We start from the raw sequence: 45,017 nt of genomic DNA on the forward strand, positions 1-45,017 counted from the left end.
GTAGCGGCAATAATAGCGTCAATATTATCAATGGCTTCCGGCTTTTCAATTTTAGCGATAACCCTTGCGGCTTTGCCGCTTTGGCTGATAATGCGTTTTAGATCAGTGATGTCATCGGCGTTACGAACAAATGAAAGCCCTATCCAATCTACATCCCAATCTAAAGCATATTTAAGATTCTCCAGGTCCTCTTCAGTTAAGCTGGGGATAGAAACCTTGGTATTTGGCAGGTTAACGCCTTTACGTGATGTTAAAATACCACCATGTACTATTTCGCAAAGCACGGTATCCTTTTTATTGGTCTCAATCACCCGCATCTGTATCTTTCCGTCATCCAATAAAATAATTTCATTGGCCTGCACATCCTGCGGAAAGGTATCGTAAGTAATATATATACGGTGATCGTCACCAATACATTCATGCGTTGTTATGTTAATGCGCGTGCCGTTTACCAGATGAATACCACCATCTTTTACTAAACCTATCCTTATTTTTGGCCCTTGTAAATCGGCCAGTATAGCTACATTTGTTTTATGCTGATCATTGATCTCCCGAATAAGGTCGATAAATTTTTTATGATCCTGTGGCTTTCCATGCGAAAAATTAAGACGGCAAACATTGACACCAGCCTTGATCATCGCCAATAAAACGTCTTTATTTGCAGACGCGGGACCCATGGTGGCAACAATTTTAGTTCGGTTATAAGATAATTTCATAGTTATCAGTTTATACTGATTGTTAGTGTCTAAATAACACTTACAAATTTTCCGCTAAAATAGAAGATTTTCACGTGATTTTATTTTTTTTGGATCAATCTTTACAGCAGCAACAATTTCGGGTATATGATTTAGCCCTGAAATTAATTTTTCAAGGTCGGTATCATCAATATAATTTTTGATCATAAAAAAATAATCGGCCTTTTTCATTTCAGGAATAAGATAGCCGTCAGAACCCTTGTTGGCTATAAAAAAGAAATCTGTTTCATTGGCTTCCCAATTATAAATGTATAAAGAGAAATATACAGGCTCGGCTCCCGGGTAAATATCCACGCCAAGATCGTCGGTTTTAATAAAATTAAAATTCAGATACTTGTTAATAAGGTAACAAACCCGATAATCTTTTAACGACGTTGTGACCGCAATTAGCACAAAATCAAGATCGATCTCAAACTTTAAAAATTTCCTGTTCAAAATCATTACATTTGCGCCGGTAAAAATACAAATAGATAAACCGTTATGAATAAAATTTATTACGCTAACAACTAAAAAGTTTTAGATTTGTTATTTGATAGAATTTATTTTTCTTTGCACTGAAATTATTAATCATTAAATTATAATACTATGTCTGATATCGCTTCAAGAGTAAAAGCTATAATCGTAGAAAAATTGGGAGTTGACGAAAGTGAAGTTACACCAGAAGCAAGCTTCACCAACGACCTTGGTGCCGACTCGTTAGACACCGTGGAACTTATCATGGAGTTTGAAAAAGAATTTAACGTGGCTATTCCTGACGATCAGGCTGAAACTATCGGTACTGTAGGACAAGCGATTGCTTACCTTGAAAAAAACGTTAAATAAAAACTCCCTTAATTTGATTAAATGGAGTTTAAAAGAGTTGTAGTAACCGGGCTTGGAGCACTTACTCCTATTGGTAATAACGTTGCAGAGTACTGGAACGGGTTGATCAATGGAGTAAGTGGTGCTGCCTTAATTAAAAGTTTTGATACATCACTGTTCAAAACAAAATTTGCATGCGAGGTTAAAAACTTTGATGCTGATGCTTTTTTTGGAAGGAAAGACGCGCGTAAACTGGACCAGTTTGTTCAATACGCGTTATTTGCTACAGAAGAAGCCGTAAAAGACGCGGGGTTAAATTTTGAAAAACTGGATACCAGCCGTATAGGCTGTATCTGGGGATCAGGCATTGGCGGTTTAAAAACCTTTTTGGACGAAGTTATAAACTTTGCCAAGGGCGACGGAACACCACGGTTTAACCCATTCTTTATTCCTAAAATGATAGCAGATATAGCTCCCGGCCATATCTCTATTAAATATGGTTTGCGAGGTCCCAATTATACTACGGTGTCTGCCTGTGCTTCATCCAACAATTCGTTAATTGATTCATTTAACTATATCCGCCTGGGTAAAGCTAATATGTTTATCAGTGGCGGATCTGAAGCTATTATTAACGAAGCAGGTATTGGTGGTTTTAATGCCATGCATGCCATATCAACCCGTAATGATGACCCGGCAACAGCTTCAAGACCCTTTGACCTTAATCGAGATGGCTTTGTTGCCGGCGAAGGTGCCGGTACCATTATTTTAGAAGAACTGGAACACGCAAAAGCACGAGGCGCTAAAATTTATGCCGAAATGATTGGCGGCGGCATGAGTGCCGACGCTTACCACATGACGGCCCCGCACCCGGAAGGATTGGGCGCGGCGCTGGTAATGAAAGCTGCATTGCAGGATGCCGGCATAAATCCATCAGATATTGATTATGTAAATGTGCACGGTACATCAACCCCTATTGGCGACCCGCAGGAAATTAAAGCTATACAGCAGGTATATGGCGATGATATTTTTAAAATAAATATCAGTTCAACAAAATCAATGACGGGGCACTTACTGGGTGCCGCCGGCGCTATTGAGGCTATTGCAGCTATATTGGCTTTAAATAACAATATCGTTCCGCCAACTATTAACCACTTTACTGACGATCCGATGTTTGATCCGCGTATAAATTTTACATTTAACAAGGCTCAAAAACGCGAGGTTAATGTAGTGCAGAGCAACGGATTTGGGTTTGGAGGCCATAATGCTTCTGTAATTTTTAAAAAATACGAAGATTAAAGTGTATGCCTGTTAGCCGGTTATACAAATTATATTTATCTCCGCACAGAAAGTACGTTAAGGTTTTAAAAAATTTGCTTGGCTTTGTGCCAGGCAATTTATCATTGTACCGTTTGGCGTTCAGGCATAAATCTGTAGCGCAAAACGTAAAAAAAGGTGTAAAAAACAGTAACGAACGCCTGGAGTTTTTAGGCGATGCCGTATTGGGCAGCGTAGTTGCCGAAGTGCTTTTTAAGCTGTATCCGTATGAGGATGAGGGGTTTTTAACTGAGCTCCGCTCAAAAATTGTGAGCCGTATAAACCTTAACCAACTAGCACGGAAACTTGGTTTTGAAGGCCTGATTGAATATGATAGCCGCGTATTAGGCTCATCGCGCCAGGGCTCATTATTAGGCGATGCCTTTGAAGCCTTAATTGGGGCCGTTTATTTAGATAAGGGCTACAATTTTACACGTAACTTTCTGGTAAACCACATCATTAAATCGCATATTGATATACACACTCTTGAGCAAACCGAAACCAACTTTAAAAGCAAATTAATTGAATGGTGCCAGCGCCACGGCAAGGATGTATCTTTTGACCTGATTGGTAATGACGACGGCGAAAATGTCAAATTATTTACCGTACAAGCCAGTGTTGATGGCGAAGTAATGGGCCAGGGAAAAGAATTCAACAAAAAAAACGCAGAAAAACTGGCCGCTGAAAAAGCTTGCGAAGCATTAGGTATTTAAAGCTTAATACAGCTTTTCCACTTTCAATTGAGCTTTATTGGCTTGAAAATATTCGTATGATTTTTTGATGTAATTGATCACATCATAGTCATTCCATCCCTTAACCTCTTCATACGACGGAGTAAACGTATGCATAAAGCTTTCTATATCCTCATCAGGCATATTGGTAATTTGCTTTACAATTGCACTGTTATACTTTTTATTGATCTCTAACTGCTCCAGCTCGTCTTTTGAATATTGTTTAAAATGGCGCGCCTGCTTAGGTCCTTTTCCAAATAATTCATACATCCCGGTTAACGGGGATGACAAAAAGGATAAAGCCGTGGGTTTTCCGTTATAAAATGAACCTTGTTTACGGTACTGGCCAAGCGCATCATTTAATTCCTGTTTCCGGCTCTGCTCCCTAATGGTAACTTCTTTAAGTGCAATAACCGGCAGCATATATATATTAATATCATACTCACCAAATATTACAAAAAACTGGGTGGTAAACTCGTCCTTTTTAAATAACAGGGTATCGCCTTTGGCAGCCTGTATATGAAATACACCCTGATCATTACTGGTGGTTGCTGTTTTACGGCCCGTATTGGTTATACTTACCTGGGCAACGCGCTCGTTATAGCTTTTTTTATATATGGTGCCGCTTACCGTAAATAGCTGTTGCGCGCCCGCGCAAAAGGTAATACAGCTACAAAAAAAGAACAAAAAAATACCGCGGAAATACATTTAAAAACTAAATAGAATATCAAATTTACACATTGTTTTTTATTGCAAACGTAATTTTTTGTGATTAGTAATTAGTAATAAGAAATTAGTATAAATAGTTAAACATATATCAAGCTCAACAATTATCAGTTAACTAATGACTGATTAACTAATCACTAACCTCTAATCTCTAAAAATATTATCTTTGCACATGATAAAATCCATGACAGGGTATGGAATTGCCAGTTTTGACTCAGGCAACTTAAAGTACACCGTTGAGATAAAATCTCTTAACAGCAAATTTCTTGAACTTTCATTAAGGCTGCCCAAAATTTTTTCGGAGAAAGAGTTTCAGTTGCGTAATGACTGTAGTAAACAAATTGAGCGCGGCAAAGTAAACCTGTCAATTAACGTTGAGCAAGCCGGCAGTACCCTAAAAGCGGCTGCAGGCATTGATACCGAGTTGTTAAAACATTACTATACCCAGCTAAAAGCCGTAAGTAATGATTTGAATGAACCCGCAAATAACCTGCTACAACTGGCACTGGGCCTACCCGAAGTAGTAAAATACGGTGAGGAGACCATATCAGAAGATGAATGGAAGGTGGTTGAAAATACTTTTAAACAGGCTATGGCCGCGTTTCAACAGTTCAGGGCCGATGAGGGGAGAGTTTTGGAGCAGGATGTTAAAATGCGCATAGGTATTATTTTAGATAACTTAAAATTGGTTGAGGTGCATGAACCTAAACGTGTACCTGTAATACGCGAACGCTTGAATCAGTTTTTAAGCGATGCCATTGGCCGCGAAGCTATTGACCAAAATCGCTTTGAGCAGGAGCTGATATATTATATTGATAAGCTGGATATTACCGAAGAAAAAACCCGCCTAAGGGCTCATTGTGATTATTTTGTAGAAACCCTTAAAAATGATGACGCCAATGGTAAAAAACTGGGTTTCATATCGCAGGAGATAGGGCGCGAAATAAATACCCTTGGCTCAAAAGCCAATGATGCTGATATACAGAAGCTGGTGGTAGGGATGAAGGAGGAGCTTGAAAAAATAAAAGAACAATTACTGAATGTTTTATAAAGTTCATAGTTGATGGTTCATAGTTCATAGCAACTATCAATCATTACCATGAACCATGAACTATTAACTATGAGCCAGGAAGGCAAACTCATCATATTCTCTGCACCATCAGGAGCCGGAAAAACCACCATAGTACAGCACCTGCTTACTAAATTCCCTCAGTTGGAGTTTTCTGTTTCGGCTACCACGCGCGATCCTCGTGGAAATGAGCAAAATGATAAAGCCTATCATTTTATAAGCAAAGAAGAGTTTTTGCACCTGATAGCTAACAAACAATTTGTTGAGTTTGAAGAAGTATACAGCGGCACCTTTTATGGCACCCTGCGTACAGAGATTGAACGGATATGGAAAAAAGGTAAAACGGTAATATTTGATATTGATGTAGAAGGGGGCCTGCACCTTAAACGCAAATACGACGGTAACGCGCTTGCTATATTTGTGCAGCCACCATCGTTAGAGGTATTGAAGGAAAGATTGATTGGCCGCGGCACAGATAGCCCCGAAAAGCTGAAAGAGCGTTTTAAAAAAGCCGAAAAAGAGTTGAATTACGCCCCTAAATTTGATATTATACTAAAAAATTACGATCTTCAAACGGCGTGCAACGAAGCAGAAATATTGGTTAAACATTTTATTGCTAAGTAGTTTGCAGTTACCGGTTTGCAGTATGCAGTAATATGGGTAATTATAAAGATTTGTTATTGTATCAAAAAAGCTTCCGCCTTGCAATGGAGATATTTGTAGTTACTAAGCAATTCCCAAAAGAAGAAACATATTCATTAACAGATCAAATAAGAAGATCGTCACGTTCTACAAATATTTGCACCGTTGAAGCATATAGAAAACGAAAATACCCAAATCATTTTATCAGTAAACTTACTGATGTAGATATGGAAAATAGCGAAACACAAGGTTGGTTAACTTTTGCTAAGGAGTGTGGATACATAACTAATGAAATTTATGATGGATTATTTGCATTATCTGATGAAGTAGGCAAATTAGTTCAATACATGATAAATAACCCCGGAAAATTTGGCGCGGGACAATGACTGCCAACTATTAACTGAAAACTGCAAACTGAATTAAACTGATGAAAATAGGATTACTTTTCGGTTCATTTAATCCTATACATATTGGCCATTTAATTATAGCTAACTATCTGGCCAACCATACCACGCTTGATAAAGTTTGGCTGGTGGTATCGCCCCAAAACCCACTTAAAAAATACGGAGATCTTATTAATACATACGACAGGCTGGAGATGGCCCGTCTGGCTACCGATAATGCCCAAAACATTGTGGTGAGCGATGTAGAGTTGAAATTGCCCCAACCATCGTACACCATTGATACGCTTACTTATTTAAAGGAACAATATCCCGAGCATGAATTTGCATTGATAATGGGATCTGATAACCTGGTGTCATTACCTAAATGGAAAAATTATAAGCTCATACTGCGCGATTACCGCATATACGTTTACCCGCGCCCGGGTTATGAAAATGCCGAGCTGGCCTCGCACCCATCCGTAACCATTACCATGACGCCACAGATGGAACTTTCGGCAACTTTTATTCGTAAATCCATCGCCGAAAAAAAGAATGTGCAATACTTTGTGCCCGACCCTGTTTTAAAATTTATTGAGAGCAAGAGTTTGTATAGCAGATAATTGCTAACTTTATAAAAAGGAGTATTTATGCTTACTAAAGAGAAAGTACATCAGTTAGTGGACCACATGCCCGATACGTTTACGGTAGATGATATTGTTGGCGAAATTATTTTACTTCAAAAGCTGGAGTTAGCTATGGAGCAAATTGCTAATGGCGAAGGAGAAGATTGGGAAAATGTTAAAAAGGAAATGGATTCGTGGTGAAAATTATATTCTCAAAAATTGCTAAAGCTGATCTGAGAGAAATTTATAATTATATAAAACGCGATTCGGTTAAGTATGCTTTACTTGAACGTAAAAAAATAGAACTTGTCATCAATAAATTATACCATCAACCTTTTTTAGGAAAAAAATCAATGGAGTTAAAAACTCACGAGGTATATGAGTTGATTTTCCAAAATTACAAAATTGTGTACAGGCTTGTAAGTGCCGAGGAAATCAACATCCTTACCATCCATCACCACGCCCGTTCCATTAGCAATAATCCGGCTTTTACCGACACCGATTAACCGCTATATTTGCGTCGTGAGCGAAAAAACAATTTTAAAACTGCAATTACCTACCGACCCTATTTGGGTAAAAAACGTGGTAGAAAGCAATATTGAAGAATTGCTTATCGATCACGCCTACTGCGAGCAAAAAGCTGCAACCAACGCCATTACCCTTATTGTACAAAACCCCAACCTGTCTGACCTGGTGCGGCAAATGGTGGCCCTGGCGCAGGAAGAAATGGACCACTTTAACCGTGTACATGAAATTATATTGGCGCGGGGGTATATATTAGGTCGCGAACGCAAAGACGATTATGTGAATGAGCTGCGTAAGTTTATTATTATTGGCGGCGGCCGGGAAGCGCAGCTGATAGACCGCCTGCTGTTTTCGGCCATGATAGAGGCCCGCAGCTGCGAGCGTTTTAAAGTATTATCTGAAAATATTAACGATGCCGGGCTATCCGCGTTTTATCATGAACTGATGATAAGCGAGGCTACACACTACACCACGTTTATTAACCTGGCCAAAAAGCATGCCGACAACATTGATGTAGATAAACGCTGGAAAGAATTTTTAGCTTACGAGGCGCAGGTGATACAAAACTATGGCAAGCAAGAAACCATTCATGGCTGATTCATCTATACACTTAGGTTGCCTACCGATACATTGATAGTTAGATAGTTGTAATGACGTTGCTTTGCAATATGTCAAGATTTAAGATTTTTAGAATAATAATACATGTTGCAGGCTGGCTGTTATTTATGGCGTTGCCGCTATTGTTTTTAAATGGTGGGCCTGATAGCAGTCCCGGCAATTCTTTATGGGTTTTAAAAGACTCTTCTTATTGGCTTTTTTGCTTTACCTATATTGCGCTTTTTTATATAAACGTTTATTTTTTAATACCCCGTTTACTTTTAAAAAGGAAGTACATTCAGTACAGCTTCATATTATTATTGCTATTTGCCTCCGTTTATTTTTTGAAGCCATTTGACAGATTAATGCGCGCTAATTTTAACCACTGGATAATAGAGCAACTTGCGGAACAACCAAAAAATGGCAGGATTTGGTGGCGACCTGAACAGTGGGGAACAGGAATTGAAAAGAAAGACTCCACAATCATAGGTCAACGCGGTGCAGATAGATTTGGGCCTGGTCAACGTAGGCCAGGTGGATTTGGTCAGGGTGAACGTCGACCTGAAGGGCGTGGTCCGGGTGGACGTGGTTCAGGCGAATGGGGCGGACGCGGCCAGGGACAGTTTTGGTATCATATAGATTTTACCAGCTTATTTATATTTATATTGATTATGGCATTAAGCACGGCTTCAAAAACCGTACAACAATGGAAGCTTACCGAGCGTAGGATAGCGCAAGCCGAAGCTGATAAGGCCAGTGCCGAATTATCGTTTTTAAAGGCCCAGATAAATCCGCACTTTTTGTTTAACACGTTAAATAATATTTATTCGCTTATATTAACAGGCAGCGCCAACGCCGCGGATAGCGTAATGAAACTATCAAACATTATGCGTTATGTTACGGATGATGTAACGCACGATTTTGTACCGCTGCAAAGTGAGATAGATTGTATAAATGATTATATTGAATTACAACGATTACGTATAGGCAAAAACTCGCCAATTGAATTTACTGTAACAGGCGACCCTGCAAATAAAATAATAGCCCCTTTGGTGATGATGACGTTTGTTGAAAATGTTTTTAAATACGGTATCAGTAAAAGGGAACATTCGCCTATATACATCAAAATTGAAGTGTCGGATTTAAACATTGCGTTTGTTTGCGAAAACATGGTATTTATAAACAAAGGCGAAACCGAAAACCCAAGTACCGGTATTGGTATAAAGAACACCGTGCAACGCCTTGAACATTTGTACCCCGGCAAATACGTTTTGAATATTGAAAACGATAATAAAGAGTATAAGGTTAACTTAACGCTTCAATCATAAATTATATGCAGTTAAAATGTATAGCTATTGATGACGAACCTTTGGCGTTAGAGTTAATAAAAAACTATGTTGCCCGCATACCCGCCCTGCAATTGCTGCACACTTTTGATGACGCGTTATCAGGCGCTGAGTTTTTAAAAACCGGCGCGGTTGATTTATTATTTGTTGATATCAACATGCCCGACATAACCGGTGTTGAACTGGTTAGGGCATTAGAAAAAAAGCCTATGGTTATATTTACTACGGCTTATAAAAATTACGCGTTTGAGGGTTTTGAACTGGAAGCACTTGATTATTTATTAAAGCCTATTGATTTTAATCGTTTTTCAAAAGCAGTTGAAAAAGCCATAGATTATTATAAATATAAAAACAGTACCGTTGCAGATGAAAATGCGGCTAGTCTGTATGTTTATTCGGAGTACCGAATGGTGAGGATAGACCTGAAAGATATTGAATATATAGAAAGCATGGAAGACTATATAAAGATACACCGCCATAATCTGCCTACCATACTTACCCTCATGCCTTTAAAAAAGATATTGGAAAAGCTACCGGCTGATGGTTTTCAGCGTGTACACCGCAGCTATATTGTGGCTATTAATAAGGTTAAAGCTGTACAAAACCGAAAAGCTTATATAGGCGATATGCAAATACCTATAAGCGATACTTATTTTGATGTTATAAAAAACTGGCTTAAAAAGTAACTGGAAAACTACATTAAAACCCGTCGACACAAAAAGCCTATTCACCGACACACATTAAGTCAAATAAAAAAATAAACTCACCTTTAATTTGAAATTTGCGAAATACCCCTATACCTCTGCATTATTTACAACGCAATGCAGTATATTTAATACCCCTCCAAATAAGTTGTGATTGGTTTAAGCGTTCCGTGCAAGACGGGGCGCTTTATTTATTTTAAGCCCACTATGGTTTTAAAGTAGTTATCCATCATATCAATATCTACCACATCATTAATAAATCCTATGTGCATATCGGGGCGAACAATAAGCGCTTTCTTTTTACCCTCGTTTATTTCAAAAGCATCAAAAATATCCTGGTTTTTAAGTGATGGCGGCAGGTAGAAAAAGTTGATTTGCCCGGCATAGTTTTGCGTTATCCATTTAACTAAAGTAAAAAGATCCAGCTCTTTTAAGTTACCCAACACTATGAGTGTAAAGCCTGGCTTGGCGCACCATTCATGCAGGTCGGTTTCTTGTTGCTTTTTCTCGTCAAACACCTTAAAATAAGGCATCCTGTCGCCGGCTTTTATTTGGGTAGCATTACTCAGGTGCAGGTTAATTTTGCTGTCGCGATAGTTGATATTGATCTGCGATAGCCGCTTAAAAAAAACCTCGCGCAGGTTATCGTTCTGCCAGGTAAGTTTTAACAGCGACGGCATAATCCATTTTTTAAACAGGCTCACCAACCAGTTTCTTGATGTGATGATATTAAATATTTTATCGGTACTATTTAAAAGGGCTTTAGCCACAGGCATGCGCTCGGCTGCATAGCTGTCTAAAACAGTTTCGTTAATATGCCCATTTATTACGCCTGCAAGTTTCCATCCTAAATTATAAGCATCCTGCAAGCCCGTATTCATGCCCTGGCCGCCAACCGGCGAATGTATATGCGCCGCGTCGCCTACCAGAAAGCAACGCCCTTGCCTAAATTTATCAGCCATGCGGTGATGCAGCTTATAAGTAGTGAACCAGTTATTATGCACCACGTTAGCTGTGTAATGGGTTATACTGTTAAGGTGCGGCAAAACATCTTCCAGTTTAAGGTCAGCCTCGCTTTCAACCAACCGGGGCAGGTTGCCAATAATGCGGAAACAATTTTCCTCCGGCATGGGGAAAAATCCGGCAAACCCATTTTTTGAAAGATATAGTTGCACCATGTCGTTTTTCAGGGCCGGGTTATCCAGCTCCACATCCGCCAGGAAAAAATGATGCTGATAAGTATCGCCGTTAAAAGATATATCCAATTGTTTACGTACTTCGCTATGTGCGCCATCGGCACCGGCCACCCAGTCGCAGGTAAGTGATACCGATTTTTCAGCTGATCGCAGTTGCACCTCTGCTATGTTTTCGGTTTGGATCAAGCTGGTTAGCGTAGTGTCCCAATAAACCGGGCAGCAGTGCTGCGTTAAAAAATCAAGAAGCAGTCGTTCGTTCTTACTTTGCTGGTAAAGGTTTACAAATGGAAAAGCCGTTTGCGTTTCTCCTACATTGGCTAATGATAATTCAGCAACGGTTTTGCCTTCTTGCTTTAGCGATACGCCGGCCGCGTGTTTGCCGCCTTGCATAATACGGTCAACCACACCTAACTGCCGGTAAATCTCCATAGACCGGGCCTGCACCGCCAAAGCTTTCGATTGGTTGGTAGGCCCCTGTTTGCTGTCAATAATAACAGGCTGCACACCATTACGTAATAATTGCGCGGCCAGCATCAATCCAGTAGGGCCCGCGCCCACTATTAAAACTTTGGTATGTTGCCCGGTTAATACCATTTATTAAATACGTGATAACAGGAAAATAGTTGGCTTTTTATGCAGATCGGGTACGTTGGCCTGCCACTCGGCTATGGTTTTGGTTTGCACAATTTCGTCAACCGCAGTTAAATTACAGGCAATACAGAGTTTGGTTTTGGGGTGCCCGCTTTTTAATATCTCCTCCAACATAGGATTATTGCGGAAAGGTGTCTCAATAAATATTTGCGTTTGGCTTAACCTGTCAGACAACCCCTCTAACTCTTTAATGCGCTTGCTACGCTGTGCCTTATCAATAGGCAAATAACCATGAAAGGTAAAACTTTGCCCGTTAAACCCGGATGCCATCAGCGCCAGCAAAATAGAGCTTGGGCCAACCAGCGGCACTACTTTTATATTGCGTTTATGTGCTTCGGCTACAATTTCGGCACCGGGGTCGGCAACGCCGGGGCAACCTGCTTCGCTCATTAGGCCTACGTCTTTCCCGGAATTTAATCCTACAAAAAACGATTTAATGCTATCGCGACTGTATTTACCATAATCATGTATTACCAAGTCGCTTTGCGGAGTTTTTAACCCGGCCAATTTTAAAAAGCGGCGTGCGGTTTTTTCATTCTCCACAATATATTCTTTAATGTGGTTAATGGTATCAACCCAAAAAGGGGTAAATGACTTTGCCGCTGCCTCTTCGGCAAGCGGTACGGGTATTAAATAAAGAGTTCCGGTGGGCATATTGCAAAATTGCTCATTTTTGTTTAATTTAATGGGCATGAAAGGATATTGAAAAATGAAATCATTAGGTATTAACTGGTTTATTGAAGGGAATATTGATTTTGAGTATAAAAAATATATTCTGCTGGACTATTTGCAGGAAATAAACCTGCATTTTAATAAAAGTAAACTGTACCCCAATTTAACCGATCTGATATACCATTATAATAACCTGCGCCATTTTAAACAAAACAAGGTAATGCTACAGCAAGCCTTTCCGCAGCGGCTTAACCAGGCAGATATTGATGCTGTTAAACTTACCTACAAAAAAATGGTTGAAGATGACAGCACTATGCTGGAGATTGAGCGTATTATAGCCTATGCCCTAAATAAAATGGATCCTGCCATACAAACCGGCAAAGAGATTTATGACTTTGTAGAAAGCCGGTTAAATATTGACCCGGTAGGTATAGTACCGCTGATACCTTATAGTGGCTATTTTTATTTACGTAACGGAAAGGATAAAACCAATTGGGTATATGAATACCATATAACCATTTTTGAGGATAAGGACGAGAAATACCGCGGCATTAATATTAACCTGGTTGATACGTATGAGCAAAGCCTGGTTAATACCCCCGAAGCTGTAAAGCTTAAGCTTATTAAGCAATACCGGCATTTACCAAATCCGGCGGTATACTATGTACATACCGATATAACGTTCCCGCTTGAACAAACTTTGCTACCGGTTACTAAACGCAGCTTGGTGAAGTATATATATGATGCTGCTTGAGGATATGATGCATAAGGATGCAACTATTGCTATAGCTGCATCCTTATTTTAATTATTTTTTAGCCGGGGTGTACGTAGCCCAAAAATCGGTAGGGCTTATCATGCTTTGCATATCGCCCATGCCACCACGGCGCATACCGCCGCCGCCGAAACCACCGCCAGGGCCACCCGGACCGCCGCCGCGAAAACCGCCGCCACCGCCACCAAAACCGCCGCCGCCACGGAAGCCGCCACCACCGCCGCCGAAACCACCGCCACCACCTGGGCCGCCCGGACCACCACCGCCGAAACCACCAGGAGGCATATCGTCCCTGTTTATACCCATGCTGGCCATCATGGCGGTTATATCCAGTCCGTTTAGTTTAAGGTTATATGAAAAAGGCGCGGTGCTTCCTGCTAAGTTCATGTATTTAAGCGGCATAGCCAATTCGCATATCAAAGCGCCTTTATCATCATAATCCGCAGCGGCTTTAATACCATATTCGTTATAAATAGATATCACGCTATCGGCAATATCCTTAAAGCCTACCAATTTTATCTCTTTAAAAGTGGTTACGGCCTGTTTACGCATCTGGGCAAGAGCTGCCGAATCGGGCATCTCACCGGGGGCACCACCCGGCTGCGACCTAAACTGTGACATTCGGTTACGCAAACTGGTAACTGTTACATAAGGAAAAGTAATTATATAGGCTTCCTTGTCTGTTTTTTTGCCCGCCGTATTTATGGTAAAGCTAATACCACCCGAAATAATTTTATTGGCGATGGTTGGGTCATCCGCTTTAATAACCACATACAGGTCTTTATCGTCGTTAGCTATGGTATAATTTACACTCACCGTTTTGTTAAATGCCTGTAGGTTAGCGCCCCACTCGTTTAAACGGGCATCAATTTTAACCTTTGGCGGGGCCCAAACACCGGCCTCCTGTATGTTATTTAATTTTTGGGCTCGAAGAGAAAACGATATCGAAGTGAGCAGCAAAGCCATGCCCACCCCGGCGAATACTTGTAGGGGTTTCATACCAATAAAACGGATTAAATAGTCAACTATTACGAGTTTGACTATTTTGAATTAAGAATGTTACACAATTAACTGAAAAAAATAACCCCATGGCGGCACGTATGCCTGCTATGGTTTTACCTCCTTATCACGCTCATCGTCGTGCTTTTCGGGCAATAAATCTGATTGGATTATCTCCTGTTCAAATTCCTTTTTATCCTGCTGGTCGCGCCTGGTTATCCAAATTAGCAAGGCGATTATTGCCACCGCCAGTAAGCCCACCCACCAGTAATTTATAACTAAGTCCATATTATGCTCTTATCAGGTATTAATATAAATATAGGACAAAATTACCACACCATGTTAGATCATTATTAAGTTTTAAAGGCAGGGCCGGTAATAGGCCCTGCCTTTAGTGTTAATTTCTGTCCCAGTTTATTTTGCGGGAGAAATACATCAATATGGATACTATTACAAACAAAGCAATGCTGCCTATCAACAGGGCCAGGTCCTCTAACTGTATAATAACATATATAAACGCATAAAATATGGCCAGTATAATGGCAAATAACAGGGCGGGCTTTTTATTTTTTAACAGTGATGCTATAAAAACGGCCACCAAAGCTATGGTTGCAACCGAAGCTATCAGGTAAGCCAAATTATAGCCCACTTGCTCAGAAAAAGAAAGCAGCAGGGTGTAATAAATAACCATAGCGGCCCCTATCAACACGTAGTTAAAGGAGTGTATTCGCTGTTTGCTAATCATCTCGGTAAGAAAAAGCGAAATAAACGTTAGCAGTATAATCAGGATACCGTATTTGCTGCTGCGCATGGTTTTCTGATAATCATCAACCGGCAGCTTTAGCTTTACGCCAAACAGGGCATCGTCATGGGTTTGCATACGGCTTACCAGAGTATCGTCCGCGGCCCATTGCTGCGCAAAAGGGCGGTTAAAATATAACATGCGCCACCGCGCGGTAAAACCCTTATCAGTAACGCTGCGGTAATCGGGTAAGTAGCGGCCGATAAAGCTTGGGGTGGGCCAGTTGCCGACAACCTCCACATCAGTAGTTTTGCCGGTATGCAAAAAACTAAGCTCCTGGCTGCCTTTCAGGTCGAGTGTAAAATTAAAGGGTATAGCTGTAGTATCGGCCCCGGTTAGGTTAATACGGGCCATGAGGCCGTTGGCAAACAGCCCCTTCTCGTTAAAAGAAGGCTCGGCCTGCAACTGTTGTGTTCCTGATATAATTACCGGGTTAGCCTTTAACCCTTTCAAATCACTTATGCTAAAAGCCAATGTTGCTTTGGCAGGCAGTAATTGCGATGGTGTAATTGATAGCTTGCTCAACTCCGTCCTAAAATCGCCCCAAACTTTAACCTGCGTATTATAAACGGCGGTATTAAATATGCCCCGGTGCAGCTTTTCGGCATTTATAACCGCCTTATAGTGCAGGGCATCGGGCAGGATGTAAATATTTTCCACTACTTCCTTTATGGTTTCACGGTTATCTACTTTTTCTTTAACCTGCCGTTTGTACGGAATTACTAATACCGGCCCCTGCACCAACTGACTGCCCGACCAGGTGGTCGATACATCTTTGTCCACCTCATCGCGCCGGGTTTCGCGCTCGTTTATAAGCCCCTGTATCATTAATGAGGGGATAAGCAGCACCAGTATAAGGCCGCCAATAAAAATTAGTTTAACCGTTACCGACTCCTTGAGCCAGGTCATAAATCCTTGTGATTTTTCCAGTTCGTCCATGATTGTTTTCATTTAAAAAGTACTTTGCATTTCAAAGTTATTGGGTAAAAAAAATTATTTTATTTTCTGTTGATTTATCAGCTGCTCCAAAGTATCCAAATGGTTTTTAAAAGCGGTTTTTCCTTTATCAGTAGCCTCATAATTGGTATTGGGTTTACGCCCCAAAAAAGATTTATTAACCAATATATATCCCTCCCTTTCTAACCCCTTTAAGTGCGATGCCAGGTTACCGTCGGTAACAGCCAACAACTCTTTTAACGAATTAAAATCATACCGCTGGTTAGCCACCAATACACTCATAATTTGCAAACGCAAGCGGTTCTCAAAGGCTTTATCTAATTTTTCAAAAGGTATCTTCACCGGTCATATTTTAAATACATCACACTGCCATAAACTATATGCAGCACCCCAAACCCCAACGCCCAAAATACCAGGCCGTAACCAGGCAACAGGGCGGTAATAAGGCCCATTACAATCTCGCAAAGGCCCAGGTACTTTACATCGCTAAAGGTAAAATTACTTGCGCCAATTAAAGCCAGCCCATAAAATATAAGTGATGTTGGCGCCACTATGCCAAAATACCCCCGGTATAAAAATATGATCATTAAAACACCGCCGGTAAGCAGCGGCACCGCCATGTAAAATAACAACTGCTTACTGGCACTACCCCAAACCGACTGCCCCCTGCGCGCTGCCTTTTTGTACGCCAGGTACACCGCCGTTACTACTGATGCCACCAATACCGCTAAGGCAATGCTAATTAACGCGGGCAGCACATTTAATAAATGCAAAAAAGTAACGCTGCTATAATCAATTGGCGACTGCATTAAATAAAAAGCAACCACCGCCCCAATAAGCGCATATATGCCGGCCAGTATGCCCGCCAACCCGCTAAGGGAAATAAACTTTGCCGAACGCTCCATCAAACTGCGGATGGAGGTAAGCTCGTCCTGAATTTCTTTTTCTTTCACGTAAAAGTACTTTGTATTTCAAAGTAATGGATAATTTTGGAGGTTTGCAAATTTATTTTACGAAAGGAGATTGCTTAGCTTATGCAGAGATCGCCACGCTACCGCTCGCGATGACGAGTAGTGAGCTGTTGGGCATGAGACGGATTTGTTTGTAGAAACCGTCAGCAAAGCAGCTTCGGGCGAGAGCAGGCAGAACGTGTTGGACTGTGCGGCAGGAAGGGCATAGCAACTTTTTGCTGAAGCGTAGGCAATTGCGCGAACGAAGTGGGGCAAAAATATTGCAGCCCGTGGTTCTGACTGAAATGCAGGGCAAAGGCCCCGTGCGGCAAAGAAGCCTTTTTGCTGACTTGATGTATTCACTTGTGTTTTGTTTTTAATTGGAGTTCATGAGATCGCTGCGCTAAGTTTTGGTTACTTTGCATCTAAGGTAAAGTAACAGCCTCCGCGGTCCCGATAGCTATCGGGAAGCGGCGGATGCTGTCATTTACCACATAACATTGTGCTTAGCTTATGTAGAGATTGACACGCTACCGCAGCAATGACGCACGGAGGCGTTCGGGTCTTACACTACTCAAGTAGTAAGATAAGTACGGGTTATAAATTTACGTGAACAGGGAATGTATTGCTATTTTAAAACTTATTACTACCTTGATATTACCCGGCATAAACTAACCAATTATGAAACCCATTAAAATATTATTTTTTTTGCTTTTAGCATTTTCTTCTATCCTTGTTTTTGCACAAAAGAAAACCAAAAACGCGTTAAAAGCAACGCCTTGTATAAATGTACTTAGCTTATTTACCGCGGCTAATGTACCCGCTATGGCCTCCGAAGAAGAGTTTGCACCCTTGATAAATTCGACAGAAGAAACGCCTGCAAATTTACCCGGAAATGGCCTGGCCCAACACCCCATGCTGTATATCGGCGAAAACTGCAACCGGATGTCGCTTATTAATGATGGAAAAGTGATATGGACATACGCTACCGGGAAGGGCCCGGAATATGACGATGTTTGGATGCTCTCAAATGGCAATATACTTTTTAGCCGGATGAAATACCTTGCCGAGATCACGCCCGATAAAAAAGTAATATGGCGCTATGATTTAAACACAAAGGACGGTATGGATCATACCGAAACACATGCCTGCCAGCCAATTGGATTAGACCGGATTATGTTTGTAGTTAACGGATTGCCCCCTAAATTGGTAATTATCAACATTAAAACGGGCAAAGTTGAGGTACAACATGAGCTACCTTATAAAAACCCGCAGGACCCATCCGGCATACATGGACAATTCAGGCGCGCCCGGGTTACCGCTCAGGGCACCTACCTGGTATCTTTTCTTAATATGGACCAGGTAGTAGAGTATGATAAAGATTTTAAGGAGATCTGGAAATATACCATTCCTTCGCCGTGGGCGGCAATCAGGCTAAAAAATGGCAACACGCTGATTAATGATGAAAAAGACTGGCTTACACGCGAAGTAAATGCTAAAGGCGAAACGGTATGGGAGTTTAATTGCAAAACAGATCTGCCTGCCCAGTACCAGCTTAAGGCTGCACCGCAAACCTGTACCAGACTGGCAAATGGCAATACTATTTTTACCTCGCGGGGGCAAAAGGGTAACGGCCCGCAATTGATAGAGGTAACGCCCGACAAAAAAGTAGTTTGGGTACTGCATGATTGGAAAGACATAGGCGACGCTACCGCGGTGCAGATATTGGATGACCCGGGTATGCCCGAAATTCCGGGGCAATCTGAGCATTGATGGTAATGCTATCTTGTAACCAGGCCCATTTTATTTCATCAAACACTGTATTTTAAAACGAAGTTGCAAGATTGAACTAATTAACGCTTTGCGCATTAATTCAACACTATATTTTTTAAAAAATCATAGTCTTCACAATATTACCCTAATAATTTAGTTACCTTAGAATAACCTAAACTTATCCTTACATGAAAAACATTTTATTTGCGGGCTATAGCTTAATTATACCTCTCATTTTATTAGCAACTTTTCAGGGAAATGCGCAAAAACTGCCCAACAAGCAGGAATTAAGTTTGCGCGCGCCGGCCGATATTAAAATTGACGGCAAATCCACCGAGATTAAAAACACCTTTGCTGCACATAACCCGGCTACCGGGCTGTTTTACAGTTTAACTAATGACGACAAACAGCTCTACTTAATATTACAGGCAACAGAGCCTGATGATATAAACCGGATCGTTCGCGGCGGTATAACGTTTACTGTAAAAAATAAGCTAAACAAAAGCACACGGGGTGTTAGTATTACTTATCCCGTAAATAAGGGTAGTTTATACTCATTCAGGCTAACAGCTGGAAAAGGCTATGTGCTGGATACCTCGCCTGCAGCTGCCGACTCGACCATGCGTGCTAATAATAAAAAACTCGACGATAATTTTAAACTTATCAAAGTAACTGGTGTGCCCGATTTGGATACCCTATCTATTTATAATGAAGAAGAATTTAAAGCGGCAGGAAAGTTTGATATCAATAAAGTTTATACGGTAGAAATGTCTATCCCGCTTAAATATTTAAGTACCGAGATAGGTCAAAGCAACCAGTTTACCTACCAGGTAAGGGTTAACGGCTCAACACCACCAACTATTAGAATTGGTGCTATTCAAGGCTCGTCAGACCCTGCAGCAGCCGAAAGAGCAATGGCCAGTATGCAGGCCGCAATTGAAACCGTAAACTCAAAAATTTCAGCCGTAACAGATTTTTCGGCAGATTATGAGTTGGCAAAATAGCTATATTTTGTCCGTTAAGGTGAAAGCTTATACTTGGCTTAACCACGAGTTATAAACTTGCGGGAGCGGGGGCATTTCATTAAATTTAGAACAGGAACGGCATCGTACTTGGCTTATGCAGAGATCGCCACGCTACCGCTCGCGATGACGCGCGGGGAGCTCCATGAACCGGATTTTTGTTAGAAACCGTCAGCAAAGCAGCTTAAGCCTCCCCTCTCGTGCCCCCGCAGGACATGCCGGTAGATTATTTATCTATAGCGCATTTCAATACACGATGAGTTACGTTTATCTTGAGCAAAAATCAGTTGTATTTTATGGTTAACACTTTTTGACCAATAAAAAATACAATAAACTGATTATTAATAACTTATGAAAAATAATCGTTGAAATGTGTTAAACGATGTTAAACGGATATTTGCTTAGATGATAACCTACCGAAAACCCGTTTAGTGTGTGATATTTTGTCCGAAACCAAACAAAAAATCCTGTAAGCTATTGACTTACAGGATTAATTTTGTTTTCAATGTGGTCCCGACGAGAATCGAACTCATATCTAGAGTTTAGGAAACTCCTATTCTATCCGTTGAACTACGGGACCTGTTTTTTGATTTCGGATTTCGAATGTTCAATTTCGGATGTGAACATTCAATTTAAAATCTGTGCAAATGTAAAAAATTATACTTGAGTTAGTAAACTCATTTACAGATTACCTCACTACCGAGCCATTGGCAAAACCCTCAACCGGTGCTACAAAGGTTAATTTACCCTCGGCGTTTTCGGCCATTAGTATCATCCCCTGCGATAGTATGCCTTTTATCTCGCGCGGCTCCAGGTTTACCAGTATGCTTACCAGTTGGCCCACAATAGCTTCGGGCTCAAAATACTCCGCAATACCCGATACTACGGTACGCTGGTCAATACCGGTATCAATGGTCAATTTTAGCAGCTTTTTGGTTTTGGCTACCTTTTCGGCAGTTAATATGGTGCCGGTGCGAATATCCATCGTAGCAAAGGTTTCATAATTAATGTTTTCCTTAGCCGGGGCTATTTCATGGTGATGTTCGGTTTCCACAGTTTCTTTTTTGTTCAATAGTTTTTGTAATTGAAAATCAATTGTTTCGTCCTCTACCTTTTCAAATAATAAAGCTGCCGCGTTTAGCTGGTGCCCGTTGGCAAAAGTAAGTCCGCCGCCAAAAGCCATCGTATCCGGCAGGTTTAGCATCCCGAATATTTTTTTGGCTGTTCCGGGTAAAAATGGCTGTATACAGGCAGCCAAATGCCCAATTATAAATAAACAATTATGCAGCGCTTGCTTAGCATCTTCAGGATTGGTTTTAATGGTTTTCCACGGTTCTTTTTCGGTAAGGTATTTATTACCCAGCCGCGCAATATCCATGGCGTTTTGCAACGCCTGCCTAAAACGATAAGCTTCTAAATTAACTTCAAGGCTATCGTATATGGCGCTTATTTCATTATTAATAGCTGTATCTCTTAACTCCAGGTTACTGCCGCTAGTTTCAACCTTGCCTTCGTAAAACTTGTGCATCAGTATCATTACCCGGTTAACAAAATTGCCTAATATGGCTACCAGCTCGTTATTTACACGGGCCTGGTAATCTTTCCAGGTAAATTCGCTGTCGCTGGTTTCGGGCAGTATGGAGGTAAGTACGTAGCGCAGTTCGTCCTGCTTGCCCGGTAACTCTTCCAGGTACTCGTGCAGCCAAACCGCATGGTTACGTGATGTAGAAAGCTTTTCCCCCTCTAAATTTAAAAACTCATTAGCGGGTACGTTTTGGGGCAATACATAATCGCCATGCGCATGTAAAATAGACGGGAAAATAATACAATGAAAAACAATATTATCCTTACCTATAAAATGTATCAGGCAGGTATCATCGGCTGCGTTATCCTGCTTCTTCCAATATTGTTGCCAATCCTTACCGTTATCAATGGCCCATTGTTTGGTGGCCGATATATAGCCTATGGGTGCATCCATCCAAACATATAATTTTTTGCCTTTAGCTTCGGCTAATGGCACATCAATACCCCAATCCAAATCGCGCGTCATGGAGCGTGGTTGCAAGCCCGATTTAAGCCATGATTTACATTGCCCAAATACGTTTACTTTCCACTCTCCTTCTTTTTCGTCTATCCATTGCTCCAGCCAGGGCTGGTATTTATCTAAAGGCAGATACCAGTGTTTAGTAGGCCTCAATACCGGTGGTTTGCCGCTTAAGGTAGATACCGGATTGATCAGATCGGTTGGATTTAAGGATGTACCGCACCGTTCGCATTGGTCTCCGTAGGCGTTTTCATTATGACAATTTGGGCAGGTGCCTATAATATACCTGTCGGCCAAAAACTGGTCATAATCCTCGTCATAATATTGCTCAGAAAGTTTCTCTATAAATTCACCTTTCTCATACAGGTTCAAAAAAAACTCCTGCGAAAGATCATGATGAATTGCCGACGAAGTACGGTGATAAATATCAAAGCCGATACCAAAATCCTCAAAACTCTTTTTTATCTGGTTATGGTATTTATCAATAATGGCCTGCGGTGTGGTGCCTTCCTTTTTTGCTTTTATGGTGATGGCCGCGCCATGCTCGTCAGATCCGCATATATAAACTACGTCCTTTTTTTTAAGGCGAAGGTAGCGCACAAAAATATCAGCGGGCAAATAGGCCCCGGCCAAATGGCCTATATGCAGCGGCCCGTTGGCATAAGGCAAAGCCGATGTAACGGTATATCTTTTAAAATTATTGAGTTGTGACATATTGAATTGGCAAAGATAAGTTATTTTTTTAGTCGGAAAGTCCGGAAGTGGGCATAAGTAGGAAAGAGAATAGCAGAAAGTGATAAAGTTTTTTTAATATTGGTTATGCATAAAGCACAGCCTGCTTCCGGACTTTCGGACTTCCGGACTTTAAAACCTCCTTATTTAAAAAAAGGCGACAAAGTTGCTATTACTTGCCCCGCAAAAAAATTACCGGGACCAATGACGGATGCTATAACCCTGTTGCAATCGTGGGGGTTAGAAGTTGTTTTGGGCGAAACGGTAAATGCATCATACCATCAATTTGCCGGTGATGACGAATTGCGCACCAAAGATTTGCAACGTTTTATAGACGATGATACCATTAAAGCCATTTTTGCCGCCCGTGGCGGTTATGGCACCGTCCGCATCATTGACCGGGTTGATTTTAGCCGATTATCCCAACACCCTAAATGGATAATAGGCTTTAGCGATATTACGGTATTACACGCCCATCTGTTTAATAATTTTAACCTGCAAACTATACACGGCCAAATGCCGGTTAATATTCCTGATGCCTCTGCAACATCATTGCAAACATTAAAAAAAGCCTTATTTGGCGAAGAGATTACCTATGAAATTAAACCCGATACCTTAAACCGGCCCGGACAAGGTAATGGTATTTTAATTGGCGGTAATTTAAGTTTGCTGGTAGCTATACTTGGTTCATCGTCGGATATGGATTATGCCGGTAAAGTTTTATTTATTGAGGATGTGGGCGAATACCTGTACGCTATTGACCGCATGGTACGTGCGTTGGACAGGGCGGGTAAACTAAAAAACCTGACCGGTTTAATAGTAGGTGGTTTTACCGATGTGAAAGATAATGATATACCATTTGGACAAACCGTACCGCAAATTATCATGGAGGTAGTTAAAAATTACCATTACCCCGTATGTTTTAATTTCCCCGCGGGGCATATACCTGATAACCGGAGTTTGATATTGGGGCGAATGGTTGGAATTGATATAGACGATCAATCAGCAACAATTATTTATACCTGATACGCCTGGAAATACCGGCAATAAAAAAAGCCGGAGAGTATAATACCCCCCGGCTTAACTATTACTAAATCAAATCAATGGTCGTCTTCAGGAAATCTGGTTCGGGCGTATCCGGCAACAGTATAGGTAGTTACAGGAGAGTCGTCACTGAACGAAATTTTAAAATAAATAGAATCGGTAACAGCTTTTGAACCCGGAGCATGAGCTGCATTAGGCATTACTTTACCCTCGGTGATGGTAAACGTGCTGGGGTAATCAAGATTGGCTATGTTGGTTCCGCTAAAAGTCATTCCGCTAACATTTACTTTCCCTTTTACATCCCAAAAGCTTTTGGCATTATTCATGTCATCAAAATACATTTCGGTAGGGATATTTGCTGCTGTATTATAAGTAGACAAATTAAAATAGCCCGGACCAAACGGACCAGTACCGTTATCAAACTTTATCCACCATTCGTTGGCAAGTGCCTGGGTTGCCGTACCACCGGGATCCAAATTGTTCTTTTTGCACGCTCCTAAAGATACGATCATCACAATCGTAAAAGCCGCGAATATTATGTTAATTTTTTTCATCTTGCTTTATTTTATTGTTTAACAAAGTTTCTAACTGCTGTACCGTATCCGGGGTTAACAATTTCCATAGAATATTTTGATATCGTACCTGGCGTTGTACCCGGTGTTGTGGATTCTGAAAGTGAACTTGTTGGCGAACCTCCGGCAATTTGCGACGGTATTTTAATACTATAACCTGTTTGGTTAAATACTATAACTGTAAGGTTTGTTCCTGGTGCTCCACCCGGGTTAAATACCGAGTACACACCTGGAGCAACTTTTGTCCAAACAGCTACCGAACCGTTGGTAGTGCGGGCATAGTTTCCACTAAAATCATTCCCTGTAGCGGTTGCATCGGTTGAATATACTACAACTGTTCTTGAGGCTGTTGCGGCAAACCCATCAGTATTTGTGGCGGTATAAGTTATTGTATACACGCCCGCAGTATTTGTATCCGGGGAGCCTGTTGTAACCACTTTCACAGTTGACGAACCCGCCTTTGCAGTAACACCCGGTTCAGTATACGTACCACCTTTAGCTATGTATATATAAGCGGCCCCTGTTACCGTAATAGTTGGGAATACCGTTATCTTCGATATTCCGACATACCCGTCAGGATAGTTAAAGTTCTCTTTATTGCACGAAAAGAATATCATGCTTAAGATCACCAGTCCAATATAATTTATATATTTTTTCATGACTTATCTCTTTTAATTGTTTAAATATTACAATCCCCACCAAACTTTTGTAGTAATAGGCACTTCGGTTGGCGTATTAGCATTACGCTTTCTTTCCACATCAGGAAATACTAACCGTTTAGGGAACAACCCGCCTGTTACACCATTTGCAGAGTAAACCCATTGCCCTGCTACATAAGCCGGATCAGGCTGTCCTGTTGATGCTTTCTTAGAGTAAATTGGGCTTATAGCAGGGTAACCTGTACGTTCCTGGTCAAAAAATGCTTCCAGTGTATGGCAACCATAAGCTAACGATGTCCATTTTTGCACTATTATAGCTTGCAATTTATTTGTTGATGCCGCCCAGTTAACATTAGCAATAGGTTGTGCCAGATATGTGGCAGCTTGCGCAGCGGTTAAACCCTGACCTGTAAATGATGCCGTTACACCAGCTTCGTAAGCCGCTTGCGCACCCACACCTCCCGCATATCTTTGCAAGGCCTCTGCCTGTAAAAAGTTAGATTCTGCCGCGGTCATGAACCAAACCGGGTCTGTTGGCTTTTCAACTGGAAGGGTTGCTGTATTATAAGTAGGTTGTTGTATCTGAGTTGCAGTAAAATCGCCCTGATGAATAAACACCGGACTGGCAACTCCAAAATAAGTAGTTACACGAGGGTCAGAAGTGGCAGCTAACCAACTTGTAAAAGTATAACTTGCCCGCAGGTTAGTAGTAGTATTTAACGTTTTTGTATTATATTCATATAACGGGTTTTCTTTACTAACTGCAGTACCAAAATATGTTCCTGCTACACCTGCGTCAACACTTAAAAAGTTAGGGCTTGCCAATAGTTTTTGTACACCGGCTTGGGCCTCGGTTGGATGTGCATTGATCATTCTTAAATACATTTTCAACTCTAATGTATTTGCAAATTGAACCCACTTGTCTATTTTACCCTGAAATATAATATCGCCGGTTGTTATTGGGGCCACCGTATAGTTTTGCGCTAAAGCATAATCAATTTGTGCAATTAATCCTTTATAAATGGTATATCCATCATCAAACTTAGGCTGAATATTATCATTGCCTAACAGCGCCTGGCTGTATGGAACCTGGTCATATAAATCAACCAATACACTATAGGTATAAGCTTGCATAACAGTGCTTATTAAATAGTATTGCCATTCTCCTGATGCTTTGGTTTGTGAATTGATCAGATTATAATCCTCTAACGCTCCGGCAAATAATTCGGTATAGTTATCGTTCAGGTCGGTTCTGATCAAATTGTATGAATCCATATTTTTATACTGGTTTGAGGTATTACTTTGCGTCCAGTATTGCGACCAAATCCCACCTAAAATAGCCAATTCGCCGCCAACGCGTCCGGCAGTTGATATAACAGCCGATGGAAATAAAATTTGTGGCGTCGCCTTATCTAACGGTGGATTGTTAGGGCTCACATTAATATCTGTAAGCTTACCGCACCCAACGGCGAAGTAGGAGATTACAAATAGAAATAAAGTTTTATGTATAATATTTAATTTTTTCATGTTCATAGTTTTTAAAATGTAACTTTTAATGAAGCTCCATAATATCTTAATGGCGGCGCTGTTCTGAACTCGCCAAAATCACTTGCTAAATCAATGCCTTGATTTGTGGTTTCCGGATCTGCATCATGATTTGATTTAGGTAACCAGGTATAAAGGTTGGTACCATACACAGATAAAGTTAAACGTTGGGCATTAATTTTGTTTGAAATTGACTTAGGCAGCGTATAACTTAATGCTACCTGACGAAGTTTTACAAATGTTGCATCCAAAATAGTACGTTGGTAATTTTGAGCCTCGTTGCTGGTGTGATAATAGTAATCATCGACATTTGCTTCACTAATTGGGGTTGTATTAGTTACATAAGTAACTGCACCGCCTGAACCTGTAACTGCTTGTACCGAATTAGGAACTATCCATGGACGACGATCATTGTACAACGTTGCCGGGTCGGCACCTACAAAGTTTAACAAATCAGCTGTTCCTGAATAAAATTTACCGCCCTGACGATAATCTAAATCAAATTCAAGGCCGAAGCTTTTGTAAGTGAACGTATTGGTAAGGCCCATTTGGAAATCATGCTGGCTGGTACCATATACACCGTTATCCGTAGCAGTAACAGGGAAACCTGTACTACCTACTATAATATGCCCTTGAGGATCATATGCCGGAACCGGTGCTTTAAACACACCAAGTGGCTGGCCAACTATTGCTACAAATTGAGCTCCGTATGATGAGTTTAAAACTACCTGGCTTAAACCGGCGGGTAATGATAATACTACGTTTCTGTTACGGGTAAAGCTATAATCAAGCGCCCATTTAAAATCTTTGGTTTTAACCGGCACTAAGTTTAACCCGATTTCGACACCACGGTTCCTAACTTTACCAAAGTTTAATATTTCGGTTGAATAGCCTGATGACGGTGCAATAGGAACAGGTAGTATCTGGTTATCTTTAACACGATCATAATAGGTAAAATCCAGTCCTACAGCGTTGTTAAAAAACCTGAACTCGCCGCCTAATTCATATTCTGTTTGAATTTCGGGTTTTAATTTATCGTTATTTAATGTATTTGTAACCGAGTAGCCTGCAACGCCACCGTTAAGCGGGAATAATATATGTCCATACGATAAGGGAACGTTTGTTGAGCTAAGTGTATTTAATATACGATAAGGATCGGTATCGCTACCTGTTTTACCAACACTTGCTCTTAACTTTGCATAGCTAAGTATATCGCTTTTTGCATTTAAAGCATCAGTTAAATCAAATGCTAAACTCGCTGCGGGATAAAAGTAGCTGTTTGCGCCCGCAGGTAAGGTTGAACTCCAGTCATTACGTCCTGATAGTGTTAAGTACAAATAATTTTTATACCCTACTGTTGCTGAAGCGTAAGCACCAAATAATCTTCGATGAGTTTCGGCTTCTGTACTCTGCGGATCATTTAATGAGTTTGATATTTGATAAAAGCCCGGTATTGCCAAACTTTTTATTTCAGTACTTAAATCCCTGCTTCCGCGATCATTATAGTTTACACCTATTAAACCGTTAACATCAAAATCGCGGTTAATTTTTTTATTAATTAAGGCATTGATTTTAGTATCGTATTGAAATACATAGTGTGATTCTTCAATTACTTTACCAATATCTTCAGCTCTTACGCCCCCCTCAACATTACCACCGGCGTTATTACTGCCTGGTGTTGGATTGTTATAGTTTGACCAAATTTTATCATTAAGGTTGGTAACATCAGCACCCTGTTGAACCTGTAAGGTTAACCAATCAGTAGCTTTGTATTGCAAATTGATATTACCAAATAACCTATCGTTTTTAGCTATGCTTCCATTTTCAAATAATGTATAATATGGGTTCTCTGCCCATGGGGTAAAGTAATTATCTACATTAAAAAATTTGTTTTTATAGTTTCGCAGATCTTTTATTGGGATATCACCAGGTATTTGTAATATATCTTCGTAAAAGCTTGCCTGGGTATTATCGCCCTGGCCGGTAGCCGGCACTTTTGAGTATTTGTTAATATACTCCATTGAACCTTCGGCAGTAAACTTACCAAATTTGACTGAACCGCCTAACGAGATGTTATTCCTCCTATAAGTATCAGCGTTTCCCGGCAATATACCATTATCATATACATTGCTATAAGCTATACGAAATACGGCATTTTCACTACCGCCACTAATTGCTAAGCTATTAGTTTCTTCAAAACCTTTATCAAATGCATTTTTAACATTGTCTTTAATATATGAATAAGGCTTTAATAGTTGTGAGTTATCAACTATACTACCCCATGGGCGAATCTTGCCATCAAACTTAGGTCCCCAGTTACCATTTTCAGAAACAATAAGACTTGCGTCCCATCCTTGTCCAAATGTAGTTTGTGGTGTGTATATGCTGGCTACATCGGTAATTTTGGTAGCGGTAGAGAAATCAACCGACAATTTACCGGCTTTCCCTTTCTTGGTAGTTATCAAAATAACACCGTTAGAACCGCGCGAACCGTATAAGGCTGTTGCTGCCGAACCTTTTAAAATACTAATAGCATCAATATTATTAGGGTCAATGTCATTGCCACCGTTACCAAAGTCATAGTTATCTAACGCTCCGACAGTATTACCAGAACCGGGACGTGAGTTATCAAAAGGCACACCATCAACTACGTACAAAGGCTGGTTACTACCTGAAATTGATGAATAGCCCCGGATGATCACTTTTGTTGACCCACCTACAGAACCGCCTGTGTTAGAAATGGTAACCCCGGGTATCTTGCCTTGCAACCCGCCAAACATGCTGACTGGTGATGCCTGGTTGATCTCTTCGGATCGTACAGTTGAAGATGCATAACCCAATGATTTCTTTTCCCGTGATACACCGAGTGCAGTTACCACAACTTCGTTTAGCTGCCTGTTGTCTTGCGACAATACCACGTTAATAACGCTGTTGTTGCCAACCACAATATCCTGCGGCAGGTAAGCGACGTAGGAAAATGTTAGAACGGTAGCATTCTGTGCGATAATGGAAAATTTACCATTCGCGTCAGTTGATACACCAGAATTAGTTCCTTTGATTTTTACGGTTACCCCCGGCAGTGGAAGGCCATCCTCTTTGGCCGTTACCGTACCAGTAACCGTACGACTTTGTGCAAACACATGCGTTACGCATAACGCCAGCAAACACAAACTTACTAGTAGAAGTTTTTTCATGTTTTGTAAATAATAAGATCAGTTAATAGTTAATTAGTTATAAAAGTAGTGTTACATTATCAAAAAGCAAAATTTTTAAATAAAAAATTGAAACTTTTTTTTTCAAAAAAAACAAAATATAGCTAAAATTACTTTTTTTTAGTACTGGGTATTGCATAATACAATTTAAAACATATATCTTTGTTTTATGATTGCAGAAAACACACAAACACAAATGCGAAAGGGCATACTTGAGTACTGCATACTTTCCATTATTGGCCGCGAAGAAACCTACGCCTCTGATATAATTGCCGAACTCAAAAGGGCACAACTACTTGTAGTTGAAGGCACTCTATATCCATTATTAACCCGTTTAAAGAACAATGGCCTGCTTACTTATAACTGGGTCGAGTCGACTTCGGGGCCGCCAAGAAAGTATTATTCGCTATCGCCAGAGGGGAAAGAGGTACTGGCGCAACTGGATAAAACCTGGAAAGAACTTTCATTTGCTGTACAAACGGCAGTAGCCAAAAAAACAAAAAACCTTTAACAATCACCATCATGAACAAAACAATTATTATCAATATAAACGGCTTTATATTTCATATTGAGGAAGACGCGTATGAAATATTGAAGAATTATATGACGGATGTGAAGCGTCATTTTTTAAATTCGGCCGATAGTTTAGAAATTACAACCGACATTGAGAACCGCATTGCCGAAATGTTTACCGAAATATTGGCAGCTCAAAACAAACAGGTTATTGTTGATCAGGATGTAAACATGGTTATACAACAAATGGGGTCGGTAGAAGATTTTGAGTCGTCGGAAGATGAACCCAAAAGCACAACTTATGATAGCTACGATCATAATAATATTAACAAACGTAAACTATTCCGCGACTCGGAAGACCATTTGTTAGGTGGCGTATGCTCTGGCCTTGCTAATTATTTCGATGCCCAGGCTATATGGATAAGGCTGGCATTTGCGCTGGCTTTTGCTTTCTTCGGCACCGGCCTTATACTATATATTATATTATGGATTGTAATACCTAAAGCCGTTACCCGTGCCGACCGTATGGCCATGAAAGGTGAAAAGTTAAATCTTCAAGGTTTTAAAAACAACCTGGAGGAAGAAATGAGCACCGTGCGCGGCCACCTGAATGATTTGCATAAAGAAGCTCAACCCATGGTTTATAAGGTGCGTGATTTTTTCGGAAACCTGTTTAGTCAGGCTGGTGGCCTATTAATTAAGCTAATTGGCGCGGCTATTATATTAGGGTGCATTGGCTTAATTGTATTTTTAGTTATTGCTCTCTTTGTACTGGTAGCCCTGGGCCGTCATTTTGCACCGTTCAATGATTTGCCTTATGATTTACTAAGTCATACCTATTACACTAATTTGCTTTACATATCAGCGTTTTTAGTAGGATTTATACCAGCCGTAAGCATTATATTGTTTACGCTTAAAGGCATTTTTAATGCCCGGTCAATCAATCGCACTGCGGGTTCTGCGTTGTTAATAATATGGCTATTTGCCATTGGGGTTTTCGCTTTCTATTGTACAAAAATTGCAGCCAACTTTGCATCCTCTGCCAATTTTAGCGAAACCTCAAGCCTCAGCCCTTCAAGTAATAACGTGTATTATTTGGAACTAAACCAACTTAAATATCTTTCGGCAGAAGATAGCGTAAGACTTGATGTTAAATCAATGAAGCCAAATATGCAGATAACCGATGACCCATATGAGTATAATGACTTTGACCATTTTCAATACCGCAACGTGCATGTTGATATCGAAAGAAGCGATAATGGGAAAGTAGAAATGATAAGATCATACCGGGCCAGGGGCCACAATTATGATGAAGCACTTGCAAATGCACGGAATATCAAATACGGATTTAGCCAGCAGGATAGTGTTTTAAAGTTTGATTATCGCGTATATGCCAAAAACGATGAGCTATGGCATGATGAAGAATTGTATATCACTTTAAAACTTCCGCTAAATGCCAAAGTTGTTATTAATAACAAGGTTGAAAACATGATAAATAACCTTAATCTTTGGGAATGCAGGAAAGCGAGCAAACAGGAGCATGCTCAATATTCAACCTTTGTTATAACCGAAAATGGCGCTGAATGTAAAATTGACCCTGCCATTATACAATCCCGGAAAAATGCTAAAAGAATGTTGGACAGCCTTGAGGATATGGATGGAAATCATGACATGAGCCACAGGCGACAAGAAATGATGGATAGTTTAAGACAGGAAATCGAATAATTCATCTCCTATATATAAGCCTGCCTATTTTAACGAGCGGGCTTATATATATTCTTAATAGGTTATTAATTTAAAAATCAACTCACAGCTAATCGTCTTTCTACGACTTGCGATTAACAGCTACACTTACCACTCGTTATATTAATGGGTGATCAGGTAAGATTTTTCCGCCTTAAAACAGCCTTGGTGTAACCTCGCCGGCATTTTCCGCATCTTATTGTAAAAACATATCCGGCTAATTTTTTACCGTTAAAAAGGGCATGCTTACCGATTTGTTTAGCGAGTTAGCCCAATTTGCGTTGCCGTATTATACCCGCAAAGGTAGTTTTGGCCATTATTTAATAACAGATACACAAAAAAATATAGATTAAAATCATGAAACTAAACCTTACTACATTATTATATGCCTTTATACTTACTATAAGTTTTAACGGGCTTGCATTAGCACAAACTAAAGCACCTGTCGTTATTGCTACGGCAAAAGTATCCGGTTCATTGGTCGACGCGCAAAATAAACCTGTTGGATACGCTACTATAAGTTTATTACGTGCAAAAGATTCGTCAATAGTTAAAGGCACATTAAGTGCCGATGCTGGCACTTATGTATTTGACCATGTGGCTGCAGGCACTTACGTAATTAGGGCCACAGCCGTGGGATATACCAAGGCAAACAGTAAAGGTTTTACAGTAGCTACTGCCGATGTTGCTGTACCACCACTTACAACCAAAGAAAACACACAAAGCCTTGCTACAGTAAATATCACAGCTGCCAAACCTTTAATTGAACGCAAAATTGACCGTATGGTAATGAATGTTGAAAATAGCATACTGGCTGCAGGCAACTCGGCAATGGAGATTTTAGAGCGCGCCCCCGGTGTTACTGTTGATAAAGATGATAACATCAGCCTGAACGGCAAACAGGGCGTTACCGTTATGATAAACGATAAATTAACCTATTTATCGGCAGCACAACTGGCCAACCTTTTACGCTCAACCGATGGTAATACTATTCAATCTATTGAGTTGATAACCAACCCATCGGCCAAATATGATGCTTCAGGCAATTCGGGTATCATCAACATCAAACTAAAAAAGAACAACCAATCAGGTACTAATGGTAGCCTAATTGTTGGAGGTGGATATGGTAACTATCCAAAAGATAACAGCAGCTTGTCATTAAATCATAAAGAAGGTAACCTGAATGTATTTGGAAATTTTAGCCGCGGTGATAACCAACGTTATCAGTCATTAGGAATTAAACGTACGGTTATTGGCAACGGAGCAACTACCTATTTTGACCAATATTCATTTTTGCCACGTACAAATCACTATAATAACTATCGTGTAGGTGCTGATTACGATATAAGCAAAAAAAACACTGTAGGATTTATTATTAACGGCTATTTCAACAGTGAAAACGATAAAACAGATAACAATAACCGCATAGGTTCAACACCTGCAGCAGTTGATTCATCACAACACACTGTATCGTCAATAAACCAAACCTATAAAAACTTCGCTATCAATATTAATGATAAGCAACAGATAGACACATTAGGTCAGGCTATCAGTTTTGACTTTGATTATTCAAAATTTAATAACAACAATGAGGCACAGTATTATACCGATTTCTTTTTACCTAACGGTAGTTTTCAGCACCCATCAATTGCTTTGCGTAACCAAACCCCATCAAAAATTACTATTTATACCGCAAAAACCGACTATACCTACCCTATTACCAAAAGTTTAAAAATGGAGGCCGGGTTAAAATATAGCGATGTGAGCACCGATAATGACCTACAGGCGCAAAAATTAGCCGGAGGCGCTTACATAAACGACGTTAGCCGTACAAACAGGTTTATATATGATGAAAAAATAAGCGCGGGCTATTTAAATTTTAGTAAAACCTTTAAAAAAACATCTGTACAATTAGGGTTACGTACTGAGCATACCAGCTCTACAGGCGATTTGATTACCAATAACCAGGTAGTGACCCGCGATTATACCGACCTTTTTCCAAGCTTATTTATCAATCAAACCCTTTCGCCCAAAAATGACCTTGGCTTTTCATATAGCCGCCGTATTGACAGGCCCGGATATGATAACCTGAATCCATTTGTGTTTTACCTGGACCAATATACGTACGTACAGGGCAATCCTTTTTTAAAACCCCAGTACACCAATAAGTTTGAATTAAATTATACTTATAATAAAACCATTAATGTGAGTTTAGGTTATAGCCAAACAAAAGATGCAATAACCCAAATATTATTAACCGATGTGGCAACCAAGGCTACTTTCCAAACCAACCTAAATTTGCAAACACAAAACAACTATAGCGTTAACATAAATACGCCGTATACTGTTGCTAAATGGTTTACGGGTAATGTTAACTTCACGGGGTTTTATATGCAGTTTAAGTCTGATGCCTTATTGGGAGCTAACTATAATCGGGGAAGCCTGAATTACCAGACCAAAATAACTCAAAACTTATTATTCGGTGGTTTTAAAGCCGAGATCATGGAAAATTACCAATCTAAATTGATATACGGGCTATTTGAAGTTAAGCCACAATATGCAGTTGATGCGGGTATAAGCAAAGCATTTGCCAATAAAAAATTAAATGTAAAGTTTGCAGTGAGCGATATATTCAACATACGCACCAACGATGTCGACAACAATTACCAAACTGATATTTTACAGATCAAACAGAAAAACGAAACCCGCATAGCCCGTTTAACACTTACCTATAATTTTGGCAACAGCAAAATTAAGGCCCGCAACCACCAAACCGGTAGCAGCGACGAAAGCAATAGGGTAAACTCAGGTAATTAGTTCTCAGTTTGCAGTAGACGGTTTGCAGTAATAAATTACAACTGCAAACTGCCTACTGCAAACTAATTATTGGGCAATAAACACCGCGTTGCTAAATAGCAACTTACCCCCTTCCCAAAAATTGCGGAACAATGGGTCGTCAACCATATAAATTACCGATCCTTTGCCTGCTTTTTGTATACCTATTAATAAACCGTCTTTAATTTTATCCTTGCCTTTCTGGCCCACAAAGCCGGCAACATAATTATTGGTTTTTATAGTGCCTACGTTCCAGTTATCGGTACCGGTTAAAAGTTCGTATATATTATCGGTTTGTTTAAGGGTGTAGTAGTATTTGGGCATACCAAAGCCAAGAGGATGGGTATTATCCAGGTTGATCTTATAAATAGCACCTGATACGTTCGATTTTATAACTTCGTTATCACGGTTCTCATAAAAACGGTCAGCTACAACTGCCGGTTTCGCTGCATTTTTATCATCCTTCTTTTCTTCTTTATTCTTCAGGTCAAATACCTTTTTATCTGCCAGTTGTTCAACAGCGTTCTCTAAGGCTATCATTTTGCCACCGTCGCGTACCCAGGCTTGCAATTTGTCTGACGGGAAATCGTCGTACTTTCCGTCGGGGAATATGGCAACATCAAAAGTGTTCAGCTTTATCTTATCCAGATCGTTATACCTTATTACGGTTACCGGGTAGTGCACTTCCTGCTCAAAAAAATGCCAAATCTGACCAACGGCTTCACTGTTAGTTCCGTCGCCGCTTACCAGCAATATTTTAGGAGGATGGATATATTTTATGTTATCCGAGCCAAAATCAGCGCCTTTATCAACAAAGCCCGACTGCAAGGGTGTTAGATCGCGATCAAATTGGGCGGCTAAACGTGTTATAAGACTGTTAAAGTCTGCTCGGCCATTCCCGGCACGGGTAATAATCAATGAGCCTGCTGCAAACTTTTTGCCGCTCACCTCAAAGGGCGTTTCGGTATACCGTACACGTATATTTTCTTTTAGCAGGGCCGCCAAAAATTTAGCATCATTAACAGATTGCCACGCGCATATATAAGCATACGCGTTTGCAGATGGCGGCGTTTTTATTATAGGCGCCAATGCCGTAGTAACCGGCTTTAATGATTCTTTTACACCAAACGCGTTCAATCCATACGCATAGGGTAATGCCCATGCGGTTATATCATAAGTATTTGAATCGGCCATAAAGGTTTTAGGCTCCAACAATACATTTAATAATACTGATTTAGGTTGATAGGCGTTGATCACCATATCTTCCTGCCCTATCGCGAACGATTCGGTTTTATCGGCAAAATAGTTATAACCAACCGCATTTCCTTTTAAGCCAAAGCCATATTGTATACCGTTCCTGTCAAGTAATTTGGCCAGAGTGTTAATTTTGTCGCGGTTATCATTTTTAATGATATATGTTTTATACACGCCGGGAGGATTGGCAATGCTTTTATCAAAATATTTTTTAAACTCCTCAACCGCTTTTTGAGCATAAGCCGATGCGGTCTCGATAGTGCTTAAACTATTGCTGTGATGGTGTGCTATACGTTGCGCCAGAGTGAGTGTATCGCCTAAGCGGGTAACAATGGCCAGCCCTGCACCTATCCCTCCCTGTTCATAGGTCATGCCGATGGAGCCGTTATAAATAGGGTAAGTGTCGCCATAGGATGGGTACAGCAGGTCGAACTCCTGCCGGGTAAAATACAACCAGCCGTTTTGGTCAAAATATTTTGCGTTATTTTTACCTATTATGGTTTGAAACTCGCGCTGCCAGGGTGTAATATCGCGGTGAAAAGGCTCGGCAGCGGGCGCGAAATAATAAGGCGAGTTGTAGGTTTGTTCATGAAAATCAACATGTATTTGGGGCAGCCATTGGTTAAATAAGGCTATGCGGGCCTGGGTTTCTTTTTGAGTTTGCCATACCCAATCGCGGTTAAGGTCAAAATAATAATGGTTTACCCTGCCACCGGGCCAGGGCTCTATATGCTCGCGCGATGATGGGTTGGCATCAGGGACAGATCCTTTTATGCCATTATAAAAATTAACGTACCTCTCGCGCCCGTCAGGGTTTAAACAAGGGTCAATAATTACCACCGTGTTTTTTAACCATGCCTGGGTTTTGGTATTGGTGGAATCTACCAAGTCATACAAAGTTTGCATAGCCGCCTCGCTCGAGCTTGGCTCATTGCCATGCACATTATAACTTAGCCATACAATAACGGGCGCATTTGTTGTAGCAATACCTGCTTTTTCTAATCCTGCCAGGCGCAGGTTGTTGGTCCTTATTTCATCAAGGCGATTAATATTTTCGGCTGATGCGATAAACATAGCTAATAATGGCCTGCCCTCGTTAGTAGTACCATATTGCTGGAGTTTAGTGTTTTTTACCGTTTGGGCAACGTAGTTAAAATAGGCGGCTATACGATAATGTGGTGTAAATTGGTCGCCCAGTTTATAGCCTAAAAATTCCGCCGGCGACTGCACTTTTTGTGCCATCGCAGCCCATGAAATACTTATGCCAACAAATAATAAACGAAGTACCTTTAACATCATAGCCGTTAATATAATTCTACTTACCGTAAAACTAATTTAAGGCTAAAAATTGACATTTAGCGCCTTAGGCTTCAAACACCAGCAAAGTATGCTGGCTGGCTGTATGCAGGTCGCGCCAAACACGGTTTATTTCGGTATCAGGAGAGGCGGCCTGCAAGCCACAATATGGGTATAAAGCATCAACATGGTTACGCGCCGCTTTGGCCAGTTGCCTGCTGGTAATACTTACGCTGCGCAAACTTTGGGTAGAAATTGCAGCCCACGAATCCTCAACCGCGCTGTAAAACTCATTTCTTACCGTTTCAATATCAGCCTTAATATTCTGGATCTTATCAAGCAGCAATAAGGTTTGCGGTTGTGTATATTTTTTTAAAACGATCCTTTGATTAATGATAACGTCAGCCAGGTCAATAAAATGAACTGCCATGCCCATCAGGTTAGCGGCAAGGGTGGCTTCGGCCAATTGTAAAAACGGATATTGGTATAGGTTACTGCTGATGGTAGCGGCACTAGGGTCAATTTTAAAACAGCGGTTTTGAGCAACCTCCACATTTTCTATTTTAAACGAATGGCTACCTGTGGCTATCATACCTATATATTTCCAGGTGGTTAAAAGCGTTACGTCCTTTTTATCAATAAAAAATGGTCGGATAACCGGCGAGCCGTCATCATTTAATACTACACCATCCTTGTTTTTAATAAGGCAATTAGCAGTAAAATGAGTGGCATGGTATGCACCGCTGGCATAGTTCCATGTGCCATTAATTAGGTAACCATCGGTTGTTTGTAAAGCTTCGCCTGTTTGCGCGCCGCTCCCCGCCAGGCAGGTATGGGCATTTAAAAACTCGGTTGCTGCAATATCCCTATCAATAAATCCCGAAAACCAGCCTGCACCACAGCATAAGGTAAATACCCAGCCAAAACTGCCATCGGCCCAGCTCAATGCTTCCTGTAGTTTTATCAGGTTGGGCAAAGTCATATTTAAACCACCATATTCAACCGGCATTAAAGCTTTAAACCATTTTTGCTGATAGATCAATGCCAGTTGTTTAGGGTGTAATCTGCCTAATAGTTCAGCCTCCGCCGCGGTATCGCGAATAATGTCTTTCCATTCGGAATCTATAAATGTTGATGGATGTGTTATTGGCTGCATGATTAGTTTAATTTCGGACCGGATTGGCGGTCAGTTTTTCCTTTTTATATATAGCGCGCCAATCAAAGTATCCCCATATAGCTATTATAAATAAAAACAAGGTTAGCAGCGCAAACAGCACCAGATTTTTATAAAATAATAATGGTATGGCAAACAAGTTGCTAATGTTTAGCAATACCCAGTTCTCAATTTTGCGCCGGGCCAGTAGCCACATTCCTGCCCATGCGGTTGATGATACAAACGAATCCCAAACCGGTACGTTGGAGTTTGTATAATGCTTCAACACCATATAAAGCACTGCCCACCCCACAAAAACAATGGCTAAAACAATGGCCCACTCCCTGTTGGTACACCAGCTTATTTTAACCGAAATCTTACCGCGTTTGGTTAACCAGAATATCCAGCCGTAAACACTCATTACTACGTAATAAACATTTAAAACCGACTCGGCATATAACCCTGACAACAACAGCACATAAATACCGATAAGCGTACCCACTATTCCCGCCGGATATAGCCATACATTATTAACCCGCGCCAATAAAACTTCGGCAACAGAAAAAATTACAGCAAGCCACTCCAATAAAGTGGTTTGCTGTAATTGTTGTATAAATAGCTGTATCCAGTGCTGCATTAAAACCTCAAATTAAGTGATGCCAAAAAGTTAATTGGTGCCTGCGGGAAGAGGTAGTTATAGTTAACTACCTTGCCTCCTTCAATATCAGGATAGGTTGCCCCGTCGGAGATATACTGCTTGCTGAAAATATTATTCACCAATAAACCTACACCCACATTTTTAATACCTTTAAATTTGAAGTTATAGTTTAAACGTACATCGTTAACCATATAACCGTTTAATGAGCGACTTAGGGTTGAGGTATTATCCAAATATTGGCGGCTTACATATTTACTGATAAAGGCTATCTCGGTGTTTTTTATGGGTTGATAGCTTATGGTGCTGGCACCTACAAGGCTTGGCGAGTATGCAATATCACTTTTTGCGTATTGTGTAAGATTAACCGTGTTGTTATCATAGTTTTGCAAATACTGGTTAAAGTTTTTAACCTTATTGGTACTCAACGATGCGTTTGCCATCCAGGTTAAGGGTTTAGCTATTTTAACCTTCGCGGTTGCTTCAATACCTGCGCGGTAGCTGTTGTCAATATTAGTACGTATAGCCTCACCAACATCATTTAATGAACCGGTTAACACCAGTTGGTTTTTATACAGCATATAAAACCCGTTAATACTTCCGCTAAAGTTGGTTTGATTAAACCGATAGCCCAATTCTATATCCTTCAAATTTTCCGGTTTTGGGCGGCTTGCTGGCGACGAGTTGGTAAAATCATTACGATTGGGCTCATGGTTGCCTACAGCAATAGAAGAATAAACCGAATTATGCTGATCTATCTCATAAGTCACACCCGCTTTCGGGTTAAAAAAGTTGAGTGATACCTGTTGCTGCACGTTATTTAAGTTACGGTCAAAGCCTAAAAACGAATATTTTATGTGGCGGTATTGCATATCGCCATATAAAATAAAGTTACCTGTATGGTACTCGGCCCTGCCAAAAATATTGAAATCGGTTTTCTTGGCGTTGTTGCGCGAGTATTCATAATCGGGCGAGATCCCTGCGCTTTGCTGCGTCCATTGGATATTATCGTAATGGTCGCCTTTATACTCATTATATGCTCCGCCTAATGTTAAATTCAGGTTGTTTTGCGGGTGATAGTTAAAATTATAGGTAGCGCCATAAAAGTAATTACTAAGCCAAAGCTGGCGTACCAAATCAGTATTGGTAATAGTTGTACCGCCTATGGTCACAGGCGTTATGCCATAATCAGACAGCGTTTGGTCGTTTTTATATTCCTCATAGTAACCATATCCACGGGTATAATGCAGCGCGCCGCTAAATGATAGCTTGTCGCTTAACTGATGATCATACAATAACTGGTAATAGTTTTGTACATAATTATCGGTTTGGTTTTTATAGTACTTCCCGGTTGAATTGATATAACCCAACTCGTTATACCTGGAGTTACCTGCATTATAAATGTCTTCGGGTATACCGTCCCAGGCCTGGTGCGTTTGCTCATAACCACTAAATACATTCAATCGCAAAACATTGTGCTTACCGTAATAAGCTCCGCTTAAAAAAAACGATTTTAGCTTAGAGCCCGAGCGGTCTATATAACCGTCAGATGTCATGTTTGATAACCGGCCATCAAAACTAAAATGATCGCCCAATAAACCGGTACCAACACTAACCGTATTTTTATAGGTATTGTATGAACCGGCAGTATTGTTTAGCTCGGCATAAGCGGTATCGCGGCGGGTGGTGGTTTGTATGTTGATGCTGGCACCAAAAGCACCTGCACCATTGGTTGATGTGCCTACGCCGCGTTGCACCTGTATATTATCAACAGATGATGCCAGGTCGGGCAGGTCAACAAAATAAGCGCCCTGATCCTCCGCGTCATTAAGCGGAATGCCGTTAAGCGTAACGTTAATACGGGTAGCGTCTGATCCGCGGATGCGGATGCCGGTGTAGCCCACACCCGCTCCCGCGTTTGAGCTTACCACAGTTGATGGTGTTTGGTCCAATAAATACTCAAACCCACGGCCCGAATTATTTTTTTCGATATCCTTTTTGTTCAAATTAGTAAACGCCGTTGGCGACGTGGCCGATGCGCGGGTGGCATTTACGGTAACTTCTTCGGTTAACCCTATACTTTTGTTTAAAGTCAGGTTAACAACAGCGTTTGCATTTACAGTAATCCTTTTTTGGGCCCCGACATAGCCAATGTAAGTTACCTGTAGTACATAGCTACCCGGTTTTACATTATTAATTTGGTAGCGACCTGAATTATCGGCCACTGCGTTTAATGCGGAATTTTGAAGGTTGATGGTTGCACCGGGCAGTGCTTCGCCGGTTTGCTGGTCCGTAATTTTTCCGGATACAGAGAATTGGGCCGATGCCAGGACAGGCAGCAGCAAGGCAAATAATGCCGTGAATAAATTTTTCAATGTGTGTTAAATAAAAAATGTTAAACCATCTGCACACCAGGGTTGAATATGCAGTACACTTAACTTGTTACCTCTCCCTACGCCGGCATTACCCGGATCAGGTGCATGTAGTGGGTTATAAGTGATGAGTAATGAGTGGTGAGTTAATAAACAATCTAACTGCAAACTCAAAACTGCAAACTGATAACTCAAAACAATGGGTTTGATCTCAGCCTGTCTTTCAGTTTGGTAAAATAGCTGCAGCGTATTTTATAACCAAAGCAAGGCACCCCTTGAGAATTATAGGGCAAAGGTATTTTTTTATTTCGATTGTTTCTTTGTAAATTTGATTAAAGTGAAAAAGGATGACAGCCATTGAATTAAAAGAAAAGCTAATTGAGAAAATTCGCAATACAGATAACATAGAATTATTGGATCACTTATCTGATGTTATTGAATTTGAATCAAATATTGGCGAGGTACATGTTATGAGTCCCGGTGAAATTGAAGCAGTAAATGACGGGTTGGAGCAAATTAAAAACGGCCAATGGATTTCTCATGAAGAAGTAAACAGGGAAATTGATGAATGGCTAAAAAAATAAAGTGGTCTGCAAGAGCACGAAAAGAAAGGTTTGAGATTTTAGAGTATTGGTCAAATAGAAATAAATCTAAACGCTATAGTTCAAAACTAAATCAACTGTTTTTGGACAATATTGAACTTTTAACTCAAACACCTCATATCGGTAAACCTACTCATATAACCGATCTAAGGGTAATAATTGTTCGTGATTATCTTTTTTACTACCAAGTTCAATCGTCTTTTATAGAAGTCATCACCATCTGGGATCCTCGTAGAGACCTATCCAAATTTAGATTATAAATCATAAACCTTTATCCGTTGGTCCCATTCGTGACAGGGGCAAATCATAACGACTTTAGCTTCATCCTAACTATACAAGAACCTTTAACCTTTTAGCTTTCTGCTTTCACCTCAAAAATGTACTTTTGCAAACTTTTATAAATACAATTATGCTAAGAACACATACTTGCGGCGAATTAAATATTAAACATTTAGGCCAAACGGTAACTTTATGTGGATGGGTGCAAAAATCGCGCGACCTGGGCGGAACAACCTTTATTGATGTGCGCGACAGGTACGGATTAACCCAATTGGTATTAAATACAGATTCTGATAACTCCCTGCGCGAAACAGGTAAAGAACTGGGCCGTGAGTTTGTAATAAAGGTTACCGGTAAGGTAATTGAGCGGTCAAACAAAAACCCAAAGATAGCAACCGGCGAAATTGAAATAGTTGTTAGTGCTATTGAAGTGCTTAACGCGGCTAAAATACCTCCTTTTTTAATTGAGGATGAAACCGATGGCGGCGAAGAGTTGCGGGCAAAATACCGCTACCTTGACCTGCGCCGCGCACCAATACGCAACAACCTGGTATTACGCCATAAAATGGCGCAGGAAATACGCAAGTATTTAGATGGGCTGGATTTTATAGAAGTAGAAACCCCGGTACTGATCAAATCAACCCCCGAGGGTGCGCGGGATTTTGTGGTGCCAAGCAGGATGAACCCTGGCGAGTTTTACGCCTTGCCGCAATCGCCGCAAACATTTAAGCAATTGCTGATGGTGAGCGGATTTGACCGTTATTTCCAGATAGTAAAATGTTTTAGGGACGAAGACCTGCGTGCCGACAGGCAGCCGGAGTTTACCCAGATAGATTGCGAACTTTCGTTTATTGAGCAGGAAGATATATTAAATATTTTTGAGGGCTTGACCCGTCACCTGTTTAACAAAGTTAAAGGTTTAGAACTTGGCGATTTCCCGCGTATGCAGTATGCAGATGCCATGCGCTTATATGGTTCTGATAAGCCTGATATCCGTTTCGGTATGGAGTTTGTTGAGTTAAATGACGTAGTAAAAGGCAAAGGCTTCGGCATTTTTGATAATGCCGAACTGGTTGTTGGCATTAACGCTAAAGGTTGTGCCGACTATACCCGTAAACAAATTGACGAGCTAACCGAATGGATAAAGCGCCCGCAAATTGGTGTTACCGGCATGATATATTGCCGTTATAATATGGATGGTACTTTAAAATCATCAGTCGATAAATTTTACAGCGAGGATGATCTGACCAACTGGGCCGCCGCTTTTGAAGCCGAACAAGGCGACTTAATGTTGGTTTTAGCCGGCCCTGCCGATAAAGTACGCAAGCAACTAAACGAACTGCGCTTAGAAATGGGCTCTCGTTTAGGATTGCGTGATAAAAACACCTTTGCACCGTTATGGGTACTTGATTTCCCGTTATTAGAGTGGGACGAAGAAACCGAACGTTACCATGCTATGCACCACCCGTTCACCTCACCAAAACCCGAAGATATTGCTTTGCTGGACACAAACCCGGGTGATGTTAGGGCAAACGCGTACGATTTAGTGATAAATGGAACAGAAATAGGCGGAGGTTCTATCCGTATTCACGACCGCACTTTGCAGGCATTAATGTTTAAGCATTTAGGCTTTACACCCGAAGAAGCACAAAAACAATTTGGTTTTTTAATGGACGCTTTTGAATTTGGAGCACCGCCACATGGTGGTTTGGCTTTTGGCTTTGACCGTTTGTGCGCAATATTCGCCGGACTCGATTCTATACGTGATGTAATAGCGTTCCCTAAAAACAACTCGGGCCGCGATGTGATGATAGATTCGCCATCAACCATTGCTGATGCGCAGCTAAACGAATTAAAAATTAAAACGGCACTTTAATTTACTATTTTGCATACCTATAAAAGACTTATAAGCACGTATACTTTTTGATTAAAAAATCAGTTATAAAGAGAAATTTACATGAAAAAATACCTTTTACTATTTAGCGTTATTGTTTTAGGCTTATCTGCCTGCAAAAAAGGTGATGTTACCGCCGAACAAGCAAGCATAGACGATAGAAAAATACAAGCCTTTATAGCTGCTAATTATAAAACAACCACTTTCACTAAAGATCCATCGGGGTTATATTATTCTGTTGTAAAGTTAGGTACCGGAGCTTATCCAACAGCTTCTTCAGTTATACAGGTGCAAGCTACCGGCAAATTTTTAAACGGCGGTCTCTTTTTTGAAACATCGGGCAGTATAACGTCAGCGTTGTCGGGTTATATTAAGGGGTGGCAAATTGGTCTTTTGCATATTAACGCAGGCACATTGGGTGTTGCCGGCACTGCAGGCAGGATCATGTTAATCATCCCTTCTGCATTAGCTTATGGCAGCACAGGGTCTGGCAATGTTCCGGCTAATTCGGTGTTATTTTATACGGTTGATATGATAGGTGTGGGTAATTAATATAAAAAATATAGAGTAAACAAAAAAAGCGACCGGCGGTCGCTTTTTTT

The 45,017-nt window shown here is 40.7% G+C and carries 43 protein-coding genes and 1 tRNA gene; 23 read left to right on the top strand and 21 right to left on the bottom strand.

Translation table 11 applies throughout. From position 1 onward, the window contains the following. Both ABI367_RS13080 and ABI367_RS13085 read right to left on the bottom strand, forming a co-directional pair. Positions 1 to 716 (bottom strand): pyruvate kinase (locus tag ABI367_RS13080; RefSeq protein ID WP_462228201.1); only part of this gene is annotated, 716 nt, incomplete at its 3' end. Positions 717 to 770: 54 nt separating this feature from the next. After that, positions 771 to 1,196 (bottom strand): IPExxxVDY family protein, encoded by a 426-nt coding sequence (locus ABI367_RS13085; protein WP_462258088.1) that lies wholly within the window; start codon positions 1,194 to 1,196, stop codon positions 771 to 773. Between the two features lie 144 nt (positions 1,197 to 1,340). On the opposite strand from ABI367_RS13085, the gene ABI367_RS13090 reads away from it, so the two are divergent. The 3 genes from ABI367_RS13090 to rnc are packed head-to-tail and all read left to right on the top strand — an operon-like array spanning position 1,341 to position 3,583. Next, on the top strand, positions 1,341 to 1,577 hold the full coding sequence (locus ABI367_RS13090) for an acyl carrier protein (protein ID WP_008508386.1): 237 nt from the start codon (positions 1,341 to 1,343) through the stop codon (positions 1,575 to 1,577). Between the two features lie 21 nt (positions 1,578 to 1,598). Next, entirely contained in the window at positions 1,599 to 2,852 is a 1,254-nt protein-coding gene (fabF, locus tag ABI367_RS13095; protein ID WP_462228203.1) for a beta-ketoacyl-ACP synthase II, read from the top strand. 5 nt (positions 2,853 to 2,857) lie between these two features. Next, complete coding sequence (gene rnc, locus ABI367_RS13100) at positions 2,858 to 3,583, top strand: ribonuclease III (protein WP_462228204.1); 726 nt, start codon at positions 2,858 to 2,860, stop codon at positions 3,581 to 3,583. Positions 3,584 to 3,586: 3 nt separating this feature from the next. Here the strand turns inward: rnc and ABI367_RS13105 are convergent, their stop codons facing one another. Continuing rightward, entirely contained in the window at positions 3,587 to 4,309 is a 723-nt protein-coding gene (locus ABI367_RS13105) for a hypothetical protein (RefSeq protein WP_462228205.1), read from the bottom strand. Between the two features lie 190 nt (positions 4,310 to 4,499). Here ABI367_RS13105 and ABI367_RS13110 point away from each other — a divergent pair, with 190 nt between their 5' ends. The 9 genes from ABI367_RS13110 (at position 4,500) to ABI367_RS13150 (ending at position 10,198) form a co-directional block, all read left to right on the top strand. Then, positions 4,500 to 5,378, top strand: a complete 879-nt coding sequence (locus ABI367_RS13110) for a YicC/YloC family endoribonuclease (protein WP_462228206.1) — start codon at positions 4,500 to 4,502, stop codon at positions 5,376 to 5,378. 48 nt (positions 5,379 to 5,426) lie between these two features. Next, positions 5,427 to 6,020, top strand: a complete 594-nt coding sequence (gene gmk / locus ABI367_RS13115) for a guanylate kinase (protein WP_462228207.1) — start codon at positions 5,427 to 5,429, stop codon at positions 6,018 to 6,020. A 32-nt stretch (positions 6,021 to 6,052) separates the two neighbouring features. Beyond that, positions 6,053 to 6,424, top strand: a complete 372-nt coding sequence (locus ABI367_RS13120; RefSeq protein ID WP_462228208.1) for a four helix bundle protein — start codon at positions 6,053 to 6,055, stop codon at positions 6,422 to 6,424. A 41-nt stretch (positions 6,425 to 6,465) separates the two neighbouring features. After that, positions 6,466 to 7,041 (top strand): nicotinate (nicotinamide) nucleotide adenylyltransferase, encoded by a 576-nt coding sequence (gene nadD / locus ABI367_RS13125; protein WP_462228209.1) that lies wholly within the window; start codon positions 6,466 to 6,468, stop codon positions 7,039 to 7,041. A 27-nt stretch (positions 7,042 to 7,068) separates the two neighbouring features. After that, positions 7,069 to 7,245: a hypothetical protein gene (locus ABI367_RS13130; RefSeq protein ID WP_462228210.1), complete on the top strand. Its 177-nt coding sequence runs from the start codon at positions 7,069 to 7,071 to the stop codon at positions 7,243 to 7,245. Beyond that, entirely contained in the window at positions 7,242 to 7,550 is a 309-nt protein-coding gene (locus tag ABI367_RS13135) for a type II toxin-antitoxin system RelE/ParE family toxin (RefSeq protein WP_462228211.1), read from the top strand. Before ABI367_RS13130 ends, ABI367_RS13135 begins: the two co-directional genes overlap by 4 nt. A gap of 16 nt (positions 7,551 to 7,566) precedes the next feature. Then, positions 7,567 to 8,166 carry a MiaE family protein gene (locus ABI367_RS13140; protein ID WP_462228212.1) on the top strand — a complete coding sequence of 200 codons (600 nt, stop codon included), beginning with the start codon at positions 7,567 to 7,569 and terminating at the stop codon, positions 8,164 to 8,166. A gap of 71 nt (positions 8,167 to 8,237) precedes the next feature. Next, positions 8,238 to 9,494: a sensor histidine kinase gene (locus tag ABI367_RS13145; RefSeq protein ID WP_462228213.1), complete on the top strand. Its 1,257-nt coding sequence runs from the start codon at positions 8,238 to 8,240 to the stop codon at positions 9,492 to 9,494. Between the two features lie 5 nt (positions 9,495 to 9,499). After that, positions 9,500 to 10,198 (top strand): LytR/AlgR family response regulator transcription factor, encoded by a 699-nt coding sequence (locus ABI367_RS13150; protein ID WP_462228214.1) that lies wholly within the window; start codon positions 9,500 to 9,502, stop codon positions 10,196 to 10,198. Positions 10,199 to 10,407: 209 nt separating this feature from the next. Here ABI367_RS13150 and ABI367_RS13155 read toward each other — a convergent pair whose 3' ends face one another. Both ABI367_RS13155 and ABI367_RS13160 read right to left on the bottom strand, forming a co-directional pair. After that, a complete protein-coding gene (locus ABI367_RS13155; RefSeq protein ID WP_462228215.1) occupies positions 10,408 to 12,006 on the bottom strand; it encodes an FAD-dependent monooxygenase in 1,599 nt (532 codons plus the stop codon). A gap of 3 nt (positions 12,007 to 12,009) precedes the next feature. Beyond that, the gene (locus tag ABI367_RS13160) at positions 12,010 to 12,717 is read right to left on the bottom strand and encodes an SAM-dependent methyltransferase (RefSeq protein WP_462228216.1); all 708 of its coding nucleotides are present in this window, start codon (positions 12,715 to 12,717) and stop codon (positions 12,010 to 12,012) included. Positions 12,718 to 12,772: 55 nt separating this feature from the next. Between ABI367_RS13160 and ABI367_RS13165 the strand changes: the two genes are divergently transcribed. Then, a complete protein-coding gene (locus ABI367_RS13165; protein ID WP_462228217.1) occupies positions 12,773 to 13,489 on the top strand; it encodes a hypothetical protein in 717 nt (238 codons plus the stop codon). Between the two features lie 52 nt (positions 13,490 to 13,541). Here ABI367_RS13165 and ABI367_RS13170 read toward each other — a convergent pair whose 3' ends face one another. The 5 genes from ABI367_RS13170 to ABI367_RS13190 all read right to left on the bottom strand — a co-directional run bounded on the left by ABI367_RS13170 (position 13,542) and on the right by ABI367_RS13190 (position 17,219). Further along, positions 13,542 to 14,507, bottom strand: coding sequence for a hypothetical protein (locus ABI367_RS13170; RefSeq protein WP_462228218.1), 966 nt, complete (start codon positions 14,505 to 14,507; stop codon positions 13,542 to 13,544). Between the two features lie 108 nt (positions 14,508 to 14,615). Further along, positions 14,616 to 14,795 carry a hypothetical protein gene (locus ABI367_RS13175; protein ID WP_462228219.1) on the bottom strand — a complete coding sequence of 60 codons (180 nt, stop codon included), beginning with the start codon at positions 14,793 to 14,795 and terminating at the stop codon, positions 14,616 to 14,618. A 109-nt stretch (positions 14,796 to 14,904) separates the two neighbouring features. After that, positions 14,905 to 16,260: a cell envelope integrity protein CreD gene (gene creD, locus ABI367_RS13180; RefSeq protein WP_462228220.1), complete on the bottom strand. Its 1,356-nt coding sequence runs from the start codon at positions 16,258 to 16,260 to the stop codon at positions 14,905 to 14,907. Between the two features lie 42 nt (positions 16,261 to 16,302). Next, positions 16,303 to 16,608 (bottom strand): winged helix-turn-helix domain-containing protein, encoded by a 306-nt coding sequence (locus tag ABI367_RS13185; RefSeq protein ID WP_462228221.1) that lies wholly within the window; start codon positions 16,606 to 16,608, stop codon positions 16,303 to 16,305. After that, positions 16,605 to 17,219: a hypothetical protein gene (locus ABI367_RS13190; RefSeq protein ID WP_462228222.1), complete on the bottom strand. Its 615-nt coding sequence runs from the start codon at positions 17,217 to 17,219 to the stop codon at positions 16,605 to 16,607. Before ABI367_RS13190 ends, ABI367_RS13185 begins: the two co-directional genes overlap by 4 nt. 678 nt (positions 17,220 to 17,897) lie before the next feature. On the opposite strand from ABI367_RS13190, the gene ABI367_RS13195 reads away from it, so the two are divergent. Continuing rightward, entirely contained in the window at positions 17,898 to 18,989 is a 1,092-nt protein-coding gene (locus tag ABI367_RS13195) for a beta-propeller domain-containing protein (RefSeq protein ID WP_462228223.1), read from the top strand. A gap of 188 nt (positions 18,990 to 19,177) precedes the next feature. Next, positions 19,178 to 19,993 carry a hypothetical protein gene (locus ABI367_RS13200; protein ID WP_462228224.1) on the top strand — a complete coding sequence of 272 codons (816 nt, stop codon included), beginning with the start codon at positions 19,178 to 19,180 and terminating at the stop codon, positions 19,991 to 19,993. 526 nt (positions 19,994 to 20,519) lie between these two features. Here the strand turns inward: ABI367_RS13200 and ABI367_RS13205 are convergent. Continuing rightward, positions 20,520 to 20,591 (bottom strand) — tRNA-Arg (locus tag ABI367_RS13205). A gap of 108 nt (positions 20,592 to 20,699) precedes the next feature. Beyond that, the gene (metG, locus tag ABI367_RS13210; protein WP_462228225.1) at positions 20,700 to 22,769 is read right to left on the bottom strand and encodes a methionine--tRNA ligase; all 2,070 of its coding nucleotides are present in this window, start codon (positions 22,767 to 22,769) and stop codon (positions 20,700 to 20,702) included. A 105-nt stretch (positions 22,770 to 22,874) separates the two neighbouring features. Between metG and ABI367_RS13215 the strand changes: the two genes are divergently transcribed. Next, positions 22,875 to 23,813 carry a S66 peptidase family protein gene (locus tag ABI367_RS13215; RefSeq protein ID WP_462228226.1) on the top strand — a complete coding sequence of 313 codons (939 nt, stop codon included), beginning with the start codon at positions 22,875 to 22,877 and terminating at the stop codon, positions 23,811 to 23,813. A gap of 74 nt (positions 23,814 to 23,887) precedes the next feature. Here the strand turns inward: ABI367_RS13215 and ABI367_RS13220 are convergent, their stop codons facing one another. Genes ABI367_RS13220 through ABI367_RS13235 form a run of 4 tightly spaced genes read right to left on the bottom strand, consistent with a single transcriptional unit; the run spans position 23,888 to position 29,801 of the window. Then, positions 23,888 to 24,385 carry a lipid-binding protein gene (locus ABI367_RS13220; protein WP_462228227.1) on the bottom strand — a complete coding sequence of 166 codons (498 nt, stop codon included), beginning with the start codon at positions 24,383 to 24,385 and terminating at the stop codon, positions 23,888 to 23,890. Positions 24,386 to 24,396: 11 nt separating this feature from the next. After that, the gene (locus ABI367_RS13225; RefSeq protein ID WP_462228228.1) at positions 24,397 to 25,062 is read right to left on the bottom strand and encodes a DUF5011 domain-containing protein; all 666 of its coding nucleotides are present in this window, start codon (positions 25,060 to 25,062) and stop codon (positions 24,397 to 24,399) included. A 27-nt stretch (positions 25,063 to 25,089) separates the two neighbouring features. Continuing rightward, a complete protein-coding gene (locus ABI367_RS13230; RefSeq protein ID WP_462228229.1) occupies positions 25,090 to 26,589 on the bottom strand; it encodes a SusD/RagB family nutrient-binding outer membrane lipoprotein in 1,500 nt (499 codons plus the stop codon). An 11-nt stretch (positions 26,590 to 26,600) separates the two neighbouring features. After that, on the bottom strand, positions 26,601 to 29,801 hold the full coding sequence (locus tag ABI367_RS13235) for a SusC/RagA family TonB-linked outer membrane protein (RefSeq protein ID WP_462228230.1): 3,201 nt from the start codon (positions 29,799 to 29,801) through the stop codon (positions 26,601 to 26,603). A 187-nt stretch (positions 29,802 to 29,988) separates the two neighbouring features. On the opposite strand from ABI367_RS13235, the gene ABI367_RS13240 reads away from it, so the two are divergent. The 3 genes from ABI367_RS13240 (at position 29,989) to ABI367_RS13250 (ending at position 34,892) form a co-directional block, all read left to right on the top strand. Next, positions 29,989 to 30,330, top strand: coding sequence for a PadR family transcriptional regulator (locus ABI367_RS13240; RefSeq protein ID WP_462228231.1), 342 nt, complete (start codon positions 29,989 to 29,991; stop codon positions 30,328 to 30,330). An 11-nt stretch (positions 30,331 to 30,341) separates the two neighbouring features. Continuing rightward, positions 30,342 to 32,057, top strand: a complete 1,716-nt coding sequence (locus tag ABI367_RS13245; protein WP_462228232.1) for a PspC domain-containing protein — start codon at positions 30,342 to 30,344, stop codon at positions 32,055 to 32,057. Between the two features lie 375 nt (positions 32,058 to 32,432). Further along, positions 32,433 to 34,892, top strand: a complete 2,460-nt coding sequence (locus ABI367_RS13250; protein ID WP_462228233.1) for a TonB-dependent receptor domain-containing protein — start codon at positions 32,433 to 32,435, stop codon at positions 34,890 to 34,892. Between the two features lie 66 nt (positions 34,893 to 34,958). Here ABI367_RS13250 and ABI367_RS13255 read toward each other — a convergent pair whose 3' ends face one another. From ABI367_RS13255 to ABI367_RS13275, 5 genes are all read right to left on the bottom strand, one after another. Beyond that, positions 34,959 to 37,463, bottom strand: coding sequence for a M14 family metallopeptidase (locus tag ABI367_RS13255; RefSeq protein WP_462228234.1), 2,505 nt, complete (start codon positions 37,461 to 37,463; stop codon positions 34,959 to 34,961). Between the two features lie 64 nt (positions 37,464 to 37,527). After that, positions 37,528 to 38,616, bottom strand: a complete 1,089-nt coding sequence (locus ABI367_RS13260; protein ID WP_462228235.1) for an acyl-CoA dehydrogenase family protein — start codon at positions 38,614 to 38,616, stop codon at positions 37,528 to 37,530. Between the two features lie 7 nt (positions 38,617 to 38,623). After that, positions 38,624 to 39,250 carry a nicotinamide riboside transporter PnuC gene (pnuC, locus tag ABI367_RS13265; RefSeq protein WP_462228236.1) on the bottom strand — a complete coding sequence of 209 codons (627 nt, stop codon included), beginning with the start codon at positions 39,248 to 39,250 and terminating at the stop codon, positions 38,624 to 38,626. Next, positions 39,250 to 41,643 carry a TonB-dependent receptor gene (locus tag ABI367_RS13270; RefSeq protein WP_462228237.1) on the bottom strand — a complete coding sequence of 798 codons (2,394 nt, stop codon included), beginning with the start codon at positions 41,641 to 41,643 and terminating at the stop codon, positions 39,250 to 39,252. The genes pnuC and ABI367_RS13270 overlap by 1 nt, the downstream gene beginning before the upstream one ends. Before the next feature lie 6 nt (positions 41,644 to 41,649). After that, the gene (locus ABI367_RS13275) at positions 41,650 to 41,835 is read right to left on the bottom strand and encodes a hypothetical protein (protein WP_462258089.1); all 186 of its coding nucleotides are present in this window, start codon (positions 41,833 to 41,835) and stop codon (positions 41,650 to 41,652) included. Positions 41,836 to 41,987: 152 nt separating this feature from the next. Between ABI367_RS13275 and ABI367_RS13280 the strand changes: the two genes are divergently transcribed. The 4 genes from ABI367_RS13280 to ABI367_RS13295 all read left to right on the top strand — a co-directional run bounded on the left by ABI367_RS13280 (position 41,988) and on the right by ABI367_RS13295 (position 44,967). Then, positions 41,988 to 42,224: a hypothetical protein gene (locus ABI367_RS13280; RefSeq protein ID WP_462228239.1), complete on the top strand. Its 237-nt coding sequence runs from the start codon at positions 41,988 to 41,990 to the stop codon at positions 42,222 to 42,224. Next, positions 42,209 to 42,502 carry a type II toxin-antitoxin system RelE/ParE family toxin gene (locus ABI367_RS13285; protein WP_462228240.1) on the top strand — a complete coding sequence of 98 codons (294 nt, stop codon included), beginning with the start codon at positions 42,209 to 42,211 and terminating at the stop codon, positions 42,500 to 42,502. The genes ABI367_RS13280 and ABI367_RS13285 overlap by 16 nt, the downstream gene beginning before the upstream one ends. A gap of 149 nt (positions 42,503 to 42,651) precedes the next feature. Further along, positions 42,652 to 44,397 (top strand): aspartate--tRNA ligase, encoded by a 1,746-nt coding sequence (aspS, locus tag ABI367_RS13290; protein WP_462228241.1) that lies wholly within the window; start codon positions 42,652 to 42,654, stop codon positions 44,395 to 44,397. An 81-nt stretch (positions 44,398 to 44,478) separates the two neighbouring features. After that, positions 44,479 to 44,967 (top strand): FKBP-type peptidyl-prolyl cis-trans isomerase, encoded by a 489-nt coding sequence (locus tag ABI367_RS13295; protein ID WP_462228242.1) that lies wholly within the window; start codon positions 44,479 to 44,481, stop codon positions 44,965 to 44,967. The last annotated feature ends 50 nt before the right edge of the window (positions 44,968 to 45,017 follow it).

It is taken from the genome of Mucilaginibacter sp. (genome assembly GCF_039935595.1).
In the GTDB taxonomy this organism is placed as follows: domain Bacteria; phylum Bacteroidota; class Bacteroidia; order Sphingobacteriales; family Sphingobacteriaceae; genus Mucilaginibacter.

Excerpts from the sequence above, each read along its gene's own strand:
- ABI367_RS13085 (WP_462258088.1), bottom strand. The coding sequence starts at position 1,196 with ATGATTTTGAACAGGAAATTTTTAAAGTTTGAGATCGATCTTGATTTT.
- ABI367_RS13090 (WP_008508386.1), top strand. The coding sequence starts at position 1,341 with ATGTCTGATATCGCTTCAAGAGTAAAAGCTATAATCGTAGAAAAATTG.
- fabF (WP_462228203.1), top strand. The coding sequence starts at position 1,599 with ATGGAGTTTAAAAGAGTTGTAGTAACCGGGCTTGGAGCACTTACTCCT.
- rnc (WP_462228204.1), top strand. The coding sequence starts at position 2,858 with ATGCCTGTTAGCCGGTTATACAAATTATATTTATCTCCGCACAGAAAG.
- ABI367_RS13105 (WP_462228205.1), bottom strand. The coding sequence starts at position 4,309 with ATGTATTTCCGCGGTATTTTTTTGTTCTTTTTTTGTAGCTGTATTACC.
- ABI367_RS13110 (WP_462228206.1), top strand. The coding sequence starts at position 4,500 with ATGATAAAATCCATGACAGGGTATGGAATTGCCAGTTTTGACTCAGGC.
- gmk (WP_462228207.1), top strand. The coding sequence starts at position 5,427 with ATGAACCATGAACTATTAACTATGAGCCAGGAAGGCAAACTCATCATA.
- ABI367_RS13120 (WP_462228208.1), top strand. The coding sequence starts at position 6,053 with ATGGGTAATTATAAAGATTTGTTATTGTATCAAAAAAGCTTCCGCCTT.
- nadD (WP_462228209.1), top strand. The coding sequence starts at position 6,466 with ATGAAAATAGGATTACTTTTCGGTTCATTTAATCCTATACATATTGGC.
- ABI367_RS13130 (WP_462228210.1), top strand. The coding sequence starts at position 7,069 with ATGCTTACTAAAGAGAAAGTACATCAGTTAGTGGACCACATGCCCGAT.
- ABI367_RS13145 (WP_462228213.1), top strand. The coding sequence starts at position 8,238 with ATGTCAAGATTTAAGATTTTTAGAATAATAATACATGTTGCAGGCTGG.
- ABI367_RS13150 (WP_462228214.1), top strand. The coding sequence starts at position 9,500 with ATGCAGTTAAAATGTATAGCTATTGATGACGAACCTTTGGCGTTAGAG.
- ABI367_RS13155 (WP_462228215.1), bottom strand. The coding sequence starts at position 12,006 with ATGGTATTAACCGGGCAACATACCAAAGTTTTAATAGTGGGCGCGGGC.
- ABI367_RS13160 (WP_462228216.1), bottom strand. The coding sequence starts at position 12,717 with ATGCCCACCGGAACTCTTTATTTAATACCCGTACCGCTTGCCGAAGAG.
- ABI367_RS13165 (WP_462228217.1), top strand. The coding sequence starts at position 12,773 with ATGAAATCATTAGGTATTAACTGGTTTATTGAAGGGAATATTGATTTT.
- ABI367_RS13170 (WP_462228218.1), bottom strand. The coding sequence starts at position 14,507 with ATGAAACCCCTACAAGTATTCGCCGGGGTGGGCATGGCTTTGCTGCTC.
- ABI367_RS13175 (WP_462228219.1), bottom strand. The coding sequence starts at position 14,795 with ATGGACTTAGTTATAAATTACTGGTGGGTGGGCTTACTGGCGGTGGCA.
- creD (WP_462228220.1), bottom strand. The coding sequence starts at position 16,260 with ATGAAAACAATCATGGACGAACTGGAAAAATCACAAGGATTTATGACC.
- ABI367_RS13195 (WP_462228223.1), top strand. The coding sequence starts at position 17,898 with ATGAAACCCATTAAAATATTATTTTTTTTGCTTTTAGCATTTTCTTCT.
- ABI367_RS13200 (WP_462228224.1), top strand. The coding sequence starts at position 19,178 with ATGAAAAACATTTTATTTGCGGGCTATAGCTTAATTATACCTCTCATT.
- metG (WP_462228225.1), bottom strand. The coding sequence starts at position 22,769 with ATGTCACAACTCAATAATTTTAAAAGATATACCGTTACATCGGCTTTG.
- ABI367_RS13215 (WP_462228226.1), top strand. The coding sequence starts at position 22,875 with ATGCATAAAGCACAGCCTGCTTCCGGACTTTCGGACTTCCGGACTTTA.
- ABI367_RS13220 (WP_462228227.1), bottom strand. The coding sequence starts at position 24,385 with ATGAAAAAAATTAACATAATATTCGCGGCTTTTACGATTGTGATGATC.
- ABI367_RS13225 (WP_462228228.1), bottom strand. The coding sequence starts at position 25,062 with ATGAAAAAATATATAAATTATATTGGACTGGTGATCTTAAGCATGATA.
- ABI367_RS13230 (WP_462228229.1), bottom strand. The coding sequence starts at position 26,589 with ATGAAAAAATTAAATATTATACATAAAACTTTATTTCTATTTGTAATC.
- ABI367_RS13235 (WP_462228230.1), bottom strand. The coding sequence starts at position 29,801 with ATGAAAAAACTTCTACTAGTAAGTTTGTGTTTGCTGGCGTTATGCGTA.
- ABI367_RS13240 (WP_462228231.1), top strand. The coding sequence starts at position 29,989 with ATGATTGCAGAAAACACACAAACACAAATGCGAAAGGGCATACTTGAG.
- ABI367_RS13245 (WP_462228232.1), top strand. The coding sequence starts at position 30,342 with ATGAACAAAACAATTATTATCAATATAAACGGCTTTATATTTCATATT.
- ABI367_RS13250 (WP_462228233.1), top strand. The coding sequence starts at position 32,433 with ATGAAACTAAACCTTACTACATTATTATATGCCTTTATACTTACTATA.
- ABI367_RS13255 (WP_462228234.1), bottom strand. The coding sequence starts at position 37,463 with ATGATGTTAAAGGTACTTCGTTTATTATTTGTTGGCATAAGTATTTCA.
- ABI367_RS13260 (WP_462228235.1), bottom strand. The coding sequence starts at position 38,616 with ATGCAGCCAATAACACATCCATCAACATTTATAGATTCCGAATGGAAA.
- pnuC (WP_462228236.1), bottom strand. The coding sequence starts at position 39,250 with ATGCAGCACTGGATACAGCTATTTATACAACAATTACAGCAAACCACT.
- ABI367_RS13280 (WP_462228239.1), top strand. The coding sequence starts at position 41,988 with ATGACAGCCATTGAATTAAAAGAAAAGCTAATTGAGAAAATTCGCAAT.
- ABI367_RS13285 (WP_462228240.1), top strand. The coding sequence starts at position 42,209 with ATGGCTAAAAAAATAAAGTGGTCTGCAAGAGCACGAAAAGAAAGGTTT.
- aspS (WP_462228241.1), top strand. The coding sequence starts at position 42,652 with ATGCTAAGAACACATACTTGCGGCGAATTAAATATTAAACATTTAGGC.
- ABI367_RS13295 (WP_462228242.1), top strand. The coding sequence starts at position 44,479 with ATGAAAAAATACCTTTTACTATTTAGCGTTATTGTTTTAGGCTTATCT.